The following is a 53,630-nucleotide window of genomic DNA, read 5'->3' as shown; positions in this document are numbered from 1 at the left end:
CACGGGCGGACCCTGTACGTCGTACGCAACTGGGCCTATGCCGTGGACGTGTTCACCCTGAGCGGGGACGGCCGCCGGGCCCGCTTCGTCAAGCGGATCACCGACCCGCGCTTCGACGAGCCGACGACGGCCGCGGTGTACGGCGGCCGGCTCTACGTGGTCAACGCCCGCTTCGACGCCGACTGGTCGGACCCGGCCACCGCCTCGACGGTCGTCAGCTGCCCGTTGTGATGGCGGGCGCGGCCTCGTACTTGTAGTCCGGGCCGAAGTTCTTCTTCACGGCCGCTTCCCAGGTGCCGTCCTCGACCATCTTGCGGATCGCGTTGTTGATCTTCACCTGGAGCTCGGTGTTGCCCTTCTTCATGCCGATTCCGTAGTTCTCGCTGCTCAGGCTCAGCCCGATCAGCCGGAACTTGCCCTCGTTGCCCTTGCGGGCGGTGTAACCGGCCAGGATGGAGTTGTCCGTGGTCATGGCATCGACCAGGCCCTCCTTGAGGGCGACGACGCATTCGGAGTAGCCACCGAGCTCCAGGAGGCTCGCCTTGGGGGCGAGGTTCTTCCTGACGTTCTCCGCCGAGGTCGAGCCCGTCACCGAACACAGGCGCTTGTTGGCGTTGTTGAGGTCCTCGGCCTTGGTGATGGTCGCGTCGTCGGCGCGGACCATCAGATCCTGGTGCGCGAGGAAGTACGGCCCGGCGAAGTCGACCTTCTGCTTGCGCTTCTCGTTGATCGAGTAGCTGGCCGCCACGATCTCGACCTCGTTGTACTGGATCAAGAGCTCGCGGTCGTTGCTGAGGACCTCCTTGAAGGCGATCCGGTCCTTCGTGTAGCCGAGCTCCTTCGCGATGTACGTCGCCACGTCCACGTCGAAGCCGCTGAAGCTGCCGTCGGGCTCCCGCATCCCGACGCCCGGCTGGTCGAACTTGATGCCGACGGAGAAGGTCCCCTGGTCATCGTCACCGCCACACGCCGATGCGGTCAGGGCGAGACCGATCACTGCGGCGATGGCGCCGGCCTTGGGAACCTTCATGCTGCACTCTTTCCTGGGGTACGCGGATACGCGGGTCACGGGGCGGACGGGGCCGCGCGGGAGCGCGCGGAGCGCACCGGGACCGAGCCGGGGCGCGGGGAACCGCGGAGGCTGGTGGACGCGTATATGAGGAAGCTAGGAACTCGTCGGGCGCAGTGTCACGACATCTGAGCAAAGCTTGAGGGTAACGATCCGGAACGGCGGCAGATCCTGCGGCGAATCCGGCTTTGAACAGGAGAGGAGCCGGTCGAGGTGGCCAAGGGCGGGGTACGGGTCGAGGGGAACGCACTGCTGCTGGGCGAGGGGGCGCAGGTCCGTTTCATGAGGACGCTGCGGCTGCCGGAGACCGGTACGCACAATCTGCCGCCGGGGCTGGGGGAGTTTCCGCTGCGGCGGGTGGAGGACTATCCGGACACGGTTCCGGCGGACTGGCTCGCCAAGGGCGGGGTGATGCTCCCCGTGTACCTGCGCGAGGCGATGTGGCTCAGCTTCGGCGGGACCCGGGAACCCACCGCCCTCCAGGTCGGGGTCGGCAAGGTGTGCGCCGTCTCCGGCGAGCGGTGGACGGGCGTGCTCGGGCGCCGCCCGCAGAACTACCTCGTGCTGCCCCGCCAGCCGTGGCTGGACGGGATCAATTCGGGCACGGGTACGGTCCGCCAGTTCGTCGCCGTCCCGCTGGGGCTCGGCGCCACCGTGGAGGGCCAGGTCACCGGCGAGGAGACCGCGGGCGGTGTGCAGCTCCAGGCCTTCCCGCTCGGCGCGAAGGCGCTGGAGCGCTGGCGGGAGGAGGAGCGGGCGCGCACGGCCGGGACCAGCCGGGTCCGCGGCGTTCCGTACGGGAGCCTGCCGCCGGGCGGTCCCGCGGGCGGCGGCTACGGAGCGCCCCCGGGGATGCCGATGGCGGTGCCGGCGCCGATGGCGGCCCCGGCACCGGGCGGGCCTCCCGGGGCGCCGGCGGCCCCGGCCGCGGCCGGGGGTCCGCTGCGGCGGTCGGGCGGCGGGCCGGTCCCGCAGGCGGCGCCGGCGATGGGGCTCGGCGTCGGCGGCTCGATGCGCCAGGAGGTGTACCGCGACGACCGCAAGGCGAAGGAGTGGGCGTCCGAGCCGGCCGCGCGGGTCTTCGTCCACCTGGTGACCCCGCCCGCGTGGCGCAGGATCACGGGGGAGGAGCCGCCGCCCTCGCCGGTGGACCGTGCCGCCTACACGAAGGCCGGGCTGCCGTGGTTCGACTACTACGACGAGGACGCCGCCGACCTCGCCCCCTCCGGCACCCTCGGCCAGGTGCAGCCGGTGGGCGAATGGCTCGGGGCCGACGAGGCTCCGTGGGCTCAGCCCGCCCCCGGCCAGGTCGCACCCCTGGGGAACGGGACCCGGCCGGGCAAGGCGGTACAGGACGGGGACTGGTAGCCGCCTCCGCCCGGGCCCGCCTCGACCCGCCGCGCCCGCCCGGGACTGGCCGGGAACGTACGGTCGTTCGAGCCCCGGGGCGGGACCCGTGACAGCATGGGCGGGCAACACACGGTGGTCGGAGGGGGAGTTCGGTGAGCGGAGTACGCAAGGGCCTGGCCAAGGTGGAGATCGCGCTGCGGTGGGATCCCAGTCCGGCGGGAGCGCCCGTCCACGACCTCGACCTGCTGGCGGCGGTGTATGCCGCCGTGGACCCGTACGGGGAGCCCGTCCACCTGGTGCACTTCGGCAGCCGTTCGCCGGACGGCACCATCACGCTGAACCGGGACAGCAAGACCGGGCTGGGGCTGGGTTTCGACGAGGTGATGACCCTCGAACTGAACCGGATCGCGGAGGAGCTGATCCGGGTCGTGGTGGGGGTGGTGATCCAGCGGCCGGGCGGCGGCCCGGCGCTGACCTTCGCCGACGTCGCGGGAAAGGGGCTGCGCATCCGGGAGGGCTACACCGATCTCGCGGTGGACGACCTCACGGCCTTCGGCGCGGCGAGCGCGGTCACGGTGGCGGAGTTCACCCGGGACGCCGCGGGGGTCTGGTCGGTGGATCCGGCCCTACGGGGCTTCGACGCCGACCCCGAGGAGTTCGCGCGGGCGATGGGCGCGGCCAGGAGCTGAGCTGAGCCGGCCGCGCGGGCCGGCGCCGGTCCGCCCGGGGGTCCGGGCGATCGCCGCACGGACCGGTCGGCGGCCACTCCGCGAGGGAGTGCCCGCCGTCCGGTCCGGGGGCTGCGCTGCCACCGTCCCCACGAGGCAGCGCGAGCGGGTCGCCGCCCGGTCATCGGGGACGGCGGCCCGCTGGTTCAGGGGGCCTGGCTGCGGGGGGCCCGTCCCGCTTCCGGCGGGGCCGTGCCCAGCACCGGCAGCAGGCAGGCGTCGACGAACCGTACGAGGTACTCGGCGTCGGCGTAGCGCCCCTCCAGCACGGGCCGGATGCGCAGCACGCCCATCAGCTGCGCCGGCAGGAACTCCACGGCCGGGTTCCCGGGGGCGAGCTCGCCCCGCGCCACGGCCCGCGCCACGATCGAGTCGAACGCCGCCAGCTCCGGCTCCACCAGAGCCTCGCGCAGGGCCGCCTTCAGCTCCTCGTCGCTCAGCACCGCATGCCCGAGGGCCTGCATCAGCCGGGTGTCGCGCCCCGAGGTGCAGGCGGCGAGCCGGGCCGCCTCGCGCAGGTCTCCCGCCAGGTTTCCGGTGTCCACCGCCGCGAGGGTTCCGCGCCGGTCCGCACGCAGGGCGGCGGCGACGAGCTGCGGTTTGGTCTTCCACTGCCGGTAGAGCGTGGACTTCCCGCAGGTGGCACGGGCGGCGATCTTCTCCATGGTCAGCGCCTCGTAGCCGTCCTCGCGCAGCTGGTCCAGGACGGCGTCGTAGAGCTGCTGCTCCCGCTCCGGTGTGATTTTGGAGCGGCGCGCGGGGGCCGGGGCGGCTTCCGGCGTCGGCGACGTCATGGGCGGCTCTCCTCGATTCTGCGTGCCACTTGGACCTGACGCACCGGCGAAATCCGTTCGCGCGGCGGCGGCCTCTAGTGAAAGTCTACGGGAACGCGAGCGTTTCGGTACACACTCGTATCGATACGAGAATGTATCGATACACTGGTGTGTCGATTGTGAGCCGTGTAGCTGTGTACAGGAAGCGAGACCGGGGGATGACCGCCCACACCACACCCGTCGGAGCCGGTACCGGGCCGGGCGCCCGCCGCCGCCTCATACGCGAGCTCCTGCTCGTCGTGGGTCTCTTCGCCGTGTACAAGTGCGGCCGTACCCTGGCCACCGGCCGCACGGACGAGGCCTTCCGCAACGCCGCCCGGGTCTGGGACGCCGAGCGCGCCCTGCACCTGCCCGGCGAAGGTCTGGTCCAGCGCGTGCTCCTGCACAGCGACGCCCTCGTACACACCGCGAACACGTACTACGCGGCCGTGCACTTTCCCGCCACGGTGCTCTTCCTCGTCTGGCTCTACCTGCGCCGCCCCGCGCACTACCTCTGGACCCGCCGGGTCCTGGCCGCCCTGACCGGCGCGGCCCTCGTCCTCCACCTGGCCTTCCCCCTCGCACCCCCGCGGCTGCTGGGCGCGGCCCACCTGATCGACACCGGCCAGGTCTACGGGCCGACCGTCTACGGGGCCGCGCCCGCCGCCGACACCATGGCCAACCAGTTCGCCGCAATGCCCTCCCTGCACTTCGGCTGGGCGCTGATGCTGGCCCTGGGCATGATCGCCGCGACCTCCTCGCGGTGGCGCGCCCTGTGGCTGCTGCACCCGCTGGTGACCCTGCTCGTGATCGTCGGCACGGCCAACCACTACTGGCTCGACTCCATCGTCGCCGCGCTGCTCCTCGGAGCCGTCCTGCTGCTGGTCCCGCGCCCGGTCGGCCGTTCGCTGATCGCCCGGCGGAGCGTGCCGGGACAGCGCGCGGTGCCGGTGCCGGTGGTGGGTGCGGCGGCCGTGGAGCCAATGGAACCCGTAGGAGCCGTCCGGTGAACTCCACGCTCCTCGCCGTCCTGCTCTGCCTCGCCGCAGCCGTCACCTACGCGGCCGCCGCCGTCGCCCAGGAACGGCTCGCCCGCCGCGCGGTCGCCCGCAGCACAGCGGCGCTGCTCGGCAACGGTGCCTGGTGGTGGTCGGCGGGCCTGAACGCCGCGGCCGCGCTCCTGCACGCCGCCGCCCTGCGGTACGGGCCGCTCACGCTGGTCCAGCCGCTCGGCGCGCTCACCCTCGTCGCCGCCGTGCCGCTGGGCGCGCGCGGCGCCGGGCGGCGGGTCGTGGCCAGCGAGTGGCGCGGCACCCTGGCCACCGTCGTCGGCCTCGGCCTGCTCCTGCTGCCCGCCTCCGGCCCGTCCCCCGACGAGACCCTGACCCTGGCCGAGGCGCTCGCCGTCTCGGGGGCCACGGCCGCGGTGATCATGCTGCTGACCGCGCGGAGCGACACCCGCTCGGGGCTGCGCCACGCGACGGCGTCCGGGCTGGCCTCCGCGGCCGCCTCCGCCCTGACCCAGACCGTCGCCGTGGCGGGCGGCCGCGGCGGATCCCTGCTCAGCTTCCGGGTCGTCTCGGTGGCGCTGCTCGTGGTGGTCTTCGCGGTCGGCGGGATGCTCCTGTCCCAGCGGGCCTACCGGGGCGGCCTCGGCGCCCCGCTCGCGGTGGTCAACTTGACCAACCCGCTGGCCGCGGCCGCGATCGGGATGATCCTGCTCGGTGAGCGCATCCAAGGAGGAGCGTTCGGGGTCCTGTTGGCCGTGGCGGGAGCGCTCGCGGCGGCCCGCGGCGTGCTGTTGCTCACACGTGCCCCGCAGCAGCCGGCGGCCGTTCCGGCTCAGTCCGCGCCCCAGGCTGCACCCCAGTCCGCGCCCCAGGCTGCACCCCAGTCCGCGCCTCAGTCCGCTCCGATGGCCGGTGTGGCAGCATGAGCCGCATGGCTGCCGACGACGGTTCGTTCCTCTCGCTCCGCTCCAAGGGCTCGATCCTCTCCATCGGTTCGGTGGGGTCGATCCTCTCCATCGGATCGGTCGGGAGCGTGCTGTCGGTCGGTTCGATCGGCTCGGCGCTGTCGGCCGCATCGGTGGGATCCGTGCTGAGCGCGGGCTCGTTCGCCTCCGCCCAGTCGGCGCTGTCGGTGCTGTCCTGGCGCTCCCGCGGCGGATTCCTGGCGGCGGGAGGGGTCGGAGTCGCGGGAGCCGCGGTGCTGGGCTTGGTGGCGGTGGCCGTCCTCAGGCCCGCCCCCGGGTCCCGGCGGCGCATCTGAGAACCGTTTCACCTGTTCACGCGTCTCTCCCCGTGAGACCTGAACGGACGTCGCGCGCACTACGGGCCGCGCACATCGAAGCGGAGTGAACGGGCATGGGCATCATCGGCTGGATCATCCTCGGACTGCTGGCGGGCGGGATCGCCAAGGTCCTGCTGCCCGGCCGTGACCCGGGCGGCCTGATCGGCACCACCCTCATCGGCATCGCCGGTGCCTTCACCGGCGGCTGGCTCTCGGCGAAGTTCCTGGACCGGTCGATCCAGAACGACTTCTTCGACCTCGCGACCTGGGGCTCCGCCATCGCGGGCTCCCTGGTCCTCCTCGTCGCCTACCGCCTCATCTTCGGCAACTCGCGCAACTGACCGTCGGTCCGGCGGCCCGGGTCGGACCTCCGTGCAGGCCGACGTGCCGGTACGCCGGGCCTCGTCGTCTCCAGGGCGTACCGGGACGTGGTCCATGTCCACGTCCCGGTACGGGTACACCGGCGTCGGTGGCGGCGCCTACGATGACCGGCCATGGACAGCAGTGAGGCCGGCAGACGGTTGATCGACGGGCGCTTCGAACTCGCGCGGCCCCTCGGCAGTGGCGGAATGGGGACGGTGTGGCGCGCCCGCGACATCGCGCTGGACCGGGAGGTCGCCCTCAAGGAGGTGCGGCCGCCGGATCCGGCGACCGCCGCCGCGCAGCCCGGGCTCGTCGTCCAACTGCGCGAACGCGCCGTCCGCGAGGCCCGGGCCCTCGCCCGGCTCGCCCACCCGAACGTGGTCACCATCCACCACATCGTGGAGCCCGAGCCGGGCTCCGACGGCCATCCGTGGATCGTGATGGAGCTGGTCAGGGGCGGCTCCCTCGCCGACCGGCTGGAAGGCGGGCCGATGCCGGTGGCGGACGTGCTGCGCCTCGGGCTCGACCTGCTCTCGGCGCTGCGGGCGGCGCACGCGGAGGGGGTGCTGCACCGTGACGTGAAACCGGCCAACGTGCTCCTGCGGCCGAGCGGCTCCGCGGTGCTCACCGACTTCGGGATCGCCGCCCTGCACGGCGCGACCGGGCTGACCTCGACCGGAGCGCTGATCGGTTCGCCGGAGTACATAGCGCCCGAGCGGGCGCGTGGCGCGGAGGGGCTGGCCGCCTCCGACCTGTGGTCGCTCGGGATGCTGCTGTACGTGGCAGCCGAGGGGGTGCACCCGCTGCGCCGGGCCACCAGCCTCGCCACCGTGGTCGCGGTGCTCGACGAGCCGATCCCCGCGCCGGTCCGCTCCGGCCCGCTGGGCCCCGTACTGGAACGGCTGCTGGTACGGGACCTGGCCGTGCGGCCCGACGCCGAGGAACTGGAAGCGCTGCTCCGCGGTGCGAGCAGTGCTCTCGGCGGCGCCGCCCCGGTGGTACCGCCCACCGCCCTCGGGAGCTTCGGGCCGGCGACCCCGGCCGCCGGTCTCGCCATGGGCCCCGGGCCGACCCCGGCGGCGCACACCCAGCCGCAGCCGCCGTTCGTTCCGGGTGCGGGCAACCCGTACGCGTTCACCGTCCCCGTGACCTTCCCGCCGCCCGCGCCGCGCAGGCGCCGTCGGCCCGCCCTGCTCGCCGGACTCCTCGCGGTGGTCCTGGCCGCCGGGGTCGTCGGCCTGGTCAACTGGCTGCCCGACGGGAACGCGGACGCCGGCGCGGGCAAGAGCGGCCACACCAAGTCCTCGGCCATCCCGTCCGTTTCCGGACCGGCCTCCACCGCCCGGGGCACCGCCGTGGCCCTGACCCCGACCCCCACCCCGAAGGCGAGCACGCCGAAGCCGGTCACTCCGCCCAAGGGCAGCCTGATCGACCCGGCCAACATCCGTACCGCCGTCGAGGCGTTCAAGCAGCAGGCGGGCACCACCACCTTCGTCGACATGAAGGTCTACGACGAGTACGTGCTCGCCGACATCCCCACCGCGCCCGGAGCCAAGACGGTCGACTCCTGGCAGTACCGCGGCGGAGTCGCCAAACGCACCGGCCCGTCCGGCACGGTGAAGCCCGGCGTGCCGCTCATGGACATGGCGGCGCTCGACTGGGACGCCCTGCCTGCCCTGATGGCCGAGTCGACGAAGGAGCTCGGCGTCGACAACCCGAGCTTCCGCTACCTCAACGTCTCGCCTTGGATGGACGCCCCCGCGATCCGCCCCTACATGAGCGACGAGTACCAGCAGGGCGGCTACGTCCTCGCCGGCACCGACTTCAAGATCAAGAAGGTCTACCGGAGCTGACGTCCGGTGAAGCGGGCGAGCACCGTCGGCCCGTTCAGCCCGTTCAGCCCGTTCAGCCCGTTCAGCCCGTTCAGCCCGTGCCGCCCGTGCACAATTGGATAGCTGTGCTCTCCAAAGAAAGGTCCGAGGGATGCGGCTGGCAGAGTTGAGCGAGCGCAGTGGCGTCTCCACGGCAACCATCAAGTACTACCTGCGCGAAGGGCTGTTGGCACCGGGGCAGCGGGTCAGCGCGACGACCGCCGACTACGACGACGGGCACGTGAGGCGGCTGCGGCTGGTCCGCGCGCTGATCCAGGTCGGCGGGATTCCGGTGGCGAAGGCCCGGGAAGTGCTCGCGCACGTGGACGACGAGTCCCTGGGCCGCACGATCCGGATCGGCGCGGCGCTCTGGGCGTTGCCGCAGGGGCCCGAGCCGGACGGCGGGGATCCGGCGGTGATCGCCGCTCGGCGCGAGGTGGACCGGCTGCTGGAGAGGCTGGGATGGTCGACGGCCCGGGAAGTGGGGGAACTGTCCCCCGTCCACCGCTCGCTGGTATCGGCGGTGTCCACCCTCATCGGGCTCGGCTATCCGTGGGATGCGGAACTGATGGCCCCGTACGCCGAATTGATGCACCAGGCGGCCGTGCGCGACCTCGACTTCATGGAGACGTACCCCTCCGAGGAGGAGAAGGTCGAGACGGCCGTGGCCGCGGTCGTCCTCGTCCAGCCGGTACTGAAGGCCCTGCACCAGCTGGCTCAGGAGGAGGAGTCGGCGCGGCGGTACGGGCTGGAGTGAGCGGCCTGCCGCGAGCGGGCTCAGTACGGTCCGTTGACGTTGTCGATCGAACCGTAGCGGGCGGCCGCGTAATTGCAGGCGGCCGTGATGTTCGCGACCGGGTCGTACGAGTCCAGCGAGGTGCCGGGTACGTGATAGGCCCTGAAGGTCGGGTCGATGACCTGGAGGAGCCCCTTGGAGGGGATGCCCGCCGCCGCGTTGGAGTCCCAGTTGTTGATGGCCAGCGGATTCCCCGAGGATTCGCGCATGACGTTGCGGTGAATTCCTTCGTAGCTTCCGGGAATTCCGTGCTGGGCCAGAACGTCGAGCGACTCCCGGATCCATCCGTCGAGGTTGTTCGCGTAGCCGGTGGTGGCCTTGACGGCCTTGGCCGCGGCAGGCGCGGCGGCAGGCGCGGCCGCCGCGGTGAGGTTCAGCTTCAGGCCCGGGCGGATGGCCGAGGGGTCGGCGCCGACGATGCTCTTGTTGGCCTCGTAGAGCTTCTGCCAGCCGCCGCCGATGGAATGCTCGGCCGCGATCTTGCTCAGGGTGTCGCCGCTGACCACGGAGTACGTCGTGGGGGCGATGGTCGCCTCGGCCGCTCCGGCCGTGGTCGCGCTGATCAGCGGGAGGGCCAGAGCCGCACTGCCCGTACCGGCGAGGGCCAGCTTGCGGGTGAGTGCGTGGTGCTGCTTCGGCCGGCGGTGCTTTCCCTGTGCGGGCATGGCGGAATTCCTCACGTGGGGGTACGGAAGAGCCCTGGTGGAGGCCGGATTCGGCAGCTGACCACCGGGAGTGAGGTGACCGTAGGCGAGTGCTGCGGGCCGGAACAAGACACGAATTCGAGCGGGAGATCAACTTCCCGCATTCGGCCCGGTGGATGACCTTGAAAAGAGGTCGGGGAATTCCCGAATATCCAACCGGGAAAAGGGAATCGCCCCGCGCGGGGAAATGATGTTGGCGCCGTGGGCGTGACTCACATCACGAGTCGGCGGGCGGCGGCCCAATCCGGGCAAGTCGCCCGTCGCCGGGGCCGATTCGGGCGACCCGCCCGTTGGTGGCGAATCGCCCATCCGGGGATAATCAGCCCTCGTGCGTGATCGTGCCGTCCTCGCCCATCGCGGGGTGGATCCTGGTCGGTCCCTCCCCGTTCTCCTCCTCGTCGGACGGCCGCGGGCCCTCCGGCCCGTCCGGTCCGATCCGCACCAGCCGGCGCATCCGGACGACCAGCAGCTCCCGGCCGTCGTCGAGGCGCACCGCGTTCGCGTTCCCGGCGGCCCGGAACTCCGCCGCCGCCCGCTCGTACCCCGCCCGCCGGGCTTCCGGCGGCTCGGCCCCCAGGATTTCGGCCCCCTGCATCCCGGGCGTGGCGGGCCGGGGCCAGGTCAGGATGTGCGCCAGCGCCCTGCGGGCCGCGTGCGGGCTCGGCAGCACCGCGAGTCGGCCCGCACCTCGGCCGGGTAGCGCGGGCTGCGGTAGTGCAGGCCCATCAGTGCGAGCCGCTCCGAGGCCTCCGTGACGCTCGCCGCCGCGATGTGGTCGATCACGAAGCCCGCGTCGACCTCCGGCTCCCGGGACGGCGGCTTCCAGTCGCGCCCGGCGGGCTCCGGATCGGTGGGCCGGGGCGGCTCCGGCCCGTCCCCGTCGGTGTAGAGGATCTCCTCGCACCGCACCACGCGGTAGCGGGTGCCGGCCGCGGTGACCTCGTCGACCGTCGCCGTCTCCAGCCGGGCGACGGCGGCCAGCAGCTCCCGGCGGACCGCGCGGTCGTCCGTGTCGTCCTTGGCCCGGAACCACAGGGTGGAGTTCAGCCGGTCCCGGGCGTCCTGCGGGAAACCGCACGTGACCGGAGTCGACACCTGCCACCGGTGCCCGCCCCCCACCGGCTGGGAGGCGATTCCGAAGAGCGGTCCCCGGATGATGTAGTGCCCGTACCGCTGTGCGGCGTCGGAAGCGTCGGCCTCCTGCGCGGCGGCCACGCTCATGGCGGGCATTCTGGGCGCAGCTCCCGAAGGTCCGCCCGACCATCGGCAACTCGGCACCGAACGAGCGGAGTTGTGGTAGCGGGCCGGATGGGCAGGCGTTCAGGCGTTCAGGCGCTCAGCAGGGAGGCGGGGTCGGGCAGTTGCGCCAGTTCCCGCAGCGCCGCCGTGACGGCTTCCGAGCTCGCGGGCAGCAGGGGGAGGCGTACGTCCGGGGTGGGGATGCGGCCCTGCGCGTACAGCACACCCTTGATCACCGACGGGTTGGGCTCGGCGAAGAGGGCCGCGGAGAGCCGGGCCAGCGCGTGGCCGAGGGTGCGCGCCCGGTCCGATTCGCCCGCCTGCCAGGCGGTCGCGAGTTCGGCGAACCGGGCCGTCGCGATATGGGCCGAAGCGAGGACCCCGCCCGCCGCACCGAGCGCGAGGAGGGGAGACAGGAAGGTGTCGTCGCCCGCCAACACCGCGAAACCGTCCGGCAGATCACCGAGCAGTGCCACCGCATCCCCGTCGAGCGAGCCGACCGCGTACTTCACCGCGGCCACCCCGGGGAGCGCCCCGACCTCCCGCAGCAGGGCGGCGTCCAGCGGCTTCCCGGTCCGGTACGGGACGTGGTAGACGATCAGCGGTACGGGGCTCACCCGCGCCAGCCGCTCGAAGTGCGCCAGCACCCCGGCGGCTGAGGGCCGTACGAACGCGGGCACGCTCACCAGCGCGGCCCGCGCCTCGGGCCAGCGCTCCAGCCGGCCGAGCGACTCCTCGGCGGCCCGGGTTCCGCTCGCCCCGGCGCCCACGGTCAGCGCCGCCCCCCGCTCCCGGCAGACCCGGGCGCAGACGTCGGTGACGAGGTCGCGCTCGGCCTCGTCGAGGGCGGCCGGCTCGCCGGTGGTGCCCAGCGCCACGATGCCGTCGGCTCCCGCGTCGAGCACCTCGTGCGCGAGCGCCTCCAGAGCCTCGGCGGCGACCTCGCCGGCGGCGGTGAAGGGCGTGATCAGCGGTACGTGGATGCCGTGCGGGGCGTACGGGCGGCGTGTGGCGGGAGAGGGCGTGGCCGTGCTCGATGTCTGGGTCATGGGACGAGCCTGGCCCGCTCCGAGCATCGAATCCAGTTCGCGTTTCTTACCTGAACCGTAAGCTGATCCGATGCTTGATGTACGACGCCTGCGCCTCCTGCGCGAACTCGCCCGCCGGGAGACCATCGCCGCGGTGGCCGAGGCACTCTCCTTCAGCCCTTCGGCGGTGTCGCAGCAGCTCTCGGTCCTCGAACGAGAGGCAGGCCTGCCCCTGCTGGAACGCACCGGGCGCCGGGTCAGGCTCACGCCCGCCGGCCAGAACCTGGTCCGGCACGCCGACGCCGTGCTGGAACTGCTGGAGCGGGCCGACGCCGAGCTCGCGGAGGCGCGCGGCGGGCTGGCCGGCGTGCTGCGGATCGGCTCCTTCCCCACCGCGACCCGGGCCATCGTCCCCGCGGCCCTGGCCGAGCTGGCCCGCCGCCATCCGGGACTGGAGCCGATGGTGTCCGAAACCGACCCGGCGGTGGTCGCCCACGCACTGCGCGCCGGGGACCTGGACGTGGCCCTGATCCACGCGTACGACTTCGTCGCCGCGCCGCAGGAGCCGGGGCTCGCCACGGATCCGCTCTACCGCGAGGCGATGTACCTGGCGACGCCGTCGGAGCGGGCCCCGGCGGCGCCGGCAACCGGGAATCCGGGGGACGCGGCGGGTGGGGCCGGTGCATCCGGCCCGGGCGGAGCCGGGCAGCGCGCGTTGCTCCGTACGCATGCCGACGCGCCGTGGATCACCGCCACGCCGGGCACGCTCTGCCACGCCATGACCGTTCGGGCCTGCGAGGACGCCGGGTTCGTGCCGAGGATCCGCCATCAGGTGGACGAGTTCGCCACCGTGCTGGCCCTGGTCGCGGCCGGGCAGGGGGTGGCCGTGGTGCCGCAGCTCGGGATCACCGGACACGCGGATCCGGCCGTCGTGCTCACCCGCCTCGTCATGGAGCGCCGTACCAACGTGGCCTTCCGCAGCGGCGCCGCCGCCCATCCCGCCGTGGCCGCCCTCAGCGCGGCCCTGCGGGCGGCCCTGCCGCCCGAACTCTCCGGACGGCCCCTCTAAGCCGGCACGGCGTGGCACGGCGCCCGCCGCCGTGTGAGTCACCGCACCGGGGCGCGGGGCAACTCCCGCACACGGGGCCGCGCGTGTACGTTGGCGGGACCGGCGGAGCCCTCGCGGCGCCTCCGGTGCAGTCGACGGAACAGTGATCGAGATCGGGGTAGCAGTGACGCATCGCGTACGAGGGGTCATCGCCCGGAGCAAGGGCGCACCGGTGGAGACCACGACGATCCTCGTGCCGGACCCGGGCCCCGGCGAGGCGCTCGTACGGGTCCAGGCCTGCGGGGTCTGCCACACCGATCTGCACTACCGGGAGGGCGGGATCAACGACGAGTTCCCCTTCCTGCTCGGCCACGAGGCGGCCGGGGTCGTCGAATCGGTCGGCCCGGACGTCACCTCCGTGGCGCCCGGCGACTTCGTCGTCCTCAACTGGCGCGCGGTGTGCGGGAGCTGCCGGGCCTGCAAGCGCGGCCGCCCCTGGTACTGCTTCGCCACGCACAACGCGACCCAGCCCATGACCCTGGAGGACGGCACCCCGCTCTCCCCGGCGCTCGGCATCGGAGCCTTCGCGGAGAAGACGCTGGTCGCCGCCGGCCAGTGCACCAAGGTGGACCCGGCCGCCTCGCCGGCCGCCGCCGGGCTGCTCGGCTGCGGGGTGATGGCCGGCCTGGGCGCCGCCCTGAACACGGGCAACGTCGGGCGCGGTGATTCGGTGGCCGTCATCGGCTGCGGGGGAGTGGGCAACGCCGCCGTCGCCGGAGCCAAGCTTGCCGGAGCCTCTCGGATCATCGCCGTGGACCTGGACGACCGGAAGCTGGAGTGGGCGCGGGGACTCGGCGCCACGCACACCGTCAACGGTGGTTCCGAGGACGTGGTCAAGGCGATCCAGGAGCTGACCGGCGGCAACGGCGCGGACGTGGTCATCGAGGCCGTCGGCCGCCCCGAGACGTACAAGCAGGCCTTCTACGCACGCGACCTGGCCGGCACGGTGGTGCTGGTCGGCGTCCCCACTCCGGAGATGCGGCTCGAACTTCCGCTGCTGGACGTCTTCGGGCGCGGCGGCGCCCTGAAGTCCTCCTGGTACGGGGACTGCCTGCCGGAGCGGGACTTCCCGCTCCTCATCGACCTCTACCTGCAAGGCCGGCTCGACCTCGACGCGTTCGTCTCCGAGCGCATCGCCCTGGACGGCGTCGAGGCGGCCTTCGGACGGATGGAGCGTGGCGAGGTGCTCCGTTCGGTGGTCGAGTTCTGAGCACCGACGGACTTCTGACCGCCAACGGACCTTTGACAGCCGACGGGCCGCTGACCACTGACGGGCCGCCGGCCACCGACGGACCTGTGACCGCCCGCGAACCGATGACCGACCCGGGGCAGGCCCGCGCTGCCGCTCGCGCGCTCGCGGCGGCGGCCCTGGGGCGCGACCCCGGCCCCATGGCCACCGCCGCGAGCGGTTCCCACCATGTGTACGTCGGCTCGGACGTGGTCGTGAAGCTGATCGATGCGGCCTCCCACGCGCGGCTGAACAGGGAGATCGCGCTCGCGCCCCACCTGCCCGCCGGCCTCACGGCCCCGCTGCTCGACAGCGGAACCCACCGGCTGGAGGCGGGCGACGTCCGCTATGCCTGCTACACCCGCGTGCCGGGGACGGCTCCCGGCATGGGCATGCCCGGCGTGGACGGGGCGACCGCGTGCGCGCTGGCCGAGGAGGCGGTCGAGCGGCTCGGCCGGCTCCACGCCTGGGTGCCCGGGGGCCGGGCCGGCCGGACGCTGAGGGAACCCCTCGACCACGGAGGGTTCACCGGCCGGGCCGCGTTCTTCGCCGGGATCGAGGGCCTCATCGATCGCGACCGGCACGGATTCGTACCTGCCCACCTGCTCGACGGACTGAAGACGATCGCGCGGGACGCACCCCCGCACGCCCGTGCGGCCGTCCCGGTCCACGCGGACTGCCATTGGGACAACTGGCTCGCGCACGGTCGGAGCGTGACGGCCCTGCTGGACTTCGAATGGGCCCGATTCGGGGATCCGGTCGACGACTGGTTCTTCCTGATCCGGTTCAGCGGTCCGCACATGGAGGCCGTCCTCGACGTCGTCGCCCGTGCGACGGGCACCTCCGCGGACACCCTTCGGGCAGGATGCGAGATCCGTGAAGCGACCCACCTGGCAGCCGACCTCCGCGTCGCACTGGAACGCCCCGACGTCCACGCGCGGATGGCCGCGGACCGGCTCCGCTCGCTGGAGGAACTCATCGTCGGGCGCTACTGGTGGCAGCACGCCCGCTGAAGCCGGCCGTCACGGCGTGCGGGTGGTGGGCCGCGGGCAGCACCGGCAGCACCGACCAGGGCGGCAGCTCGGGCGGGCCCGTCCCGGGCCGGGGCCCTCGCGTAAGCTCGGGCGGGCCCGTCGCCCCGGTTCCTCATCACCCACCGGCCCCGGGACGGCTGCCGCGTACACCACCGCACCGCGCCGACCCCTGGGACCTCCCGTGACCCCCGTGAACCCCGTGACCTCCGAGATCGCGGCCGCCGCCGGCTACCGCCAGCCCGGTGTCGTCCTCACCGACCACCACTTCAGCGTCCCCCTCGACCACGCCCGCCCCGACGGCGAGCGGATCGACCTGTACGCGCGCGAACTGGTCGCCACCGGCAAGGACCCGCAGTCGCTTCCCTGGCTGCTCTACCTGGAGGGCGGACCCGGCTTCGGCGCCCGCCGGTTCATCGGCCGGCAGGCCTGGCTCGAGCGGGCCCTCACCGAGTTCCGGGTGCTCCTGCTCGACCAGCGCGGGACCGGCCGCTCCACCCCCGTCAACCGGCAGACCCTGCCGCTGCGCGGCGGCCCCGTGGAGCAGGCCGAGTACCTCGCCCACTTCCGGGCCGACTCCATCGTGCGCGACGCCGAGACCATCCGCCCGCTCCTCACCGGCGGCGCGCCCTGGACGGTCCTCGGCCAGAGCTTCGGCGGCTTCTGCGTCACCCACTACCTGGGCGCCGCCCCCGAGGGGCTGTCCGCCGCCCTCATCACCGGCGGACTGCCCTCCCTGGACGCCACCGCCGCCGAGGTGTACGAAGCCGCGTACCCCCGCGTCGAGCGCAAGAACCGGGCGCACTACGCCCGTTACCCCATGGACGTGGAGCGGGCCCGCCGCATCGCCGCCCACCTCGTCGAGCGTCCGGCCGAGCTCCCCGGCGGGTACCTGCTGACGGCCGAGGCATTCCAGTCCCTCGGTCTGCTCCTCGGCGTCTCCGACGGCAGCCACCAGCTGCACTACCTGCTGGAGGACGCCTTCGTCCCCACCCCGGACGGGCCCGCCCTCTCCGACGCCTTCCTGGAGGCCGTGCACGCCCAGCTCTCCTTCGCCGGGCACCCCCTCTACGCCCTGATCCACGAGGCGATCTACGCCCAGGACCCGGGCGCGCCCATCGGCTGGGCCGCCGAGCGGGTCCGCTCCGGTCACCCGCGGTTCGACGCCGCGAAGACCCTCGCGGGTGCGGAGCCGCTGTACTTCACCGGCGAGACCATCCACCCCTGGCACTTCGACTGTGACCCGGCGCTCGCCCCGCTGCGCGAGACCGCCGAGCTGCTGCTGGCCCGCACCGGCTGGACCCCGCTCTACGACCCGGCGCGGCTCGCCGTCAACGAGGTACCGGTGGCCGCGGCCGTCTACCACGACGACATGTACGTGGACACCGCGCACTCCCTGGCCACCGCCCGGGCGATCCGCGGCCTGAAGACCTGGGTGACGGACGAGTTCGAGCACGACGGGGTCCGTGCCTCGGGCCCGCGCGTCCTGGACCGGCTGCTGGCGCTCGTACGCGACGAGGCCTGACCTCTCCCTGAATCCAAGGGAGTTATGGGACCGGGATGCCCATGCGGAGGAAGAACAGGCCGATGAGGCGTCCGCCTTCGTTGATGGTGACGCGGAACTCTCCGGTCCCGTTCTCCATGTGGAGGGGCACGTTCACCACGGACCCGTGGATGGACGTGACCTGCCGGGGGTCCCCGTGTGACTGGTAGGGCCCGTACTGCTCCTGGTAGTCCTTCCAGGACTGTGCGAGCGCCTCGGGAGACGCTTGGTGGCGGAGCGTCTCGTCGAAGCGGGCCGAGACGGCGGCGAAGTCGCCCCGCACCACCTCGTCGAGGGTGTCGAGGGCGAGCCGCTCGTCATCGGCCCGCCCCGGAAGGGCCGTCCCGGCCGGGGCCGTGACCTCCGCGGGGGCTCGGACCTGGGCCGCCGCGGGCAGGGCGCCGTTCGTCGGCAGCAGGGCGCCGACGGCCAGGACGGCCGCGGGCAGGAGCCGAACGAACCGGACGAGCCGCGGCTTCGCGCCGCGCGCGAGGTCCTTCGCGAGGTGCTTCTCCGGTAGCGGGAGCATGGCTTCCTCCTCGGGAGCGCCGTCTTTCATGCTAGGGCGCCCCCCAAGCGGTCGCACCTCGGCCGCGGGCAGGTGTGAGGGTGCTCAACGACCCCGGCCGGGCGGCTCCACGAAGGCCCGGGTCAGGTGGGCGGTGGCCAGCAGCGCGCCGCGGCGGACGGCCAGGGACAGGAGCTCCTCCCGCGAGGCGCGGGCGGCGGCCCGGTCGCGTTCGTGGGAGTACGGGACCGCCGGATCGGCCAGCTGCACGGCGTGGACCAGTACGTCCCCGGTGACCAGCACGTCCCGGCCGCGGCCCCCGCCGCCGGGCCCGGCCGTCCCCTCCACCAGCACCGACTGGTGGCCGGGCGTGTGCCCGGGTGTCGGCAGCAGGGTGATGCCGGGAGCCGGCCGGTACGCCCCGGTCACCTCGTGGAGGCGTCCGGCGGCCCGTAGCGGGCCGACCGTCCAGTCCCACACGGGATCCGCCCGGTCCAGGGCCGCCACTTCCGCGCTCTGTACGAGGTACCGCGCATCGGGGAAGAACGGCTGCCCGGCCTCGTCCTGAGTCCAGCCGGTGTGGTCCTCGTGCAGGTGGGTCAGGACCACCGACTCCACGTCGGCCGGGGCGATCCCGGCCTCCGCGAGCGCCGCGGGCAGCCGGCCCGGGACCGGGGCCCAGCCGGCCGCCGGGCCCCGGGCCGGGCCGATCCCCGCGTCGATCAGCACCCAGCGGCCGCCCGGCCGGGACACGGCGAAGCACCGGAAGTCCAGCCGCCAGGAACCCCCGGGCCCGGCCGCACCGGATCCAGTAGCGCGGCGCCCTCCCAGGCGGCGGCGCCCGCCCCCGGGAACGCGGTGGCCGCGGGCTCGAAGAACGACCCGCTGGCGTCGAGCAGGGCCACCACCTGCCCCTGAGTGTCCATTCGCCTATTGTGCGACGTATGAACCAACGACTGGACGGGCCCCCGCCCTTGGAGCCCATGCCCACCGACTGGCAGCGTGCGCTGGCCGTCGTGGCGCACCCGGATGACCTGGAGTACGGCTGCGCCGCGGCCATCGCGGACTGGACGGACGGCGGCCGCGAGGTCGTCTATCTGCTCGCCACGCGCGGCGAGGCCGGCATCGACACCATCGACCCCGCCGCGTGCGCCCCGCTGCGCGAGGCGGAGCAGCGCGCGAGCGCGGCCGTCGTCGGGGTGCCCACGGTGGAGTTCCTCGACCACCGTGACGGTGTCCTCGAGTACGGCCTGGAGCTGCGCCGGGACATCGCGGCCGCCATCCGGCGCCACCGCCCCGAGCTGGTGATCACGATGAACCACCGCGACACGTGGGGCGGGGCCGAGGGCGGCGGCTACTGGAACACCCCGGACCACAAGGCGGTCGGCCGGGCCACCCTGGACGCGGCGGGCGACGCCGGCAATCGCTGGATCTTCCCCGAACTCCTGACGGAACAGGGCCTGGAGCCGTGGAACGGGGTGCGCTGGGTGGCGGTGTCCGGCACCACGACGCCGACGCACGCGGCCGACGCCGGTCCCGGGATGGAGCGTTCGGTGAAGTCCCTGATGGAGCACAAGGCGTACATCGCGGCGCTGACGCAAGAGGATCCGGAGACGTACGTGCGCTCCTTCCTGACGGGCTACGCCCAGCAGGCGGCGGCCCGGTTCGGGGGCCGCCCGGCGGTGCCGTTCGAGGTCTTCCCGCGCTGAGCGGACCGACCTAAGGTGTCCGCGTGATCGACACCCTGAGCACGGAGATCGCGGAGGGTGAGGAACGGATCCGTCTGGACGTCGCGGACGGGATCGCCGAACTCACCCTCTGCCGGCCGGAGAAGCTCAACGGCTGGAGCTGGGAGTCCACGCGCCAGCTCGGCCTGCTGGCGGACCGGATCCGCTTCGACCCCGCCGTGCGCGTGGTCCTGCTGCGGGCCGAGGGCCGGGCGTTCTGCGCGGGCATCGACGTGACGGCCCCGGGCGGGGCGATCACCGGGGCCTCGGCGGCCGAACGCAACCGCAACTACTACGAAGGCATCCGCTGGGTGCACGAGCGCTTCGCGGTCCTCGCCCGGCTGCCGCAGCCCGTCGTGGCCGCGGTGCAGGGGTACTGCCTGGGCTTCGGCTTCGAGCTGGCCCTGATGGCCGACATCCGGGTGGCGGCCGAGGACGCGGTCTTCGCCCTGCCCGAAGCCCAGTTGGGCGTGGCGGTGGACGCGGGCGGCGACCTGCGCATCGCCCGCGAGGCGGGCGCCGGCTGGGCCAAGTTCCTGGCGCTGACCGGCCGCCGCATCGACGCCCGGACGGCGGAGCGCCTGAACCTCGTCCAACAGGTCGTGCTGAAAGGCGAGTTGGAGCCGGTCGCCCGCGCGCTCGCGGCGGAGATCGCGGCCAACGCCCCGCTTGCCGTCCAGGGCATCAAGCGCGCGATCGACTCCTACGCGGACGCCGCCCTGCCCGCGGCCCTCGACCGCGTGGCGATGACGGCGGCCCTCACCCTCACCTCGGAGGATTCCCGCGAGGGCTACACCGCCAAGGCGCAGCGCCGGCCCCCGCACTTCACCGGCGGCTGAGGGCGGGTCACCGCAGGCCGAGCACGGGCCGTACGGAGAACGCCTCCCACGCGGACTCGCCCTCGGGGCCGTACACGAACTCGGCCATGGCCGGGTTGCGGTTCGCCGTGGCCAGCGTCAGCCAGGCCCAGAGGTCTCCGTACCCACCGCACACGGACTCGCCCCCATCCCCGCCGTGCACGGCGCCCGGGTCGCCGCTGATCTCCGCGGCGTAGGAGTCGTAGGCGATGCGCAGCCCGAAGGCATTGGGCTCGCACCGCGGTCCGCCCGCGCCGCTGCCGTAGGACGGTTCGCCGATCGGGCAGGTGTCGCCCCACCGGAAGAGGGTGCGCGCCCCGGCCCCGCAGGCGTGCTCCCACTCGTCGGCGCCGGGCAACCGCAGCCCGTGCCCCGCGAGCGCGGCGGGCATGTCGGCGGGGGGTTCGGTGAGCGGCTCGTTCGCCACGGCCATGAACACCGTCGCCAGGGTGACGGTCCGGGGCGGGCTCATCAACTCGCCCAGGTGCGCCTTGAGATCGGGGCCGTACCCGAACTCCTCGGCCAGGCTCTCCTCGAAGTCGGCGGTCTGCTCCGGGGTCGGCTCCCAGGCGTCCAGGTCGAAGCCGAGTCGGACCGTCCCCCCGGGGATCAGGGCGAACTCCCGTCCGTCCCGCTCGACGAACACGCGGTGGAGGGGGCCGCCGAGGTGCGGGACGGCATCTATCAGGCTCACCCGGCCGCCCACCAGGTCGGCGGCTTCCCGGGCGAACCGGCGGACGTCCGGCAGGGCGAACGAGCGCCACCGGTCAAGGGTCAGATCAGCGTGGGACATGCGGTCCATGGTGCCCCGGACCACTGACAGCGCGGTCATGCTCCCGTGGTGGACCCGGGCCGGATGACCATCAGCACGGTGACGGTTGCCCACAGAAGGTTGAAGACGCCGGTGAGCATGGCGAGCCGGGCGGCGGAGCGGATGCCGGGTCCGGAGCCGGGGGGCCGCGCGGTGTCGGGGGCCTGTGCGGCGCCGAGGGCCTGTGTCGCGCCGAGGGGCTGCACGGCGTCGAGGGCCTGCACGGCGTCGAGGGCCTGCACGGCGTCGAGGGCCTGCACGGCGTCGAGGGCGCCGTCCTGGGCGGGCAGGATCAGCAGGGCCAGGACGGCGGCCGCCGCGGTGGTCAGGACGATGGAGGTGATCAGCCATCCGCTGCCGAGGACGCCGAGGCTGCTCGCCGTGGCGAACCCCAGGACGGGAACCGAGACGCCGATGCCGGCGTAGACGCGGCAGATGCGGTGCAACGTCCGCAGGGTCGCGAGCGCCTCGCGGTCACCCGGGTTGCCGTGGGCGCTCCGCAGCGCTTTGGGGAACATGCTCGCGGCAACGGTGACCGGGCCGATGGCCAGCACCGCGGCCAGAACGTGCAGGGAGAGAAGGAGTTTGGTCATGGTCAGCGGCCCGTGGCCGTGCCGGCGGTGCGGCGCTGTCCGGTGACCTTCGAGGCCGGGAGGCGCCCGGCCCTGGACGTGCCGGCGAGGGTGTCGCCGTCGACCGTCACGGCGAAGGCCAGGTTCAGGCGGACGGGCTTGGTGATCGCCTGCTGCCAGGTGAGCCGGTCGCCCTCGAGGGTGATGTCGCCGAGAGGGACTTCCTCACTCGCCCCATGGGCGGACCCGGTCAGGACACCGTCCTTCAGGGAGAGTTCGACCACGGCTTTGATCCTTCCGATGGGGGTGGAGACGGACAGGTCCCAGACGCCTTCTACGGACATGCTGCTGTTCTTCCTTACGTACGTGTGCGGTGGTGGCGGTGAGGTGCGGGGGCGGGGCGGGGCGGGGCGAGGCGGGGCGAGGTGGGGGTGGGGGTGGGACGCGTGGTCAGAAGCCGGCGGGCACCGGGCCCTCGTTGCGCCAGACCGTGCCGCGGCGCTCATGGGCGAACAGCTCTTCGACGGCCCGGGCGATCCGCGGGCCCACCTCGCGCTCCAGCAGGTACAGGCCCAGGTCGATGCCGGAGGTGACGCCGGCTCCGGTGACGAGGTCGCCGTCATCGACGACCCGGGCGCTCACCGCGTGGGCGCCGGTGGCATCGAGCATGTCCAGGCCCAGGTGGTGGGTGGTGGCGTGGCGGCCCTCCAGCAGGCCGGCCATGGCCAGGACGAGCGAGCCGCCGCACACCGCGGCGACGGTCACCTCGGGGTTGTCCATCGCCGCCTTCAACAGGGTGGGCAGCTCGGTCGTCAGGGCACGGCCCAGCAGCAGGGGGATGAACTCGTCCTGCTGCCGTTCCCCGGCCCCCGCGTCGAGGTCGGGGACCTCGCCGGGCTCGCCCACGCGGCCCGAGGCGCCCGGGACCAGGATCAGGCCCCCACGCCGGGGATCGAGGACGGCGGTGGCGCGCAGCACCAAGCCTCCGGTGCCGCTGATCACCTCGCGCGGGCCTTCGGCGGAAACCAGTTCCACACTCACAGCGCCGCCGGAGGCGGTGCCGCCGGCGTACAGCACCTCGTAGGGGGCGATGGCATCGAGTGGATCGAAGCCGTCGAACAGGATGATCTGGGCATGCACGGAGAGGGTTCCTTCGGGTGCGGCGGCGTCCGGCCCGTGCCGGAGTCGCTCCCGACGCTAAGCGGATGCCCATCCGTCTCCCAGTGGCATTACTGACACCTTCCAACGGAATAGCGCCACCGGCGCAAGCGGGGCCCCGACCTGCCAGGAAGTGGAGAATTCAGGAGACCGAGGCCGGAGCGCACCATCGCAGGGCGGGTATCTTCTGGCCATGCACACCATTGCCGTCCTCGCGCTGGACCGGGTGATCCCCTTCGATCTGGCCACCCCGATCGAGATCTTCACCCGCACCCGCCTCCCGGACGGACGCCCCGGCTACCAGATCCGGGTCTGCGCCGAGCTGCCGGAGATCGATGCCGGAACCTTCACCCTGCGCGCGCCCTGGGGACTGGAAGGACTCGAGGCGGCGGACACGATCATCGTTCCCGGTACCGCCGACCCCGCGGCCCCGCTCGCTCCCGCCGTCCGTGACGCGCTGCTCGCGGCCGCCGCGAACGGCACGCGCATCGCCTCCATCTGCTCGGGTACCTTCCCCCTGGCCGCCACCGGGCTCCTCGACGGCCTGCGGGCCACCACCCACTGGATCGCGGCGGACCTGCTGGCCGCCACGTACCCGGACATCGAGGTCGACCCGGACGTCCTGTACGTCGACAACGGCCAGATCCTCACCTCGGCCGGCGCTGCCGCGGGCCTGGACCTGTGCCTGCACATGATTCGGCGCGACTACGGTTCGGCCGTCGCCGCCGACGCCGCCCGCCTGTCCGTCATGCCCCTGGAACGCGAGGGCGGACAGGCGCAGTTCATCGTCCGCGACTACGCGCCCACCCCCCAGGGGTCGACCCTGGAGCCGCTGCTGGTCTGGCTGCAGGACAACCTGGGCTCAGATCTCTCCCTCGCCGAGATCGCCGCCCGTGCCGGAACCAGCACCCGGACCCTGATACGCCGCTTCCGGGACCAGACAGGCACCACCCCGCTCCAGTGGCTCCACCGGGCCCGCATCCGCCAGGCCCAGCATCTCCTGGAGACCACCCGGCACTCCGTCGAACGGATCGGCGCCCAAGTCGGCTTCGGCTCGCCCACCGCCTTCCGTGACCGGTTCAAGAAGACCACCGGCGTCAGCCCGTACACCTACCGCCGCAGCTTCAGCTGACGCGTTCCGGCACGGGCCCCTCCACCGGCCACCTGACCCCGCTACTCCTCCATCCGCAGCAGGGCGAGGGCGCGGGCCGAGACCGCGGGGAGCGCTTCGAGGCCGTCTTCGGCGGCCCAGTGCTCGAGGGCGACGGTGACCGCGTCGATGAGTACGGCCGCCAACAGGCGGGTCTCCAGGGCGGCTTCGGGACGGCCCGTGCGGACCGCGAGGACCGGCGCCAGGCGGTCCTGCATCGCGCGGGCGGCCGCCAGCCAGCGCAGGCGGATCTCCGGGACGCGGCTCATCACCTGGATGAGGCGGACCGTCTGCCCGGGCTCCTCGTAGCGCGCGCCCGCCGTCGCGATGGTGAACGCGGCCTGCGCGGCCTCGGTGAGGGGCTCCGACGCGGGGCGCAGGGCGAGCTCCTCGACCAGGGTGGCGACCCCGGCGGTGAGGACCGGGGTCAGTGCGTCCTCCTTGGTCGGGCAGTACCGGTAGAAGGTGCGCAGCGAGATGCCGGCCGCCCGCGCGATGTCGTCGACCGTCGTGGCCTCGTACCCCCGCTCCGAGAACAGCGCGGCCGCGGCCTCCGCGATCTCGTACCGCGTGGTCTCCCTGCGCCGCTCCGTCAACGACGGGCGGTCCGTACGCGCCGTGCTCACCGCAACACCTCCAGGGGTAGCCGGGGCCAATGTGCCACACGGTCGCACTGTGCCATGCCCTGCCGTGAAGACGTACCACGCCATCCGTGTGCGGAGGTCATCGCGGGCGCTTCACGGAGCGAACGGGCCGCGCCCCAACTGGTCGCGCACCGAAACCACTTCGGGGTTGACGAGCGAGCGCCGCTGCCAGTTCGCCCCGTCCACCACCAGGGTGTGGCCGGTGATGAAGCGGGCGTAGGGCGAGGCCAGGAAGGTGGCGGCCCAGCCCAGTTCGCGCGGTGCACCGACCCGCAGGGCGGGCTGCCTGGTGTCCTTGTCGTCCGGAGCGGCCCGGTCCAGGCCGCCCCGGATGTCCTCGGTCATGTCCGCGTGCGGGAAGAGCCCCGGGACCAGGCCGTTGATCTGGATGCCGTACGGGCCCCACTCGACGGCGAGGGTCTCGACGAGGTTCTTCACCCCCGCCTTGGCGGCGGCGCTGTGCGCGTATCCCGGGCCGCCGGTCCAGGCGTACGAGGCGCCGATGTTCACGATGGACCCGGCGCTGCCCGCGGCGAGGTGGCGGCGGCCGAACTCCCGGGTCACGAACCAGGTGCCGGTCAAGGTGATGTCGACCACCGCCCGCCAGGCGTTGGGCGACAAGTCCTCTGCCGGGCAGGGGAAGTTGGCGGCCGCGTTGTTGACGAGCACGTCCGGGACCCCGCCGAAGGCGGCGCCGGCCGCGTCGAAGACCTCGGCGATCCGCTCGGGGTCGCGGATGTCGCAGACGGCGGCCGTGACCCGGCCCGCTCCGGGCACGGCCGCCAGTTCTTCCTGCGCCGCCTTCAACTGCTCGATCCGGCGGCCGGCGATCACCAGATCCGCCCCGAGCCGCACGAACTCGGTGGCGATGGCCTTTCCCAGCCCGGTCCCGCCGCCGGTCACGAGCACCGCCCGGCCGGTGAACGTGCCGGGCGGCAGGGCGGCGGAACCGAGCGGGGGAGGCGCGGGCAGGCCGCGCGTGGGGGTCTCCATGCGCCCATCGATAGCGTGGAGGCGCCGAGATCACCATGGCCGTGCCGGGGGCAGTTGCTTCAAGCTACTTCTTGGGGGCGTACGCCTGCTTGCTCGCGCAGGTCCAGATCACCGGGCTGTCCGCCAGGACGGTCAGATCGCGGAAGGAGCCGCCCACCCGGTCGTCGTCCGAGACGGCATGGGCCTCGGTGTTGACGTCGGTGCTCACGCCCGCCGGGTTCGGGAGGACGAGCGGGGTGCCCGTGCCCGGCCAGTAGGCCGCCTGCACGTAGCGGGCGTAGCCCTCGACGAAGGTGGCGGCGGTGCCGACCGTCACGTTCGTGGTCGGGCTGATGGCTTCGAAGGTCAGGGTCTCGTAGCCGGTGACCAGTCCGGGGGCGGCGGGCGGCGCGTCGTACGGCTTCTTCCAGAGGGCCGGGGTCCGGCGCCGCAGGTCCCGGTAGCTCTCCGCCTCGAATCCGACGACGCGGCCCTTGTCGTCGATGCCGCTCGCCTGGGTGCCCGTCGTCCAGTCCGTCTCGTTCCAGACGGGCAGGCTGTAGGGCGGGTAGCCGCCACCGGCCGGCCAGACCACCGGGAAGGTCTTGCTGACGATCCGGTCGTTCTCCAGGTCCTCGTACTCCGTGTGGGCGGTTCCGAGCACGTCCCCGCGCTTGTTGATGCCGTCCACCGCCACGATCCGGGTGCTGGGGTGAGCGTCTTCGGGCACCGGCAGTTCGCGGACCACGGTGCCGTTCGCCCACTCCTTCGGCGTGCCGGCGTCCATGCCGACGACCCGGCCCGCGTCGTTGACGTCCGCCGCGTCGGTGCCGGTGGCGGCGCCGGTCAGCAACCGTACCGCCGTGTCCCCCGGACGGTAGGTGAAGGCGGCGCGGGCGCGGTCCGAGGAACGCTCCACGGTGCCGACCATCAGGCCCTTGGCGTTGACGGCCATGACCCTGCCGTTCTGGAAGCCGGCCGGCAGCGGGACGGCGTGGACCGCGTGGTCCGCGGTCCAGTACGCCGGGAGGCCGAGGCTCTCGCCGACGGCGAGGCCGTCCGCTCCGAGGCCGTTCACGACCCCGGAGGCCCAGGGGCCGGAAGGCAGGGCCGGCAGTCGGACGACGTCCGGTACGCACGTGGTGGTGGTGGCCGCCGCCGGGGCGGCGGTCGGGTGCGCGGCCGGCGCGGCCGAGGCCGGAGCGGCAGCCGTGATGAGACCCGCCAGGACGACGGCGGCTCCGGCCGCGGACATGCTTCTGCTCATGTGGTGCTTCCCCCAGGATGTGTGAAACGCCCCGCCCGGACGGCGGGGTCCCCGTGCCCGTCAGTCAGTCATGTCTGTTCGTGACGTGCTCGTGTCATATGTTGCCCGAAAGCGGGCGGGATGTGACCGGCTCGGCGCGTGTCGTTGCGGACCGACCGGTTCCCATGGACTCCGACTGGTTCCCATGGATGCAAGCGACCGCTTAGTATGCCCGCGAGCGCGGTTCCCGTCGGCGGCTGGAGGCCCCGGATGCAGGCATGGCGAGTACACACACCCGGCGAGCCCCGCGAGGCCATGCGCCTCGAAGAGGTTCCCGAACCGGTACCAGGCGAGGGCGAGGTGAGGCTCAAGGTGCTCGCCGCCAACGTCAACTTCCCCGACGCGCTGCTCGTGCGCGGCCAGTACCAGATCCGCCCGCCGCTCCCCTTCACCCCCGGCGTCGAGATCTGCGGCGAGACCGAGGACGGCCGCCGCGTCATCGCCAACCCGAGCCTGCCGCACGGCGGTTTCGCCGAGTACGTCACCGCTCCCGCGCGCGGCCTGCTCCCCGCCCCGGACACCCTCGACGACGCCGAGGCGGCCGCCCTGCACATCGGCTACCAGACGGGCTGGTTCGGCCTGCACCGCCGGGCCCGGCTCCAGGCCGGCGAGACCCTCCTCGTGCACGCCGCCGCCGGCGGGGTGGGCAGCGCGGCCGTCCAGCTCGGCAAGGCCGCCGGAGCCACCGTCATCGGGGTCGTCGGCGGCAAGGACAAGGCGCGCGTCGCCGAGGAGCTCGGCTGTGATCTCGTCATCGACCGCACCAGCGAGGAACTGGTCGCCCGGGTCAAGGAGTTCACCGGCGGGCGCGGAGCCGACGTCGTCTACGACCCGGTCGGCGGCGAGGCCTACACCGCCTCGGCCAAGTGCGTGGCCTTCGAAGGACGGATCATCGTGGTCGGCTTCGCGAGCGGCACCATCCCCGCGCCCGCGCTGAACCACGCCCTCGTCAAGAACTACGCCATCCTCGGACTCCACTGGGGCCTGTACGCGGCCAAGGACCCGGCCGCGATCGCGGCCTGCCACGCCGAGCTCACCCGGCTCGCCGCCGAGGGCTCCATCAAACCGCTGGTCAGTGAACGGGTACCGCTCGCCGGAGCCGCGGACGCCGTGCAGCGCCTCGCCGACGGGACCACCACCGGCCGGCTGGTCGTCGTACCGGCCCTGGACGCCACGCTGCCCGGCTCCCCCGCAGGGGGCTCCCGATGACGGCCGCCGCGCTCACCGCCGACCAACTGCTCGCCCGCGTAAGGGAACTGCTCGCCGCACACCCGCCGGCCGCCACCGCACGCGGAGCGTTCCTGCGGGCCCGGTTCGACGCCGGACTGGCCTGGGTGCACTATCCCGAAGGCCTCGGCGGACTCGGCGCGCCCCGCTCCCTGCAGGCCGTCGTGGACGCCGAGCTGGAGGCCGCCGGAGCCCCCGACAACGACCCGCGCCGGATCGGCATCGGCCTCGGCATGGCCGCGCCCACGATCCTCGCGTACGGCACCGAGGAGCAGAAGCGGCGCTTCCTGCGTCCGCTGTGGCTCGGCGAGGAAGTGTGGTGCCAGCTCTTCAGCGAGCCCGGCGCCGGCTCCGACCTGGCCGCCCTCGGCACCCGCGCGGTGCGCGAAGGGGAGGAGTGGGTGGTCGACGGCCAGAAGGTGTGGACCTCCAGCGCCCACACCGCCCGCTGGGCCATCCTGATCGCCCGCACCGACCCGGCGCTGCCCAAGCACCAGGGCATCACCTACTTCCTCTGCGACATGACCGCCCCGGGCGTCGAGGTGCGTCCGCTGCGCCAGATCACCGGGGAGGCCGAGTTCAACGAGGTCTTCCTCACCGGCGTCCGGATCCCCGACGCCCACCGCCTCGGCGAGGTGGGCCAGGGCTGGGCCGTGGCCCGCACCACCCTGATGAACGAACGCGTCTCCATCGGCGGCATGCGGATCCCGCGCGAGGGCGGCATGATCGCCCCGGTCGCCGCAGCCTGGCGCGAGCGCCCCGAGCTGCGCACGCACGACCTGCACGGGCGGCTGCTGGAACTGTGGGTCGAGGCCGAGGTGGCCCGGCTGACGGGGGAGCGGCTGCGCCAGCAGCTCGCCCAGGGCCAGCCCGGCCCCGAGGGCTCGGGCATGAAGCTGACCTTCGCCCGCCTCAACCAGGAGATCAGCGGGCTGGAAGTGGAACTCCTCGGCGAGGAAGGCCTGCTGTACGAGGACTGGACCCTGCGCCGCCCCGAGATCGTCGATTTCACCGGCCGTGACGCCGGCTACCGCTACCTCCGCGCCAAGGGCAACAGCATCGAGGGCGGCACCAGCGAAATCCTCCTCAACATCGTCGCCGAACGCGTCCTCGGCCTGCCCGCCGAGCCGCGCGACGACAAGGACCTCGCGTGGAAGGACCTGGCCCGATGAGCTCTCCCGCCGCAGCCCCGCTGGACTTGCTGTACTCCGAGGCGGAGGAGGAACTCCGCACGGCGGTACGGTCCCTGCTCGCCGCCCGCTGCGCCCCCGCGGCCGTCCTCGGCCGGATCGAGGGCGGCAGCCCGCACGACCCCGGTCTGTGGCGGGTGCTCGCCGCCGACATCGGCACGGCGGGGCTCCTCGTACCGGAGAAGCTGGGCGGACAGGGGGCGGGCCACCGGGAGGCGGCCGTGGTCCTGGAGGAGCTGGGGCGGGCCGCGGCGCCGGTTCCGTACCTCACGAGCGCGGTCCTCTCGACGGAGATCCTGCTCGGCTGTGAGAGCGCGGAGTCCGCGGACCTCCTACGGGAGCTCGCGGCCGGCCGCCGCGTCTGCGTGCCCGCGCTGCCGCTGACCCTGGCCCCCGGCGCACCCTTGCCGGCGCCGGTCCGGGACTCCGGCGCGGGGTCGCTGAGCGGGAGCGTGACTTCGGTCGCCGATGCCGTCTGCGCCGACGTGCTGCTGGTCCTCGCCGACACCGGGCTGTACGCGGTCCCGGCCGACGCGGCGGGGGTCTCGCGGACCCCGCTCGTGGCGCTGGACCTGACCCGGCCCCTGGCAGGCGTCACCTTCGGCGGAGCCACCGGAATCCGGCTCGCCGACCCGGCCACCGCCCGCGCCGCCATCGCCGGAGCACTGCTCTCGGGAGCCGGACTGCTCGCCTCGGAACAGCTCGGGACCGCCGAGTGGTGCCTGTCGGAGACGGTCGCGTACCTGCGCACCCGCCACCAGTTCAACCGCCCCCTCGGCTCCTTCCAGGCCCTCAAGCACCGTCTCGCCCGACTGTGGCTCGACGTGGCCTCCGCCCGCGCGGCGGCCCGCGCCGCGGCCGACGCCCTCGCGACCGGCGCCGCCGACGCGCCGCTCACGGTGGCGGTGGCCCAGGCCTACTGCTCCGGCGTGGCGGTCAGGGCCGCAGAGGAGTGCGTGCAACTCCACGGAGGCATCGGCATGACGTGGGAGCACCCCGCGCACCTCCACCTCAAGCGGGCCAAGGCCGACTCCCTGGCCCTGGGCACGGCCGGCCACCACCGGGGCCTGGTCGCGGACTTCGCGGAGCTCCCGGCGCCGACGCCCTAGTGCTGTGACGGCGAGCGGGTCGTCATCCCAGGAACGCCTCGACGGCCGCCGCGAACCCTTCGGCATCGTCGATCCAGGGGTAATGGCCCGCTCCGGGCTGCACCGAGAGGGTGGCGTCGCAGAACAGTTCCGCGAGCTCGGCCGTCGACCGGGGCGGGCTGTTCAGGTCGAACTCCCCGGTGAGCAGCAGGACGGGTGCCCCGAAGGCGCCGAGCGCGGCGCGGGTGGTCTCCGGAGTGAAGGCGCCCTCGGCGCCGAAGTGGGCGACGGCATCCCGGTTGACCGGCCGGCCGGCGGCGTGGTGCTCCCGCGCCGCGCTGTCCCACCGGCCGCAGAAGAAGGGGGTGAGGGCGTCCCAGTCGCTGCCCGTGCCCGCGGAGACGGCCTCCAGGGCGGCGAACGCCGCCGGGAACCAGGGCTCGTCCTCGCGGAGCCGCGCGAGTTCGAGCCGAGTGTCACCGGTGATCTCGATCCCGACGGCCCGGGTGCCGGGGCCGATCAGGGCGAGCTTGCCGAGGGCGCCGGGGTACCGGGCCGCGTACCCCATCGCGACGTTCGCCCCGGCGGAGTGGCCGAGCAGGTCGGTCCGGTCGAGCCCGAGGTGTTCGCGCAGCGCCTCGACGTCCTCGACGAGCCGGTCGCAGCGGTAGGAGGCGGTGTCCTCGGGAACGGCCGAACCGCCCGTGCCGGGCAGGTCGAGGAGGATCAGCCGGCGGTGGCGGGACAGGCCGCCGAGGTCGCCGAGGTACCGGGAGTCCGCAGGGCCTCCGGGGATGCAGAGCAGCGGTTCGCCGTCTCCGGCCGTGTGGTATGCGAGCCGGGTTCCATCGGGTGCGCTAAAGGTGGGCATGGGGGCAGCCTGCCATTCATAACCAGGTTGTACAACCTGGTTATGGGTCCGTCCCGCCGTGGCGCGGTTCCGGTGTATAACCGAGCTATGACAGGTGAAGAGGGTGCGAGCCGGATCCCCGAGTCGCTGACGGAGGAGCAGGCCGGGCGGATGCTCGCGGAGATGAACGAGGTCATCCGCGCGGGCGAGGAGATGCGCAGGCTGCGCACCGAGATGATCAAGGTCTTCGCGGGCTTCGGCTGGACCCAGGACAAGATCGCCCGGCTCACGGCCATGAGCCAGCCCGCCGTGTCCAAGCAGGTGGCGAAGTACAGGGAGCAGGAACCGCTCCCGGCGGTCGGGCTCTCCCTCGACCAGGGCGACGCGCCGTGGCTCGAAGGGCGCCTATGGGGCCTGGCCGAGGAGATCGCCGAGGCGTACCCGGACAGCGCGCGCTGTGCCCGCCAGGTCGATGCGGTCGCCCGGGGGAAGAAGCGGTTCACCCCCCGGGACGTGGACGAGCTGCGACGCCTCGTCGAGGAGGATCTGAGGCTGCACCGCGAGGAGCTGCCCGCCGCCTACCGGGAGGCGTACGACGCGATCAGCCGGGGCCTCGACGTCCCCTCGGGGGCCACCACGGACACCCCGGCCTCCGTGCGCCGCACCCTCGCCCACCGGATCCAGCGCGACCGGCTCGGCGACGGAGCCTGACGGCCCGGTTCACGGCCCGGTTCACGGCCCGGTTCACGGACCGGCACGCGCACCGGTCACGGGCGGGTCGTGACCGGAGTTGCGGGCGGGCCGGAGTCGCGGGCGGGCCGGGGCCCGGGCGGCGCCCGCGCCACCGCCTCGGGCGCACCGCCGCCCGGGCGCGCAGTCGACCTGGACCACCGCCGTCCTGGCCGAACGGCCGATGCGGGCGCCCGGGCGGATCCGGCAACCTCTACGGGTCCCCCCGGTCCCGCCCCTCGAAGGAGGCGCCATGCTGCACGCCCTCTACCTCCTCGGCATCGCCGCCTTCGCGGCCTCCGGCGTCCTCGCCGCGCACCGTGCCAACATGGACCCCTTCGGCGGGCTCGTCCTCGCCTTCGCGGCCAGCATCTCCGGCGGGACCCTGCGCGACCTCATCCTCGACCGGCACCCGCTCTACTGGACGCACGACTGGCTGCTGCTCGTCCTCATCGGGTCCGTCGCCGTCGCCACCATGCTCTACCTGCGCCGCAGGCAGCTTCCGCAGCGCGCGCTCATGGTCGTGGACGCCGTAGGCCTCGCCGTCGTCACCGTGATCGGCGCCCGCGCCGCGATCGACGCGCACGTCACCCCCGTCGCCGTGCTCATCCTGGCCGTCCTGACGGGCGTCACCGGCGAGGTCGTCCGCGACGTGCTCTGCGGAGAGTTCCCGCCGCTGCTCCTGCGCGAAGAGGTGTACGCGACCGCCGCCCTCGCGGGGGCGCTGTCCTACCTCGGCCTGCACTGGGCCGGTGTCCCGGACACCGTCGACATCGTCGTGTCGGCCGGCCTCGTCTTCGCCCTGCGCATGACCGCGATCTTCCGCGATCTGCACCTGCCCCGGCTCCAGCGCACCACCGCCTGATCCTTATCCTCGGTCGGATGAACCCCTCCCTCACCCGGATCGACGACGCCGCCGCCCTGACCGCACACCGCGAGGAGCTCGCCGCGCTGCTCCTCGCCGTCGTGCGCGGGGGCTCCTCGATCGGCTTCCTCGCCGACCTCGAACACCGGGAGGCCGCCGCCTGGTGGGACTCCCTGCTCCCCGCCGTCGAGGAGGGCTCGCTCGCCCTGTGGGTGTCCCGGGGGCCGGACGGCCGGATCGACGGCACCGTCAGCTGGAGCCGGGAGACGAAGCCGAACGGCCGTCACCGCGCCGAGGTCCGCAAGCTGATGGTCCACCCCGACGCCCGCGGCCGCGGCACCGGCCGCGCGCTCCTCGCCGAGGCCGAGTCCGCCGCGGCCCGTGCCGGGGTGGTGCTTTTGTTCCTCGACACCGAGAGCGGCAGCGCGGCCGAGCGGGTGTACCGCGCCGCCGGCTGGACCGAGGCCGGCTCCATCCCCGACTACGCCACCGACCCGGCCGGCCGTCTGGTGGCGACCACCCTCTACTACAAACACACCGAACAGGAGTAGGTGTCCCCGGTGACCTCGCCCGCCGCGCCGCGTTAGACCCGTAGCCACCGGCCACCGAGCGAGGGAGACCGTATGTACGCAGCACCAGGCGCACCACTCACCCGCCGCGCGGTCCTCCGTACCGCCTTCACCGCGGCCGTGTTCGCCGGCACGGCCGCGGCGCTGGCCCCCGTACTGCGCGCGCGCCGTCCCCGGCAGACCCTCACACCGGCTCCGCTGACCCCGGCGGGCGAGGAGACGTACCGCGGCCGGCACATCGCCGTCGACCCGACGGGGACCAGTGTCCGCATCGACGGCCGCGCCCTGCACGTCATGCGCCGCTCCGACGGCACGTACCTGAGCGGGATCAACCACTTCCAGTCCTACGCGACCCCGCTGGAGCTCGCCCGCGCGGCCGTCGACGAACTGGGCACCACCCAGCTGGCGTTCGCCGCCGCGCACCACGGGGGACAGGAGTAGCAGGGCGTGTACATCCGGCAGAACCAGAAGAACCTGACCAGCGCGCAGAAGAAGCGCTTCACGGCGGCCGTGATCGAGCTCAAGCGCAACGGCACCTACGACGCGTTCGTCCGCACCCACGACAAGTACTTCGTTCCCGACCGCGACCGCAAACGGCGCGTCGGGCACATGTCACCGTCCTTCTTCCCCTGGCACCGGCGCTACCTGCTGGAGTTCGAACGCCAGCTACAGAGCGTCGACGCGGGCGTCACCATCCCGTACTGGGACTGGACCACCGACACCAGCCCGGCCTCCTCCCTGTGGGCGGAGGACTTCCTCGGCGGGACCGGCCGGGAGAGCGACCGCCAGGTGATGACCGGCCCGTTCGCCTACAACAAGGGCAACTGGACCGTCACGGTCGGCATCACGGAGGCCGCCTTCCTCACCCGCAACCTGGGCCGGCCGCAGAACCCGATCAGCCTGCCGACCCCGGCCGAGCTGCAGTGGGCGATCGACGACCCGCTGTACGACAGCTCCCCCTGGGACTCGACGGCCGGGCGCGGCGGCTTCCGCAACAAACTGGAGGGCTGGGCCGCCCCGAAGAGCGAGAAGTGGCGCAACCACAACAAGGTGCACCAGTGGATCGGCGGCCACATGACCGGCGGCACGGCCCCCAACGACCCCGCCTTCTGGCTGCACCACGCCTTCGTGGACCTGCTCTGGGACCGCTGGCAGCAGCGGCACCCGGCCTCCGGCTACCTGCCCGCCGCCCCGCTCGCGCTCGGCGACCTCCAGCGCGGCCGGGTGATCGCCCTCGACGAGCCGATGCCGCCGTGGGACGTCACCCCGCGCGAGATGCTCGGACACCAGGGCCTCTACCGCTACGAGTGAGCCCCGGCGGGCCGGCGGGGCCGGCCGGGCACCCCGGCGGCACGACACGAGGAAGGGCCCCCGCCGTACGGCGGGGGCCCTTCGGGTCACCAGGCGATTCAGCCGCCGTAGTTGCCCTCGGTGTGGTGGCCGCCGTCGTGGCCCGACGCGTTGATGCAGGTGTTGCCGAACGCCGGGTTCAGCAGGCCGATCACGTTGACGGTGTTGCCGCAGACGTTGACCGGGACGTGCACCGGAACCTGGAGCAGGTTGCCCGACAGGACACCGGGGGAGCCGACCGCCGCACCGTGCGCTCCGGCATCGGCAGCCGCCAGACCCGCACCGGCGGCCAGGGCGCTACCGGCGGCAGCGGTGATGACGAATGCCTTCGCGATACGCGACATCAAGATCTCCTAGAGAGGAACGTGGGTGCCGCAGGAAACAGAAGTTGCGGCGTTTGACATGGCATACAACGCGGAGAGCGCCCAAGGGTCACGGTCGCTGAGCCGCCGGTGATCTCGGACCACGAGCGCTTCGGCCTACGAGCCGGCCGAGAAGCGGGCGGAGGAGAAGTACCGGGGCACCGGCTTGACCGCGCCCGGTGCCAGCACCTCCACCGGGGTGCCCACGCAGCCCGGCTCCCGGTACAGGGCCACCGAGCGGTTCGTCTTGTTGGTCACCGCCCGCCCGCCGCCGCCGAGGGCCTCCACACAGCCCTTGGGGGAGTCGATGCCGTGCGGGCGGTCGTCCGTGCCCAGGTACTGGAAGGCGGGCCCGACGGCCGTCGGGGTCCCGAGGGCGGCGGTCGGGCCGTCGGCGGCGTACGCGCTGCCGCCGGCCGCCGCTGCGGTGGCCGTGGCCGCCAGCAGCAGGACGGGGACCGATCCGGCCCGGACGAGGCTCCGAATGGTGTGGGGGAGAGACAGGGATCGCATGCCCGCCCAACCCGCCGCGCCCCCGGCGGGGTCACGCCTTGTCACCCCGCGCATGCCTGTGCGACCGTGCGACCGGCGCGGAGCCCCGACACCAGGCGCCCGGACACTTGGAGGACGTTGATGGCCGCAGCGGCGAGCGGGACCCCGGACAGCCCCCGTCCCCGGGTCCGGACCGCCCACGGCGAGGTCGAGGGCAGGACCGGCCCGGGCGGCATCGCCGTCTTCCGGGGCATCCCCTACGCCGCCCCGCCCGTCGGAGCCCTCCGGTTCGCCGCGCCCGAGCCCCCCGAGGCCTGGGACGGCGTACGCGACGCGGGTGCGTACGGCCCCACCGCGCCCAAGGTGCCCTACCCCGAGGCCTTCGCCGCGCTGCTGCCGGATCCCGAGGTCCCCGGGGAGGACTGCCTGAACCTCAACGTGTGGACCCCCGCCCCCCTCGGCGGGGAGACGTCCGGGGCCCGGCTGCCGGTCATGGTGTGGATCCACGGAGGCGCCCTCACCCGGGGCTCCTCGGCCGTGCCCGTCTACGAGGGCTCCGCCTTCGCCCGCGACGGGGTGGTGCTCGTCTCCGTCAACTACCGCCTGGGCGTCCTCGGCTACGGCCTCTTCCCCGACGCCCCCGCCAACCGCGGGCTGCTCGACCAGATCGCCGCCCTGTCCTGGGTACGGGAGAACATCGCGGCCTTCGGCGGCGACCCGGCCCGCGTCACCGTCTTCGGGGAGTCCGCCGGAGCCATCAGCATCGGCGCCCTGCTCGCCGCACCCCGCGCCGCCGGCCTCTTCCAGCGGGCCGTCCTGCAGAGCGGCGCCCCCGAGGTGCTGCCGCGGGACAAGGTGCGCACCATGGTCCGGCGGATGGCCGCGCTGCTCAAGGTGCCGGCCACGGCCGAGGCCTTCGCCGGGGCCGCCCTGCCCGATCTGCTCGCCGCACAGGCGGCCGTACTGCGCCGCTCCTCACCGCTGCTGGGCGGCCCCGCCTTCGGCCTGGTCGCCGACCCGGAGACGCTGCCGCTCGATCCGCTCGAAGCGGCGGCCGCGCGGGGCGACGTAGCGCTGCTGCTGGGCTGGACCGCCGAGGAGTACCGGCTCTGGCTCGCCCCGACCGGGGCGATGCGGCTGTTCGACCGGCTGGGGCCGCTGTCCGTGGCCCTGGGCCGGATCCGGTCCGGAAAGGACCGGGCCGCCGTACGGGCGCTGCGCGCGGAGCGGCCCGGCGCGGGACCGGCCGACCTCCTCGGCCACCTGCTCACCGACCGGCTGCTGCGCGATCCGCTGCGCGCGCTGGCGGGCGCGGCCGGGCGCAGCGCGCCGAGCTTCGTGTACGAGTTCGCCTGGCCGTCCGGGGTCGCCGGCCTCGGGTCCTGCCACGCCCTGGAGCTGGGCTTCGTCTTCGACACCCTGGACGTACCCGAGGCGTCCTGGCTGGCCGGACCGGACGCCCCGCGGGAACTGGCGGGGGAGATGCACGCGGCCTGGGTGCGCTTCGCCGTCGACGGGGACCCGGGCTGGGCGCCCTGGAACGGCGACGGCCCGCCGAAGGTGTTCGGCGGGCCGGGGCGCGAGGAGCCGGTGCGGGTCGGCGCGGCGACTACTCGACGGGTCCTTCCATGACCTTGCTGATGAACTGGATCGGTCCCTCGCCCATGTTGGGCACGTAGGTCTTGGCGTTGTGCTGGCCGCCCTGGATGATCCTCAGGTTGGTGTGGATCGGCCCCTTGCCGTAGTCGGCGATGAACTTCTGCACGTTCGGCAGGGTGTTCTTGTTGCTCTCGTTGGTGCCGACCTGGAAGGCCAGGTAGACGTCCGGGCCGCCCTTCTTGGCGATCAGCGCCTTGGCGAGCAGCTCGGGGTTGTTCTCCGCCTTCTCCTTGTCGTGGCCCTTCCACAGGGAGGAGTCGGGGACGATGTCGGGGCCGGAGCAGATCGCGGCCTTGAACTTCTCCGGGTGCTTCAGCACGGCCTTCAGGCTGGCGAAGCCGCCCGTGGAGGAGCCCATGTAGGCCCAGCCGTCACGGGACTTGATCGTGCGGAAGTTCGCCCGCATCAGGTCCGGGACGTCGTCGGTCAGCCAGGTGCCCATCTTGGGCTGGCCGGGGATGTCGGAGCCGTCCCAGTAGACGCCCTTGTCGTCCGGGCCCGGGTTCAGCACCGGCATGGCCAGGATGAAGGGCTTGCTCTTCCCCTGGGAGTACCACTTGCTGATGCTGCTCTGGAGGCCCAGGTCGGTGCCCATCCAGTAGTTGTTCGGGTAACCGGCCCCACCGGGCAGTGCGATCATGACCGGGAAGCCGCTCTTGGCGAACTTCGGGTCGTTGTACTCCTTGGGCGCCCACACCCAGACCTTGCCCTTGAACCCGGACTTCTTGCCGGTGAGTGTGGTGACGGCGACGTGCGTGCCGTCGGACAGGGTCATCGAGTTCTTGAAGTCGGCCGCCGGGCCGGTGGGCATCGACATCTTCGAGTTCGGCGGCGGGGAGGCGACCGCCGCTCCACCGGTGTCGCCCCCGGCGGGCGGCTGCCCGAAGGAGACGGCCTCGCCCTTGTCGGTGAAGGGCGGTATCTCGTAGTGGTTCATGACCAGCGCCGCGATGCCCGCGAGCGCGAGGACGGAGGCACCCGCGATCACCCACCGCCGGACCCGGGACGGCCGGCGCGGCTCCTCGGACTGCGGCGGGTGCGGCTGCTCGTGGGGCTGCCCGTACTGCTGCTCGTACTGGGGCGCGAACTGCTGGGTGTCCTGCTCCCCGTAGGGCTGCGTGTTCTGCCCGCCGTACGGCCCGCCGGCCTGCTGCCCGTACTGCTGTCCGTAGCGCTGAGACTGCTGTCCGTGAGGCTGCGCGTTCTGCTGCCCGTAGGGCGGCCCGTACTGCTGTGCCTGCTGCTGGCCGTGCTGCTGCCCGTACGCATCGCCGTAGGGCGGTTGCTGCTGGTAGGGCCCTTCCGACCGGTACGGCTGCTGCTGTCCGTCGGGTGAGTGCGACATGTGGGGTTGCTCTCCGGCTGGTGCTGCCCCGTTGGGGCGGAGTGGGACTGCTTTCGATCGAAAGATGAGCGTACGTGCTCGCGGGTTCCCGATTTTTACGTCTCTTGGTGTTCCGAAGGGACGGACGTTGCCCGACGCGAAAACGGCCTGCCGAGTTTCCGTGCTGTTCGCCGAGTATCTCTGGCCCATGCACATGCCGATCGGTACGGTACGTCCGCGCCGCCCCCAGACCACCCTGCCCGGAGGTAATTCCCGTGTTCGGCATGCCCTTTTCACGGTCCCGTCGCAAGACCGCCCTCGCCACCGTCCTCGGCGTCACCGCCGCCGGCGCCGCGCTGTGGGCGGGCATCGGTTCCGCCCAGCCCGCACACGCGGCAGGCCTGCCCGCACCCGACCACATAGTCGTCGTGGTCTTCGAGAACCACGCCTACAGCCAGGTCATCGGCAGCTCCAGCGCCCCGTACATCAACTCCCTCAAGACCGGGGGAGCCAACCTCACCGCCTCCTACGGCATCACGCACCCGAGCCAGCCCAACTACCTCCAGCTCTTCTCGGGCTCCAACCAGGGCGTCACCGGCGACAGCTGCTACACGCCGGCCTTCAGCTCCGCGCCCAACCTGGCCTCCGAGCTGATCGCCGCCGGCAAGACCTGGGCCAGCTACAACGAGGGGCTGCCCAGCGCGGGTTCCACCACCTGCTCCAGCGGCAAGTACGCGCGCAAGCACAACCCCTGGTTCGCCTTCTCCAACGTGCCCACCAACACCGCGAAGACCATGACCCAGTTCCCCACGGACTTCACCACCCTGCCCAAGATGTCCTTCGTCGTCCCGGACCTCTGCAACGACATGCACGACTGCTCCGTCGGCACCGGCGACACCTGGCTCAAGAACAAGGTCAAGGCCTACGCGGACTGGGCCAAGACCCACAACAGCCTGCTCGTCGTCACCTTCGACGAGGACAACCGTCTCGCCGGGAACAAGATCCCGACGGTGTTCTACGGCCAGTCCGTGACCCCCGGCTCCAGCGCCTCCACCACCTACAACCACTACGACGTGCTGCGCACCCTGGAAGGCCTGGCCGGCCTGACCGCCCACGCCGGGAACGCGGCGACCGCCAAGGACATCACGGGGATCTGGACTTCCTGACCATGTACGTTGCGGACAGTCGCGCCACCCCCGCGTCCGCCGTGACCCCCGAGCCGCAGGCCGCCGCCCAGGGCATCCGCCCCGGGCGGCGCGCCGCGCTCGCCCCCACGGTGCTCGCCCTCGGCACGGTCAGCCTCGTCACCGACGTCTCCTCGGAGATGGTCACGGCCGTGCTGCCGCTCTACCTCGTCGCCGGGCTCGGGCTCAGCCCGCTCGGCTTCGGTCTGCTCGACGGCCTCTACAACGGGGTCAGCGCCCTCGTCCGGCTCACCGGCGGCCACCTCGGTGACCGCTTCGGCCGCCACAAGGCGCTCGCCGGCATCGGCTACGGGCTCTCCGCCCTGTGCAAACCGCTGCTGCTGCTCGCCCACACCTTGCCCGCGATCGGCGCCGTCCTCGCCCTGGACCGGACCGGCAAGGGCCTGCGCACCGCCCCGCGCGACGCGCTGATCTCCCTGGCCGCCACACCCGGGGAACGCGGCCGGGCCTTCGGCGTGCACCGGGCCATGGACACCGCCGGCGCGCTGATCGGGCCGATCCTGGCCTTCCTGATCCTGCGCGGCGCCGCCGAGGGCTACGACGCCGTCTTCACCGTCAGTGCCTGCGTGGCCGCGCTCGGCGTCCTCGTCCTGGTGCTCTTCGTCCCCGGGCGTACCGCCCCGGGTCCCGCCGTCTCGGGGGCAGCCGCCCCGGGTCCCGCCGTCTCGCTGCGCGCCTCCTTCGGCCTGCTAGGCCGCCCCGACCTGCGCCGGATCGGCCTGTGCGCGCTGCTCCTGGGTCTGTGCACCGTCAGCGACGCCTTCGTCTTCCTGCTGATCCAGGACACCACCGGCCTCGCCGACCGCTGGTTCGCCCTGCTGCCGCTGGGCACCGCCGCCGCGTTCTTCCTGCTCGCGCTGCCGCTCGGCCGGCTCGCCGACCGGATCGGCCGCCGGTCCGTGTTCCTCGGTGGTCACCTCGCCCTGCTCGCCGCGTACGGGATCCTCCTCGCCGGAGGCCACCATCCGGCGCTGCCGTACGCCGTCCTCCTGCTGCACGGCGGCTTCTACGCCGCCACCGACGGGGTGCTGATGGCCGCGGCCGCCGGAGCCGTCCCCGAGGAGCAGCGCGGCGGCGGCCTCGCCCTCGTCCAGACCGGGCAGGCCCTCGCCCGGTTCGCGGCCTCGCTGGGCTTCGGCGCCGCCTGGACGTGCTGGGGCGCCCGCCCCGCGCTGGCCGCGGCCGCCGTACTGCTGGCCGGAGCGCTCGCGCTCTGCGTCCGGCTGTGGTCGGGAGCCGCCGCGCCGGACACCGCACCCGCCTGACCCCGCCCCCCCGCCGCCCGAGAAAGGCCCCCCATGCCCCTCCAACGCCGGATCCTGATCCTCGTCTCCGCCGTCGTCCTGCTCGCCGCCATCGGCGCGCTCGCGATCGTACGAGCCTCCTCGCGCGCCGAGGAGAAGAACCAGGAGCAGGCCGGCGGGCCGCCGATCACGCCCGGCGAGGTCTCCCTCTCCCCGGGCGACGGCGGCCGGCGGATCGTGTTCCGGAACATGGCCTGGGGCCCCCACCGCGACGAGCTCGCCACCGCGGCGGCGGGAGCGCCCGAAGGCCCGCGTACCGCCTCCGGGGTCAGCTGCCTGCGCTTCCACGCCGCCGCCGGCACCGGGGTCTGCCTCCAGGCCGACAAGCGCGGGATGCAGGACGCCTACAAGGCGGTGGTCCTCGACGCCCGGCTGAAGGAGGTCGACTCACGCCCGCTGGCCGGCATCCCGACCCGGGCCCGGGTCTCGCCCGGCGGCCACCTCGTCGCCTGGACGGTCTTCGTGGGCGGGGACTCGTACGCCGGTACGAACTTCTCGACCCGGACCTCGCTGCTGGACCTGCGCAGCGGGACGTACGACGCCTCGCTGGAGGAGTTCACCATCCACAAGGACGGCAAGACGTACCGCAACGCGGACGTCAACTTCTGGGGGGTCACCTTCGCCGCCGACGAGCGCACCTTCTACGCGACGCTCGCCACCGGCGGCCGGACCCACCTGGTCCGCGGCGACCTCGCGGCACGCACGGTGACCACACTGCGCGAGAACCTGGAATGCCCGTCCCTGTCGCCCGACGGGACCCGGCTGGTGTTCAAGAAGCGGGTGCCGGGCCTGTCCCCGGACGCGCCGTGGCGCCTCCACGTCCTGGACCTCGCCACGATGACCGAGGCCCCGCTCGCCGAGGAGCGCAGCGTGGACGATCAGGTGGTGTGGACCGACGACAGGACCGTCGTCTACTCGCTGCCCGGGGACTTCGGCGCGGACCTGTACTCCCTGCCCGCCGACGGCGGCGGGACCCCGGCCCGGCTGATGACCTCGGCCCTCGCCCCCGCCTTCCTCGGCTGACACCGGGAAGACGGAGGCGGGGCAGGGGCAGGGGCAGGGGCAGGCCCGGAGCGGGATCGGGAGCCGGGCGTACGGATCTTCGGAGAAGGACCGTTACGCCGGGATGAGCGTCTTGCGGCGCCGCTTGCGCTGCGCCGCGGCGGACAGCCGCAGCTCGATGACCGACCGCACGGCCGGCCACTCCTCGTCGAGGATCGAGTAGAAGGCCGTACTGCGCACGGCGCCGTCCAGGCCCCGCGAATGGGCCCGGCGGACCCCCTCGCTGGTGAACCCGAGCCGTTCCATCGCAGCGCGCGAGCGACCGTTGCGGGCGTCGGCGCGCAGCGAGATCCGCCGGACCCCCCAGGTCTCGAAGGCATGGCGGAGCATGAGCAGCTTCGCCTCGGTGTTGATGCCGGTGCCCTGGGCCGCCGGGGACAGCCAGGTATTGCCGATCTCGGCGGCATCGGGGATCGCCGTCGCCGGATCGCCGAACGGGACCCCCGGCACGGCGGGCCACACCAGGGGCCCCTGCCAGTAGTCGAGTTCCAGGAACCGGGTCGAACCGACCACCCGACCGTCGGTGGCTCTGACCACCGCGAACGGGAGCGATCGACCCGCTGCCTGATCAGCGAGGGCGCGGTCGATGTACTCGTGTGACGCCTGCAACCCGTGGGGTACGGGAGTGAAGGCGTAAGTCGTACGATCCTCGGCCCCGGCCAGGGCCAAGGCCTCGGTGTGGTGGGGGGCGAGGGGCTCAAGCCGCACGGAGCGGCCGGCGAGGAGTACGGGTACGGGCACGGAGCCTTCGGTCCTTCTAGGCGGTGGGGTGGTTGCACAGTCTGCGTCCCTGACGTCGCCCCCAGTGCAAAACACGGGTGAAAGGCAACGGGCTGTCAGGTGAACGCGAGTGGCTCAATGTAGCCCCTTAGGGTCCTCTCATGAACCCCCAAATTGGCAATGGCGTGACACTCTTTTTCGAGGACTTGGGTCCCCGCGAGGGAGCCCCCGTAATCCTGATCCACGGACATCCGTTCAACCACTCGATGTGGGCCCCCCAGACGGCGGCACTGACCACGGCCGGTTACCGTGTGATCACCCCTGACCTGCGGGGATACGGGCACAGCCCGGTGCTGCCGGGCAAAACGCTGCTCGCGGACTTCGCCGACGATCTGGCCGATCTGCTCGACCGTCTGGGCGTCGAACAGGCGGTCGTCGGCGGTGTGTCCATGGGCGGTCAGATCGCCATGGAGATGTGGCTCGGCCACCCGGGCCGGGTGCGGGCCCTCGTTCTCTCCGACACCTCTTCCCCGCCCGAAACGGAGGACGGCAAATCCTTCCGCCGGAACCTCGCGGAGCGGCTCCTCGCGGAGGGAATGAAGCCCTATGCCGACGAGGTCATCGACAAGATGCTCGCGCCGTACAACGTGACCGGGATGCCGGAGACGGCGGACAAGGTCACCGGGATGATGTGCGCGACCGCCCCCGAGGGCGCCGCCGCCGCCCTGCGCGGGCGCGCCGAACGGCCCGACTACGCCCCGGTGCTCGCGGCGCTGCCGGCCGAGGTGCCCTGCCTGATCGTGGTCGGCCGCGACGACGTCTACACCCCGGTCCCCGAGGCCGAGTCCCTGCACGCGCTGGTCCCGCACTCGGTGCTCGCCGTGGTGGAGCGGGCCGGGCACCTGCCGGGCGTGGAACAGCCCGAGGCCTTCAACCGGGCACTGCTGGAGTTCCTCGCCGGAATCTGACCGGTCCCACCGGGCCCCGGACGGGCGGACGACCACCCGGGCCGGGGCTTTCGCCTGTCCGGAGGGTGCCGAACGGGGCTACCGGCCGCCGTACGGCCGGTGTCAGTCTGTCTGCAGGGTGGTGCGCAGCCGGTAGCGGTCCCCGCTGTACTCCACCGTGGACAGCAGCAGCGGCCGCTGGTCCCTGGTGTACACCGTCTGGTCGAGTACGAGTACCGGCGCGCCCTCGGCGATGCCCAGGTGCCCGGCGAGCTCTCCGTCGGCGTTGCGCGCCTCGATGGTCGCCTCGGCGCGGTCGGGCTGGACGCCCCAGCGGCGCAGTTCCTCGAAGAGGGAGGTCTCGCGGAAGTCGGTACGGGCGAGGTCGGGCGCGAGCTCGGCGACGACCAGGGTCCGGTCGACGGCGATCCGCACGTCGTTGAGCAGCCGGACCCGCTCCAGGCGCAGGAGCGGGGTGCCGGCGGGCACGTCGAGGCGGTCGGCGTCGTCCAGGGACGCGGTGACGGTGTCGTGGCGCAGGACCACCGAGCTGGCGCGCATGTGCTTGCGCCGCGCGGTGGCGGTGAAGGACTCCAGGTCCTTGGGCCACTCGCGGGCGGGAGCGGGTGCCACCGGCGCCGCGACGAACCAGCCGCGCCCGTGGGACGCGGTGACCAGGCCCTGTTCGACGAGACGGGCGAGTGCGCGGCGCAGGGTGACGCGGGAGACGTCCAGCCGGGTGCACAGCTCGCGCTCGGGCGGCAGCTTGCTGCCCTCGGACAGGCCGCGGCGGGCGATCTCCTCGCGGATGCGGTCCGCGGCCTGGGCCCACAGGGGGTCCGCGGCGCGGGCAGTCGCCGCGATCGGGGAGGAGGCGGCGGCGATGGCAGCGTCGTCGGTCATGGCGCAAACCATACCACTTGCTACCACTTCGCTTCGGCTTCAGTCCCGGCCTGGCCGGGACCTACGGCCCCACCGTGACATTTCCTTAAAGACCACAAGAGACCACTGTTGACCAATCCAAAACCACTGGCTACCTTCGAGTCGTCCCCACCACCCCGCTCGACGAGGAGCACCAGATGAGTACGGCCACCGTTCCGGCCAGCGCGCCGGCCGCCGGAAAGAAGCCGGGCCGGGTCATGCCGGTCCTGCAGCGCATCGGCCGCAGCCTGATGCTGCCCGTGGCCACGCTGCCGGCAGCGGCCCTGCTGACCCGGCTCGGCGGCGCCGACCTGCTGGGCCGCGAGAACTTCCCGCTGGTCATCCAGAAGCTCGCGATGGTCCTTGCGGCCGCCGGCGACACCGTCTTCGCCAACCTCCCGCTGCTCTTCGCGGTCGGCGTGGCCATCGGCTTCGCCAAGAAGTCGGACGGCTCCACCGCCCTGGCGGCCGTGGTCGGCTATCTGGTCTTCAAGGCCGTACTGGCCAGCCCCGCCTTCCCCAAGGGAGTGGACGGCGAGCCGCTCGACGCCAAGGTCCTCGGCGGCATCGTGATGGGCCTGATCGCGGCCCTCCTCTACCAGCGCTTCAGCCGGACCAAGCTGCCCGAGTGGCTCGGCTTCTTCGGCGGCCGCCGCCTCGTCCCCATCCTGAGCGCCTTCGCGGGCGTCGGCATGGGAGTGGTATTCGGAGTGGTCTGGCCGACCGTCGGCGGCTGGTTCTTCCACTTCGGCGAGTGGCTGGTCGGCACCGGCGCCTGGGGCGCGGGCCTCTTCGGTCTCGTCGTCCGGGCCCTCATCCCGATCGGGATGCACCACTTCTTCTCGGTCTTCCCCTGGTTCGAGGCCGGCTCCTTCGTCAACCCGACCACCGGCACCGAGGTGCACGGGGACATCGCCCGCTTCCTCGCCGGCGACCCGACGGCCGGCCAGTTCATGACCGGCGGCTTCCCGATCTACATGTTCGCGCTCCCGGCCGCCGCCATGGCCATCGCGCACACCGCACGCCCCGAGAACCGGACCATGGTCAAGGGCATGATGATCTCCGTCGCCCTGACCTCCTTCGTCACCGGCGTGACCGAGCCCATCGAATTCGCCTTCATGTTCGTGGCTCCCCTCCTCTACGCGATCCACGCCTTCCTCTTCGGCGTCTCGATGGCCGTCTGCTACGCCCTCGGCATCCGTGACGGCTTCGGCTTCTCCTCCGGCGCCATCGACTACGTCGTGAACTACGGCATCGCCACCAAGCCCTGGATGCTCATACCGATCGGCCTGGCCTTCGCCGCCATCTACTACGTGCTCTTCCGCTGGGCGATCGTGAAGTTCGACCTCCCCACCCCGGGCCGCGAACGCGACGAGGAAGGCAAGCCGCTCACCAAGGCCGACGCCTCCTGAGCCCGAGCCGGCGGCTTCTCCCGGCCGGCCCAACCCCGGCCGGCCCAACCCCGGCCGGCCCAACCCCGGCCGACCCAGCCCCGCACGACCGCCCGCCCCGCCCCGCCCCCGCCCGCCCGAACCGGCGGGGGCCCGCGACCCCCAGACTTCGCTAAGGACCCCCACCATGTCCGGATCCCGCATCACCTTCCTCGAAGGCCAGGCCGACCAGGGCGCAGCCCTCGCCCGGATCGCCGACCGTGTCCGTACCCAGCTCGCCTCCCCGGCGCTCGCCGGGCTGCGTGCCGCCGAGCGCCCCCTGTTCACCGGCATCGGAGCCTCGTACGCCGCCCTCGCCGTCCCCGTGCAGCAGCTCCGCGAGGCCGGGATCGTCACCCAGCGCGTGCTGTCCAGCGAGATCGAGACCGGCACCGCCGGCTTCGACACCGACTGCCTGATCGCCGTCTCCCAGGGCGGCCGCAGCTCCGAGACCATCGCCGCCTTCGAGTGCGCCGCCCCCGGCATCACGAAGACCGCGCTGCTCAACGTGGTCCCCTCGCCGCTCGGCGACCTCGCCGACCTCACCGTGGACCTCGGCAACGAGCCCGACTCGTACGCCTCGACCATCGGCTACACCGGCACCATCGTCGCCCTCGACCTGATCGCGGGGGCCGTCGCGGGCCGCGCGGGCGACCCCTGGGGCGAGATCGCCGAGCAGACCACCGCGATCCACTCGCAGGCCACCGCCGTCGTGGCGGGGCTGCGCGAGCGCGGCGCCCGCTGCATCGCCTCCGACGGCGTGGCCGCCGGGGCCTCCCGGGCCTCCGCCGAGGAGGGCGCGCTGCTGCTGCGCGAGGTGGTGCGGATGACCGCGGCCCACTCGGCCACCCGCAACTACCTGCACGGCGAGATGGAATCGGCGGGCAACACCCTGCACCTCGTCTACGGCGACGGCCGCGAGATCGAGCTGGCCCGCTCGCTGGCGGGTGCCGGACACCTCACGCTGCTGATGACCACGGCCGAGGTGGAGCCGGCGGACAGCCTGTCGGTCGTCCGCCTGCCCGAGGTCGCGGACGCGGTCCGGGTGGTCCTGGAGACGGTGGTCCTGCAGGAGCTGGTGGCCCAGCTCAGCGCCGAGCGGGACGTCCCGATCGAGTCCTTCGTCTTCGCCAACGACGACACCAAGCAGGGCGGCCTCGACATGTCCGACTTCGAGGTCGCGGCCTTCACCCAGGCATAGGCCGGTCGCGGGAGCCCTGCCGGACCCTGCCGGACCCTGCCGGACCCCGCCGGACCCCGCCGGTCCGGCGGGGTCCGGCTCGGTGAGATCATCGGCGGATGGACACGGAGCCCGGGATGGACGGCGTACTGAGGCAGTTGGGCTCCGTCGGCCCCTTCTTCACCGTGGCGTACGGGAAAGAGCCGCCCGGCCCCGGCTTCCGGCCGCTCGACGAGCTGTACGGGGAGCTGCTCGGGGCCTACGTGGGAGAGGTCGGCCGGCGCATCGGGAGCGGACCCGGGCGGGTGGCGGCTTCGACCGCGCAGTTCGGGATCGCCTCGAGGCTCTGGTCGCTCGGGCTCGGCTGCGCCGTGCTCTCCGGCCGGGTCCCGGACCTCGGACCCGGCCGCCTGTGGTGGCGGCTGCCCGGCTCCGGCTCGCTGGAGCTGTGGCTGCCCGAACCCGCCGAATTCCCCGGGGAAACCCCGGCGCGGGCCCTCGCGGACACCGTGCTCGGCCACCTCGCGGTGCTCGACACGGCGCTGCGCGAGCGGTTCGGAGTCTCGCCGCTGGTGCTGCGCGGCAACGCCGCCTCCGGGCTGGTCGGCGCCGTCCGGGTGCTCACGGACCGGGTGCCGGGGGAGGCGGCCGCTTCGCTCGCCGCCGGCCTGCTGGCCGACGGCGGCCCGCTCGGCGGGACCGGCACCTATCTCCACGAACCCGGCCTCGGGGTGGCCTTCGTGCGCCGCAGCTGCTGCCTGTACTACAAGGTGCCCGGCGGCGGGCTCTGCGGGGACTGCGTACTGCGGACCCGGTAGCCGGGCCCGGGGCCGTTCGGAGCGACGGAGCGTGCGGCGGCGGCGACGCGCCCGGTGGCACTCCTGCCTTCCCTGCCGTGAAGCACGAACACACCGCGTCCGGAGCCCCCGCCGCCGCCCCGTCCGCGGGGTCTCCCGCCGTACGGCCCTGACCGGCCTCGCCGTCGGAGCCGGAGCCTTTCCGGGTGTGGAACACGGAGGCCATCGGGGCGCAGTTGCACTGCTCCCCGATGGCCCCGCAACAGCACTGCGACGTGGTCTTCGACTGGCTGGCCGACGTCCTGCACCGCTGATCGGGCGGGCAGGAGCCGGCCGGCCGGCTAGAAGGTCAGGTTCCAGGCGTCGATCTTGCCGGTGTCCTGGTTGGCGTTGTCGTTCACGCGCAGCGTCCAGACACCGTTGGCGACCTCGGTGGAGGCGTTGACGGTGAAGGTCTGGACGATGTTGTCCGTGCCGCCGCCGGCCCGGTTGCTCAGGACGTATACGGAACCGTCCGGAGCCACGAGGTCGACCTTGAGGTCACCGATGTAGGTGTGCTTGATGTCCACGCCCACCTTGAGGGTGGCCGGCGCGTTGCCGGTCACGCCGCTGACGGTGATGGCACTGTTCACGGTCGCGTTGTCGGTGATCGCGACGTCGGTGAGGTTCTCGAAGTACTTGCCGGGGGGCGGGGTCGAGCCGCCGACCGCCTTCAGCGCGTCGACCTGGCCCTCGCCGAAGAACCCGTTGTTGGCCGTGGTCCCCTTGCAGCGGCTGTCCGACGGGCAGGCGGTGTCGTTGGCCTGGGTGGCCAGCGCGGTGCGGATCTGCGCCGGGGTGAAGGCCGGGTTGGCGCTGGCGATGAGCGCGGCGACGCCCACGACGTGCGGGGTGGCCATCGACGTACCGCTCTTGGTGCTGTAACCGCCGCCCGGAGCGGTGGAGTAGACGTTGCTGCCCGGCGCCGCGACGTCGATGACGCCCTGGCCGAAGTTGGAGAACGAGGCCTTGGTGGTTCCGGTGCCGTTGGCGGCGACCGTGACCACGCCCGGGAGCTCGGTCGGGATGTCCAGGCAGGCGTTGGTGATGGTCCGGGTGGTCGGCGTCGAGTCGTTGGGGCTCGCCGAGTCCGTGGTCTTGTTGGCGAGGTCGTAGTTCTCGTTGCCCGCCGCGGCGACCTGGAGCGAGCCCTTGCTCTCCGCGTACTCCTGGGCGCGCTTGACGCCCTCGATGATCGCGGCCTGGTCGATGTTGTCCGGGCAGTTGAACTGCCACGGGTCCGTGTAATAGCTGTTGTTGGTGACCTTGAACCCGTGGTCGCCCGACCACACGAAGGCACAGATGGTGTTCTCGGCGTAGAACAGCGAGGTGCCCGGCTCGGCCACGCGGACCGAGGAGATCTTCACGCCCGGGGCCACGCCGATGACACCCTTGCCGTTCTTGGCGGCGGCCACGCTGCCGGCCACGTGCGTGCCGTGGGTGTCCACGTCGCGCCAGGCGCCGACCCGGGTGTCCGCCTTGCCGTAGGCGCAGGAGGCGGAGTCCGCGGCGTTGAAGTTCGGCGCCAGGTCCTGGTGCTGGTCGTCGACGCCGGTGTCCAGGATGCCGACCTTGACGGAGGCCGAGCCGGTGGTCACGGCCCAGGCCTGGTCGGCCTTGATCTGGGTCATGTCGGCGCGCAGGGGCTCGCCCGCGGGGGTCGTCGACTGGGACGGGTTGGCGGGCAGCGCCGGGTTGTAGGCGTCGGCCGGTACGTCCGAGGTGCGCGTCGCGCCGACCTTCTGGACCCCGCTGATCCCGCGCATGGTGGCGGCGAAGGTCGAGGAGGTCGAGTGGGCGACGATCACGCCGATCTGGTCGTAGTACGAGAAGACCGTGCCGCCGTTCGCCGTGACGGCGGAACGGACCGCGGAGCTGTCACCGGCGGCGGTGATCACCACGTAGGCGCGGGTGCCGGCAGCCCAGGTCGCACTCTGGGAAGTCGGCGCCGGGGCCTGGGCCTTGGCCTTGGCGGGGGCGGAGGTGCCGGGGATGCCGGCCGGGGAGACGGGCGCCGTGCCGGCGAGCGCGGCCGGTGCCCCGAGGACCAGGGCGCCCAGGGCTGCCGCCAGTACGAGGGTGCGTCGAGGTCGGCTGGATATGTGGGGTATCAATGCGTCCTCCGAAGACGGTCCGGCGGTGCGGGTGGCACCTACCGGTCCGTACGAAACGAGTGGTGGACGCAAGATGTCAGAAGCGTGCCCCGATATGGAAGTACCTTTTACAGCGAGACGGTTCATCGGATCTTGGCTGAAAAATGACTCCCGCCAGAGGTGTCGGGTCCAGCCGGGCTGGGCACCGTGGGGGCGAGCCCTGCCCGGCCGGTCCGCGGGGCGTCCCCGTCAGGCGGGGACGCCGTCCTTGGCGCCCTCCGGCTGGGCGGGTACGGCCGGGGCCTGCCCGTGCGCGTCGTCGGTGAGCGTGCTCTCGTCGAACGGCAGCCGTCCCGCGAGGACTTCGGTGGCCCGGTCCCGGTCGAACTCCTTCGTCCAGGTACCGATCAGCACGGTCGCGATCGCGTTGCCCGCGAAGTTCGTCAGGGCCCTCGCCTCGCTCATGAAGCGGTCGATGCCCACGATCAGGCCGACGCCGTCGACGAGTTCAGGCCGGTGCGACTGGAGTCCTCCGGCCAGCGTGGCGAGTCCCGCACCCGTGACCCCGGCCGCACCCTTCGAGGCCACGATCATGAACAGCAGCAGGGAGATCTGCTCGCCCAGCGCCAAGGGCTTGCCCATCGCCTCCGCGACGAAGAGCGAGGACATCGTCAGATAGATCGCGGTCCCGTCCAGGTTGAAGGAGTAGCCCGTCGGGACCGTGATGCCGACCACCGGCCGCGAGACGCCCACGTGTTCCATCTTCGCGATCAGCCGGGGCAGCGCCGACTCCGAGGAGGAAGTGGACAGGATCAGCAGGAACTCCCGGCCCAGGTAGCGCAGCAGGGCGAAGACGCTGATCCCCGTGCACAGCCGCAGCAGCGTGCCCAGCACCACGAACACGAAGAGCAGGCAGGTCGTGTAGAAGCCGATCATGATGACCGCCAGGGACTTCAGCGCGTCCATTCCGGTCGCCCCGACCACCGCGGCGATCGCGCCGAACGCACCCACCGGCGCCGCCCACATGATCATCGCGAGCACCCGGAACACCAGCTTCTGCACGTGCCCGATCCCGCGCAGCACCGGTTCGCCCGCCGCGCCCATGGCCTGGAGCGCGAACCCGCAGAGCAGTGCCACCAGCAGCGTCTGGAGCACCTCGCCCCCGGTGAAGGCCGACACCAGCGTGGTCGGGATGATCCCCAGCAGGAACTCCGGAGTGCTCTCGGCGCCGCCCGCCTTGGCCTGCGCCTCGCCCGCGCTGCGGGCCGCCTCGGTCAGGTGCAGCCCGCTGCCGGGCTCCAGCAGGTTGCCCACGAGCAGCCCGATGGCCAGCGCGACCGTGGACATCACCATGAAGTAGCCGAGCGCCAGCCCGCCCACCGCTCCGACCTTGGCGGCCTTGCGCACCGAGCCGATGCCCAGCACGATCGTGCAGAAGATGACCGGCGAGATCATCATCTTGATGAGGTTGACGAATCCGGTGCCCAGCGGCTTGAGCTCCACGGCGGTGCCGGGCGCGGCGAACCCGACGGCGATGCCGAGCAGCACCGCACCGATCACCGCGATGTACAGATAATGCGTCTTGTCGCGCCTGGCGGCCACGATGCCTCCTGGTAGTGCCCTTCGCCTCCCCGATGGCGAAGGCGTCCCGGGAGGACCATCGCCCGCCGCTGTGACCCCGGTCACCCTTGCGTTCATTGAGTTCACGCCCGGGTGCACACTGAGCGCCATGTTCCGCTTTCCCCGGCCGCCGCGCAGCCTCGCCGGTCAGCTCTTCGCCATGCAGGTGGTGCTGGTCGCCGCGGTCGTCGCCGGCTGCGCCGTCTTCGCGTACGCGACCGCCCGAGACCAGGCCGAGGAGGCCGCCCGGCGCCAGGCCGGGGCGGTGGCCCGCGCCGTCGCGGACTCCCCGTCGGTACGGGACGCGGCGCGCGAGGAAGCGCGGGAGGGCGCCCGCGAGCCGGACGCGGAGTCCGTCCCGGAGGCCCTGCGGGGAGCCCGGCGCGGGGCAGGCGCCCCCGGCGGGCCCACCGCGGCCCTGCAGCCCTACGCGGAGCGGGTCCGCGTCGACGCGGGCGTGGACTTCGTGACGATCATGGCTCCGGACGGACGGCGCTGGACCCACCCCGACCCGATGCGCATCGGCGAACCCTTCCTCGGCAACACCGCGCCCGCCCTGCGGGGCGAGACCTTCAGCGAGACCTACACCGGCACCCTCGGCCCCTCGCTCCGCGTGGTCACCCCGATCACCGACGACGGGCGGGTCATCGGCATGGTCGCCGCAGGCATCACCGTCCGCGCGGTCAGCGCCCGCCTCGCCGAGCGGCTCTCCGCCCTCGCCTGGGTGGCGGGCGGGGCGCTCGCCCTCGGCGGGGCGGGAACCTACGTCGTCAACGCCCGGCTGCGCCGCCACACCCACGGGATGAACGCGGCCGAGCTGAGCCGGATGTACGACTACCACCAGGCCGCCCTGCACGGGGTCCGCGAAGGGCTGCTCATGCTCGACGGCCGGCGCCGGATCACCCTCGTCAACGACGCGGGCCGCGAACTCCTGGGCCTGAGCGGGGAGATCAAGGGCACGGGCGTCGCCGACCTCGGCCTCCCCGCCCCGCTCACCGGCGCACTGCTCGCCGACCGGCCCCGGGTGGACGAGGTCCACCTGACCGCGGACCGGGTGCTCGTGCTCAACAGCGCGCCCGTCGCAGGCGGCGGCCGCCGGGGCACCGTGATCACCCTGCGCGACCACACCGAACTGCTCTCGCTGACCGGTGAACTGGACCAGGAACGCGGATTCACCCGGGCGCTGCGCGCGCAGGCCCACGAGGCGGCCAACCGGCTGCACACCGTGGTCTCCCTCATCGAACTCGGCCGCAGCCGGGAAGCGGTGGACTTCGCCACCGCCGAACTGTCCCTCGCCCAGGCACTGACCGACGAGGTGATCGCCGCCGTCGGCGAGCCCGTGCTCGTCGCTCTGCTGCTCGGCAAGGCCGCGCAGGCTCACGAACGGGGGGTCGAGCTGGTCGTCACCCCGGACAGCGGAGCCATCGACGCCCGGCCCGGGGGTCCGTCCGCCCGGGATCTCGTCACCGTGCTCGGGAACCTCGTGGACAACGCCGTCGACGCCCTCACCGGCGTGCCCGGCGGCCGGATCTCCGTCACCATCCGCCCGGACGGCCCGGCCGGACCCCACGGGCAGGGGGTGCTGATCGGCGTGACCGACAACGGCCCCGGACTTCCCGAGGGCGAGGACGTGTTCCGGCGCGGCTGGTCGGGCAAGGGAGAGGGGCGGGGCCTGGGCCTCGCACTGGTGCGTCAGGTGGCCCACCGGCACGGCGGCAGCGCGGACGCCGACCAACTGCC

At 73.0% G+C, this 53,630-nt stretch carries 54 protein-coding genes and 1 pseudogene (2 of these 55 only partly in view); 33 read left to right on the top strand and 22 right to left on the bottom strand.

What is annotated here, in order from left to right:
• Positions 1 to 231, top strand: partial view of an SMP-30/gluconolactonase/LRE family protein gene (locus tag ACFYM0_RS12010; RefSeq protein WP_388499705.1) — the final stretch only. The gene continues 750 nt to the left of window position 1, outside the view; 231 of the gene's 981 nt are visible here — the last part of the coding sequence; its start codon lies off the left edge, out of view; its stop codon occupies positions 229 to 231.
• Here the strand turns inward: ACFYM0_RS12010 and ACFYM0_RS12005 are convergent.
• Positions 215 to 1,030 (bottom strand): glutamate ABC transporter substrate-binding protein, encoded by an 816-nt coding sequence (locus ACFYM0_RS12005; RefSeq protein WP_388499702.1) that lies wholly within the window; start codon positions 1,028 to 1,030, stop codon positions 215 to 217. The genes ACFYM0_RS12010 and ACFYM0_RS12005 overlap by 17 nt on opposite strands.
• Positions 1,031 to 1,282: 252 nt before the next feature.
• Between ACFYM0_RS12005 and ACFYM0_RS12000 the strand changes: the two genes are divergently transcribed.
• Together ACFYM0_RS12000 and ACFYM0_RS11995 are read left to right on the top strand one after the other, a co-directional pair.
• A complete protein-coding gene (locus ACFYM0_RS12000) occupies positions 1,283 to 2,437 on the top strand; it encodes a hypothetical protein (protein WP_388499700.1) in 1,155 nt (384 codons plus the stop codon).
• A 134-nt stretch (positions 2,438 to 2,571) separates the two neighbouring features.
• Positions 2,572 to 3,108 (top strand): TerD family protein, encoded by a 537-nt coding sequence (locus ACFYM0_RS11995; RefSeq protein WP_388499697.1) that lies wholly within the window; start codon positions 2,572 to 2,574, stop codon positions 3,106 to 3,108.
• Between the two features lie 185 nt (positions 3,109 to 3,293).
• Here the strand turns inward: ACFYM0_RS11995 and ACFYM0_RS11990 are convergent, their stop codons facing one another.
• Complete coding sequence (locus ACFYM0_RS11990; RefSeq protein WP_388499695.1) at positions 3,294 to 3,941, bottom strand: TetR/AcrR family transcriptional regulator; 648 nt, start codon at positions 3,939 to 3,941, stop codon at positions 3,294 to 3,296.
• Between the two features lie 197 nt (positions 3,942 to 4,138).
• On the opposite strand from ACFYM0_RS11990, the gene ACFYM0_RS11985 reads away from it, so the two are divergent.
• From ACFYM0_RS11985 to ACFYM0_RS11960, 6 genes are all read left to right on the top strand, one after another.
• Positions 4,139 to 4,969, top strand: coding sequence for a phosphatase PAP2 family protein (locus tag ACFYM0_RS11985; protein WP_388499692.1), 831 nt, complete (start codon positions 4,139 to 4,141; stop codon positions 4,967 to 4,969).
• Positions 4,966 to 5,895 (top strand): hypothetical protein, encoded by a 930-nt coding sequence (locus ACFYM0_RS11980; RefSeq protein ID WP_388499691.1) that lies wholly within the window; start codon positions 4,966 to 4,968, stop codon positions 5,893 to 5,895. The genes ACFYM0_RS11985 and ACFYM0_RS11980 overlap by 4 nt, the downstream gene beginning before the upstream one ends.
• Before the next feature lie 5 nt (positions 5,896 to 5,900).
• On the top strand, positions 5,901 to 6,230 hold the full coding sequence (locus tag ACFYM0_RS11975; protein WP_388499688.1) for a hypothetical protein: 330 nt from the start codon (positions 5,901 to 5,903) through the stop codon (positions 6,228 to 6,230).
• 95 nt (positions 6,231 to 6,325) lie between these two features.
• Positions 6,326 to 6,592 (top strand): GlsB/YeaQ/YmgE family stress response membrane protein, encoded by a 267-nt coding sequence (locus ACFYM0_RS11970; protein ID WP_327256684.1) that lies wholly within the window; start codon positions 6,326 to 6,328, stop codon positions 6,590 to 6,592.
• Positions 6,593 to 6,745: 153 nt separating this feature from the next.
• Positions 6,746 to 8,467: a protein kinase gene (locus tag ACFYM0_RS11965; protein ID WP_388499686.1), complete on the top strand. Its 1,722-nt coding sequence runs from the start codon at positions 6,746 to 6,748 to the stop codon at positions 8,465 to 8,467.
• Positions 8,468 to 8,597: 130 nt separating this feature from the next.
• Positions 8,598 to 9,242 carry a MerR family transcriptional regulator gene (locus ACFYM0_RS11960; protein WP_388499685.1) on the top strand — a complete coding sequence of 215 codons (645 nt, stop codon included), beginning with the start codon at positions 8,598 to 8,600 and terminating at the stop codon, positions 9,240 to 9,242.
• 20 nt (positions 9,243 to 9,262) lie between these two features.
• Here ACFYM0_RS11960 and ACFYM0_RS11955 read toward each other — a convergent pair whose 3' ends face one another.
• The 3 genes and pseudogenes from ACFYM0_RS11955 to ACFYM0_RS11945 form a co-directional block, all read right to left on the bottom strand.
• Positions 9,263 to 9,946 carry a LysM peptidoglycan-binding domain-containing protein gene (locus ACFYM0_RS11955; protein WP_388499683.1) on the bottom strand — a complete coding sequence of 228 codons (684 nt, stop codon included), beginning with the start codon at positions 9,944 to 9,946 and terminating at the stop codon, positions 9,263 to 9,265.
• A 358-nt stretch (positions 9,947 to 10,304) separates the two neighbouring features.
• Positions 10,305 to 11,206, bottom strand: a pseudogene (locus ACFYM0_RS11950) (DUF5954 family protein).
• 107 nt (positions 11,207 to 11,313) lie between these two features.
• On the bottom strand, positions 11,314 to 12,273 hold the full coding sequence (locus ACFYM0_RS11945) for a dihydrodipicolinate synthase family protein (RefSeq protein WP_388499680.1): 960 nt from the start codon (positions 12,271 to 12,273) through the stop codon (positions 11,314 to 11,316).
• Between the two features lie 70 nt (positions 12,274 to 12,343).
• Here ACFYM0_RS11945 and ACFYM0_RS11940 point away from each other — a divergent pair, with 70 nt between their 5' ends.
• From ACFYM0_RS11940 to ACFYM0_RS11925, 4 genes are all read left to right on the top strand, one after another.
• Positions 12,344 to 13,321: a LysR substrate-binding domain-containing protein gene (locus ACFYM0_RS11940; RefSeq protein WP_388499678.1), complete on the top strand. Its 978-nt coding sequence runs from the start codon at positions 12,344 to 12,346 to the stop codon at positions 13,319 to 13,321.
• Positions 13,322 to 13,484: 163 nt separating this feature from the next.
• Positions 13,485 to 14,570, top strand: coding sequence for an S-(hydroxymethyl)mycothiol dehydrogenase (locus tag ACFYM0_RS11935; RefSeq protein WP_388499676.1), 1,086 nt, complete (start codon positions 13,485 to 13,487; stop codon positions 14,568 to 14,570).
• 86 nt (positions 14,571 to 14,656) lie between these two features.
• Positions 14,657 to 15,601, top strand: a complete 945-nt coding sequence (locus ACFYM0_RS11930; RefSeq protein ID WP_388499674.1) for a phosphotransferase — start codon at positions 14,657 to 14,659, stop codon at positions 15,599 to 15,601.
• A 211-nt stretch (positions 15,602 to 15,812) separates the two neighbouring features.
• Positions 15,813 to 17,144: an alpha/beta fold hydrolase gene (locus ACFYM0_RS11925; protein WP_388499672.1), complete on the top strand. Its 1,332-nt coding sequence runs from the start codon at positions 15,813 to 15,815 to the stop codon at positions 17,142 to 17,144.
• Positions 17,145 to 17,166: 22 nt separating this feature from the next.
• On the opposite strand, the gene ACFYM0_RS11920 is transcribed toward ACFYM0_RS11925, so the two are convergent.
• Together ACFYM0_RS11920 and ACFYM0_RS11915 are read right to left on the bottom strand one after the other, a co-directional pair.
• The gene (locus tag ACFYM0_RS11920; protein WP_388499669.1) at positions 17,167 to 17,691 is read right to left on the bottom strand and encodes a DUF3887 domain-containing protein; all 525 of its coding nucleotides are present in this window, start codon (positions 17,689 to 17,691) and stop codon (positions 17,167 to 17,169) included.
• Positions 17,692 to 17,775: 84 nt separating this feature from the next.
• Complete coding sequence (locus ACFYM0_RS11915; protein ID WP_388499666.1) at positions 17,776 to 18,423, bottom strand: MBL fold metallo-hydrolase; 648 nt, start codon at positions 18,421 to 18,423, stop codon at positions 17,776 to 17,778.
• 191 nt (positions 18,424 to 18,614) lie between these two features.
• Between ACFYM0_RS11915 and ACFYM0_RS11910 the strand changes: the two genes are divergently transcribed.
• Entirely contained in the window at positions 18,615 to 19,379 is a 765-nt protein-coding gene (locus tag ACFYM0_RS11910; protein WP_327256696.1) for a PIG-L deacetylase family protein, read from the top strand.
• 23 nt (positions 19,380 to 19,402) lie between these two features.
• On the top strand, positions 19,403 to 20,236 hold the full coding sequence (locus tag ACFYM0_RS11905; RefSeq protein ID WP_388499664.1) for an enoyl-CoA hydratase/isomerase family protein: 834 nt from the start codon (positions 19,403 to 19,405) through the stop codon (positions 20,234 to 20,236).
• Between the two features lie 7 nt (positions 20,237 to 20,243).
• Here ACFYM0_RS11905 and ACFYM0_RS11900 read toward each other — a convergent pair whose 3' ends face one another.
• The 4 genes from ACFYM0_RS11900 to ACFYM0_RS11885 form a co-directional block, all read right to left on the bottom strand.
• Positions 20,244 to 21,047, bottom strand: coding sequence for a hypothetical protein (locus ACFYM0_RS11900; protein ID WP_388500210.1), 804 nt, complete (start codon positions 21,045 to 21,047; stop codon positions 20,244 to 20,246).
• A 35-nt stretch (positions 21,048 to 21,082) separates the two neighbouring features.
• Positions 21,083 to 21,658, bottom strand: coding sequence for a hypothetical protein (locus ACFYM0_RS11895; RefSeq protein ID WP_388499663.1), 576 nt, complete (start codon positions 21,656 to 21,658; stop codon positions 21,083 to 21,085).
• A 2-nt stretch (positions 21,659 to 21,660) separates the two neighbouring features.
• Positions 21,661 to 21,981, bottom strand: coding sequence for a hypothetical protein (locus ACFYM0_RS11890; protein ID WP_388499661.1), 321 nt, complete (start codon positions 21,979 to 21,981; stop codon positions 21,661 to 21,663).
• A 106-nt stretch (positions 21,982 to 22,087) separates the two neighbouring features.
• A complete protein-coding gene (locus ACFYM0_RS11885) occupies positions 22,088 to 22,777 on the bottom strand; it encodes a DJ-1/PfpI family protein (RefSeq protein WP_388499658.1) in 690 nt (229 codons plus the stop codon).
• A 211-nt stretch (positions 22,778 to 22,988) separates the two neighbouring features.
• On the opposite strand from ACFYM0_RS11885, the gene ACFYM0_RS11880 reads away from it, so the two are divergent.
• Complete coding sequence (locus tag ACFYM0_RS11880; protein WP_388499655.1) at positions 22,989 to 23,927, top strand: GlxA family transcriptional regulator; 939 nt, start codon at positions 22,989 to 22,991, stop codon at positions 23,925 to 23,927.
• A 41-nt stretch (positions 23,928 to 23,968) separates the two neighbouring features.
• On the opposite strand, the gene ACFYM0_RS11875 is transcribed toward ACFYM0_RS11880, so the two are convergent.
• From ACFYM0_RS11875 to ACFYM0_RS11865, 3 genes are all read right to left on the bottom strand, one after another.
• Complete coding sequence (locus ACFYM0_RS11875) at positions 23,969 to 24,571, bottom strand: TetR/AcrR family transcriptional regulator (protein WP_388499654.1); 603 nt, start codon at positions 24,569 to 24,571, stop codon at positions 23,969 to 23,971.
• A 111-nt stretch (positions 24,572 to 24,682) separates the two neighbouring features.
• On the bottom strand, positions 24,683 to 25,582 hold the full coding sequence (locus tag ACFYM0_RS11870; protein WP_388499653.1) for an SDR family oxidoreductase: 900 nt from the start codon (positions 25,580 to 25,582) through the stop codon (positions 24,683 to 24,685).
• Positions 25,583 to 25,646: 64 nt separating this feature from the next.
• Positions 25,647 to 26,828, bottom strand: a complete 1,182-nt coding sequence (locus ACFYM0_RS11865; RefSeq protein WP_388499650.1) for a hypothetical protein — start codon at positions 26,826 to 26,828, stop codon at positions 25,647 to 25,649.
• A 249-nt stretch (positions 26,829 to 27,077) separates the two neighbouring features.
• Here ACFYM0_RS11865 and ACFYM0_RS11860 point away from each other — a divergent pair, with 249 nt between their 5' ends.
• The 3 genes from ACFYM0_RS11860 to ACFYM0_RS11850 are packed head-to-tail and all read left to right on the top strand — an operon-like array spanning position 27,078 to position 30,393.
• Positions 27,078 to 28,076: an NADPH:quinone oxidoreductase family protein gene (locus tag ACFYM0_RS11860; protein WP_388499649.1), complete on the top strand. Its 999-nt coding sequence runs from the start codon at positions 27,078 to 27,080 to the stop codon at positions 28,074 to 28,076.
• Positions 28,073 to 29,266: an acyl-CoA dehydrogenase family protein gene (locus tag ACFYM0_RS11855; RefSeq protein ID WP_388499647.1), complete on the top strand. Its 1,194-nt coding sequence runs from the start codon at positions 28,073 to 28,075 to the stop codon at positions 29,264 to 29,266. Before ACFYM0_RS11860 ends, ACFYM0_RS11855 begins: the two co-directional genes overlap by 4 nt.
• Entirely contained in the window at positions 29,263 to 30,393 is a 1,131-nt protein-coding gene (locus ACFYM0_RS11850; protein ID WP_388499645.1) for an acyl-CoA dehydrogenase family protein, read from the top strand. Before ACFYM0_RS11855 ends, ACFYM0_RS11850 begins: the two co-directional genes overlap by 4 nt.
• A 22-nt stretch (positions 30,394 to 30,415) precedes the next feature.
• Here the strand turns inward: ACFYM0_RS11850 and ACFYM0_RS11845 are convergent, their stop codons facing one another.
• Complete coding sequence (locus tag ACFYM0_RS11845; RefSeq protein ID WP_388499643.1) at positions 30,416 to 31,243, bottom strand: alpha/beta fold hydrolase; 828 nt, start codon at positions 31,241 to 31,243, stop codon at positions 30,416 to 30,418.
• Positions 31,244 to 31,330: 87 nt separating this feature from the next.
• Here ACFYM0_RS11845 and ACFYM0_RS11840 point away from each other — a divergent pair, with 87 nt between their 5' ends.
• The 5 genes from ACFYM0_RS11840 to ACFYM0_RS11820 all read left to right on the top strand — a co-directional run bounded on the left by ACFYM0_RS11840 (position 31,331) and on the right by ACFYM0_RS11820 (position 34,696).
• Positions 31,331 to 31,933, top strand: coding sequence for a sigma-70 family RNA polymerase sigma factor (locus ACFYM0_RS11840; protein WP_388499640.1), 603 nt, complete (start codon positions 31,331 to 31,333; stop codon positions 31,931 to 31,933).
• Positions 31,934 to 32,204: 271 nt separating this feature from the next.
• The gene (locus tag ACFYM0_RS11835) at positions 32,205 to 32,816 is read left to right on the top strand and encodes a trimeric intracellular cation channel family protein (RefSeq protein WP_388499637.1); all 612 of its coding nucleotides are present in this window, start codon (positions 32,205 to 32,207) and stop codon (positions 32,814 to 32,816) included.
• Positions 32,817 to 32,833: 17 nt separating this feature from the next.
• Positions 32,834 to 33,367: a GNAT family N-acetyltransferase gene (locus tag ACFYM0_RS11830; protein WP_388499635.1), complete on the top strand. Its 534-nt coding sequence runs from the start codon at positions 32,834 to 32,836 to the stop codon at positions 33,365 to 33,367.
• A gap of 72 nt (positions 33,368 to 33,439) precedes the next feature.
• Positions 33,440 to 33,826 carry a tyrosinase family oxidase copper chaperone gene (locus ACFYM0_RS11825; protein WP_388499632.1) on the top strand — a complete coding sequence of 129 codons (387 nt, stop codon included), beginning with the start codon at positions 33,440 to 33,442 and terminating at the stop codon, positions 33,824 to 33,826.
• Positions 33,827 to 33,832: 6 nt separating this feature from the next.
• Positions 33,833 to 34,696 carry a tyrosinase family protein gene (locus ACFYM0_RS11820; protein ID WP_388499630.1) on the top strand — a complete coding sequence of 288 codons (864 nt, stop codon included), beginning with the start codon at positions 33,833 to 33,835 and terminating at the stop codon, positions 34,694 to 34,696.
• Positions 34,697 to 34,794: 98 nt separating this feature from the next.
• On the opposite strand, the gene ACFYM0_RS11815 is transcribed toward ACFYM0_RS11820, so the two are convergent.
• Positions 34,795 to 35,079 carry a chaplin gene (locus tag ACFYM0_RS11815; protein ID WP_250738105.1) on the bottom strand — a complete coding sequence of 95 codons (285 nt, stop codon included), beginning with the start codon at positions 35,077 to 35,079 and terminating at the stop codon, positions 34,795 to 34,797.
• Between the two features lie 135 nt (positions 35,080 to 35,214).
• Positions 35,215 to 35,610 (bottom strand): hypothetical protein, encoded by a 396-nt coding sequence (locus tag ACFYM0_RS11810; RefSeq protein ID WP_388499627.1) that lies wholly within the window; start codon positions 35,608 to 35,610, stop codon positions 35,215 to 35,217.
• A 120-nt stretch (positions 35,611 to 35,730) separates the two neighbouring features.
• On the opposite strand from ACFYM0_RS11810, the gene ACFYM0_RS11805 reads away from it, so the two are divergent.
• Positions 35,731 to 37,221 carry a carboxylesterase/lipase family protein gene (locus ACFYM0_RS11805; protein ID WP_388499624.1) on the top strand — a complete coding sequence of 497 codons (1,491 nt, stop codon included), beginning with the start codon at positions 35,731 to 35,733 and terminating at the stop codon, positions 37,219 to 37,221.
• Here the strand turns inward: ACFYM0_RS11805 and ACFYM0_RS11800 are convergent.
• The gene (locus tag ACFYM0_RS11800; protein WP_388499621.1) at positions 37,199 to 38,593 is read right to left on the bottom strand and encodes an alpha/beta hydrolase-fold protein; all 1,395 of its coding nucleotides are present in this window, start codon (positions 38,591 to 38,593) and stop codon (positions 37,199 to 37,201) included. The genes ACFYM0_RS11805 and ACFYM0_RS11800 overlap by 23 nt on opposite strands.
• 263 nt (positions 38,594 to 38,856) lie before the next feature.
• Between ACFYM0_RS11800 and ACFYM0_RS11795 the strand changes: the two genes are divergently transcribed.
• Genes ACFYM0_RS11795 through ACFYM0_RS11785 form a run of 3 tightly spaced genes read left to right on the top strand, consistent with a single transcriptional unit; the run spans position 38,857 to position 42,104 of the window.
• Complete coding sequence (locus tag ACFYM0_RS11795; protein ID WP_388499618.1) at positions 38,857 to 39,738, top strand: alkaline phosphatase family protein; 882 nt, start codon at positions 38,857 to 38,859, stop codon at positions 39,736 to 39,738.
• Positions 39,739 to 39,740: 2 nt separating this feature from the next.
• Complete coding sequence (locus ACFYM0_RS11790) at positions 39,741 to 41,042, top strand: MFS transporter (protein ID WP_388499617.1); 1,302 nt, start codon at positions 39,741 to 39,743, stop codon at positions 41,040 to 41,042.
• Positions 41,043 to 41,075: 33 nt separating this feature from the next.
• Positions 41,076 to 42,104, top strand: coding sequence for a TolB-like translocation protein (locus ACFYM0_RS11785; protein ID WP_388499614.1), 1,029 nt, complete (start codon positions 41,076 to 41,078; stop codon positions 42,102 to 42,104).
• Between the two features lie 93 nt (positions 42,105 to 42,197).
• On the opposite strand, the gene ACFYM0_RS11780 is transcribed toward ACFYM0_RS11785, so the two are convergent.
• Positions 42,198 to 42,884 carry a GNAT family N-acetyltransferase gene (locus ACFYM0_RS11780; RefSeq protein WP_254380534.1) on the bottom strand — a complete coding sequence of 229 codons (687 nt, stop codon included), beginning with the start codon at positions 42,882 to 42,884 and terminating at the stop codon, positions 42,198 to 42,200.
• 140 nt (positions 42,885 to 43,024) lie between these two features.
• On the opposite strand from ACFYM0_RS11780, the gene ACFYM0_RS11775 reads away from it, so the two are divergent.
• Positions 43,025 to 43,831 (top strand): alpha/beta fold hydrolase, encoded by an 807-nt coding sequence (locus tag ACFYM0_RS11775; RefSeq protein ID WP_388499612.1) that lies wholly within the window; start codon positions 43,025 to 43,027, stop codon positions 43,829 to 43,831.
• A 102-nt stretch (positions 43,832 to 43,933) separates the two neighbouring features.
• Here ACFYM0_RS11775 and ACFYM0_RS11770 read toward each other — a convergent pair whose 3' ends face one another.
• On the bottom strand, positions 43,934 to 44,713 hold the full coding sequence (locus ACFYM0_RS11770; RefSeq protein ID WP_388499610.1) for a GntR family transcriptional regulator: 780 nt from the start codon (positions 44,711 to 44,713) through the stop codon (positions 43,934 to 43,936).
• A 176-nt stretch (positions 44,714 to 44,889) separates the two neighbouring features.
• Between ACFYM0_RS11770 and ACFYM0_RS11765 the strand changes: the two genes are divergently transcribed.
• The 3 genes from ACFYM0_RS11765 (at position 44,890) to ACFYM0_RS11755 (ending at position 48,159) form a co-directional block, all read left to right on the top strand.
• On the top strand, positions 44,890 to 46,143 hold the full coding sequence (locus ACFYM0_RS11765) for a PTS transporter subunit EIIC (RefSeq protein WP_388499609.1): 1,254 nt from the start codon (positions 44,890 to 44,892) through the stop codon (positions 46,141 to 46,143).
• A gap of 166 nt (positions 46,144 to 46,309) precedes the next feature.
• Entirely contained in the window at positions 46,310 to 47,362 is a 1,053-nt protein-coding gene (locus ACFYM0_RS11760) for an SIS domain-containing protein (RefSeq protein WP_388499606.1), read from the top strand.
• Positions 47,363 to 47,460: 98 nt separating this feature from the next.
• A complete protein-coding gene (locus ACFYM0_RS11755; RefSeq protein ID WP_388499603.1) occupies positions 47,461 to 48,159 on the top strand; it encodes a (2Fe-2S)-binding protein in 699 nt (232 codons plus the stop codon).
• 320 nt (positions 48,160 to 48,479) lie between these two features.
• Here the strand turns inward: ACFYM0_RS11755 and ACFYM0_RS11750 are convergent, their stop codons facing one another.
• Together ACFYM0_RS11750 and ACFYM0_RS11745 are read right to left on the bottom strand one after the other, a co-directional pair.
• On the bottom strand, positions 48,480 to 50,291 hold the full coding sequence (locus ACFYM0_RS11750) for a S8 family serine peptidase (RefSeq protein ID WP_388499601.1): 1,812 nt from the start codon (positions 50,289 to 50,291) through the stop codon (positions 48,480 to 48,482).
• Between the two features lie 228 nt (positions 50,292 to 50,519).
• Positions 50,520 to 51,872 (bottom strand): cation:dicarboxylate symporter family transporter, encoded by a 1,353-nt coding sequence (locus tag ACFYM0_RS11745; RefSeq protein WP_388499598.1) that lies wholly within the window; start codon positions 51,870 to 51,872, stop codon positions 50,520 to 50,522.
• Between the two features lie 127 nt (positions 51,873 to 51,999).
• Between ACFYM0_RS11745 and ACFYM0_RS11740 the strand changes: the two genes are divergently transcribed.
• Positions 52,000 to 53,630, top strand: partial view of an ATP-binding protein gene (locus ACFYM0_RS11740; RefSeq protein WP_388499596.1) — the 5' portion only. It continues 58 nt past the right edge of the window; only the first 1,631 of its 1,689 coding nucleotides appear in the window; it begins with the start codon at positions 52,000 to 52,002; its stop codon lies off the right edge, out of view.

The sequence above is a fragment of the Streptomyces sp. NPDC006487 genome (genome assembly GCF_042870555.1).
Classification (GTDB): Bacteria; Actinomycetota; Actinomycetes; order Streptomycetales; family Streptomycetaceae; genus Streptomyces.
The sequence above is the reverse complement of the archived record's forward strand: the minus strand, read 5'-3'. Positions and strand labels throughout refer to the sequence as shown.

What these genes read in the sequence shown, in the direction of transcription:
- ACFYM0_RS12005 (WP_388499702.1), bottom strand. Translation starts at nt 1,030, where the DNA reads ATGAAGGTTCCCAAGGCCGGCGCCATCGCCGCAGTGATCGGTCTCGCC.
- ACFYM0_RS11990 (WP_388499695.1), bottom strand. Translation starts at nt 3,941, where the DNA reads ATGACGTCGCCGACGCCGGAAGCCGCCCCGGCCCCCGCGCGCCGCTCC.
- ACFYM0_RS11985 (WP_388499692.1), top strand. Translation starts at nt 4,139, where the DNA reads ATGACCGCCCACACCACACCCGTCGGAGCCGGTACCGGGCCGGGCGCC.
- ACFYM0_RS11975 (WP_388499688.1), top strand. Translation starts at nt 5,901, where the DNA reads ATGGCTGCCGACGACGGTTCGTTCCTCTCGCTCCGCTCCAAGGGCTCG.
- ACFYM0_RS11970 (WP_327256684.1), top strand. Translation starts at nt 6,326, where the DNA reads ATGGGCATCATCGGCTGGATCATCCTCGGACTGCTGGCGGGCGGGATC.
- ACFYM0_RS11965 (WP_388499686.1), top strand. Translation starts at nt 6,746, where the DNA reads ATGGACAGCAGTGAGGCCGGCAGACGGTTGATCGACGGGCGCTTCGAA.
- ACFYM0_RS11960 (WP_388499685.1), top strand. Translation starts at nt 8,598, where the DNA reads ATGCGGCTGGCAGAGTTGAGCGAGCGCAGTGGCGTCTCCACGGCAACC.
- ACFYM0_RS11955 (WP_388499683.1), bottom strand. Translation starts at nt 9,946, where the DNA reads ATGCCCGCACAGGGAAAGCACCGCCGGCCGAAGCAGCACCACGCACTC.
- ACFYM0_RS11945 (WP_388499680.1), bottom strand. Translation starts at nt 12,273, where the DNA reads ATGACCCAGACATCGAGCACGGCCACGCCCTCTCCCGCCACACGCCGC.
- ACFYM0_RS11940 (WP_388499678.1), top strand. Translation starts at nt 12,344, where the DNA reads ATGCTTGATGTACGACGCCTGCGCCTCCTGCGCGAACTCGCCCGCCGG.
- ACFYM0_RS11920 (WP_388499669.1), bottom strand. Translation starts at nt 17,691, where the DNA reads ATGCTCCCGCTACCGGAGAAGCACCTCGCGAAGGACCTCGCGCGCGGC.
- ACFYM0_RS11910 (WP_327256696.1), top strand. Translation starts at nt 18,615, where the DNA reads ATGAACCAACGACTGGACGGGCCCCCGCCCTTGGAGCCCATGCCCACC.
- ACFYM0_RS11900 (WP_388500210.1), bottom strand. Translation starts at nt 21,047, where the DNA reads ATGTCCCACGCTGATCTGACCCTTGACCGGTGGCGCTCGTTCGCCCTG.
- ACFYM0_RS11895 (WP_388499663.1), bottom strand. Translation starts at nt 21,658, where the DNA reads ATGACCAAACTCCTTCTCTCCCTGCACGTTCTGGCCGCGGTGCTGGCC.
- ACFYM0_RS11890 (WP_388499661.1), bottom strand. Translation starts at nt 21,981, where the DNA reads ATGTCCGTAGAAGGCGTCTGGGACCTGTCCGTCTCCACCCCCATCGGA.
- ACFYM0_RS11880 (WP_388499655.1), top strand. Translation starts at nt 22,989, where the DNA reads ATGCACACCATTGCCGTCCTCGCGCTGGACCGGGTGATCCCCTTCGAT.
- ACFYM0_RS11870 (WP_388499653.1), bottom strand. Translation starts at nt 25,582, where the DNA reads ATGGAGACCCCCACGCGCGGCCTGCCCGCGCCTCCCCCGCTCGGTTCC.
- ACFYM0_RS11865 (WP_388499650.1), bottom strand. Translation starts at nt 26,828, where the DNA reads ATGAGCAGAAGCATGTCCGCGGCCGGAGCCGCCGTCGTCCTGGCGGGT.
- ACFYM0_RS11860 (WP_388499649.1), top strand. Translation starts at nt 27,078, where the DNA reads ATGCAGGCATGGCGAGTACACACACCCGGCGAGCCCCGCGAGGCCATG.
- ACFYM0_RS11855 (WP_388499647.1), top strand. Translation starts at nt 28,073, where the DNA reads ATGACGGCCGCCGCGCTCACCGCCGACCAACTGCTCGCCCGCGTAAGG.
- ACFYM0_RS11850 (WP_388499645.1), top strand. Translation starts at nt 29,263, where the DNA reads ATGAGCTCTCCCGCCGCAGCCCCGCTGGACTTGCTGTACTCCGAGGCG.
- ACFYM0_RS11845 (WP_388499643.1), bottom strand. Translation starts at nt 31,243, where the DNA reads ATGCCCACCTTTAGCGCACCCGATGGAACCCGGCTCGCATACCACACG.
- ACFYM0_RS11840 (WP_388499640.1), top strand. Translation starts at nt 31,331, where the DNA reads ATGACAGGTGAAGAGGGTGCGAGCCGGATCCCCGAGTCGCTGACGGAG.
- ACFYM0_RS11835 (WP_388499637.1), top strand. Translation starts at nt 32,205, where the DNA reads ATGCTGCACGCCCTCTACCTCCTCGGCATCGCCGCCTTCGCGGCCTCC.
- ACFYM0_RS11830 (WP_388499635.1), top strand. Translation starts at nt 32,834, where the DNA reads ATGAACCCCTCCCTCACCCGGATCGACGACGCCGCCGCCCTGACCGCA.
- ACFYM0_RS11825 (WP_388499632.1), top strand. Translation starts at nt 33,440, where the DNA reads ATGTACGCAGCACCAGGCGCACCACTCACCCGCCGCGCGGTCCTCCGT.
- ACFYM0_RS11815 (WP_250738105.1), bottom strand. Translation starts at nt 35,079, where the DNA reads ATGTCGCGTATCGCGAAGGCATTCGTCATCACCGCTGCCGCCGGTAGC.
- ACFYM0_RS11810 (WP_388499627.1), bottom strand. Translation starts at nt 35,610, where the DNA reads ATGCGATCCCTGTCTCTCCCCCACACCATTCGGAGCCTCGTCCGGGCC.
- ACFYM0_RS11805 (WP_388499624.1), top strand. Translation starts at nt 35,731, where the DNA reads ATGGCCGCAGCGGCGAGCGGGACCCCGGACAGCCCCCGTCCCCGGGTC.
- ACFYM0_RS11800 (WP_388499621.1), bottom strand. Translation starts at nt 38,593, where the DNA reads ATGTCGCACTCACCCGACGGACAGCAGCAGCCGTACCGGTCGGAAGGG.
- ACFYM0_RS11795 (WP_388499618.1), top strand. Translation starts at nt 38,857, where the DNA reads ATGCCCTTTTCACGGTCCCGTCGCAAGACCGCCCTCGCCACCGTCCTC.
- ACFYM0_RS11790 (WP_388499617.1), top strand. Translation starts at nt 39,741, where the DNA reads ATGTACGTTGCGGACAGTCGCGCCACCCCCGCGTCCGCCGTGACCCCC.
- ACFYM0_RS11785 (WP_388499614.1), top strand. Translation starts at nt 41,076, where the DNA reads ATGCCCCTCCAACGCCGGATCCTGATCCTCGTCTCCGCCGTCGTCCTG.
- ACFYM0_RS11775 (WP_388499612.1), top strand. Translation starts at nt 43,025, where the DNA reads ATGAACCCCCAAATTGGCAATGGCGTGACACTCTTTTTCGAGGACTTG.
- ACFYM0_RS11770 (WP_388499610.1), bottom strand. Translation starts at nt 44,713, where the DNA reads ATGACCGACGACGCTGCCATCGCCGCCGCCTCCTCCCCGATCGCGGCG.
- ACFYM0_RS11765 (WP_388499609.1), top strand. Translation starts at nt 44,890, where the DNA reads ATGAGTACGGCCACCGTTCCGGCCAGCGCGCCGGCCGCCGGAAAGAAG.
- ACFYM0_RS11760 (WP_388499606.1), top strand. Translation starts at nt 46,310, where the DNA reads ATGTCCGGATCCCGCATCACCTTCCTCGAAGGCCAGGCCGACCAGGGC.
- ACFYM0_RS11755 (WP_388499603.1), top strand. Translation starts at nt 47,461, where the DNA reads ATGGACACGGAGCCCGGGATGGACGGCGTACTGAGGCAGTTGGGCTCC.